Raw genomic sequence first — 57,509 nt, forward strand, 5'->3', positions numbered from 1 at the left:
TTTCAAAGCCTGAATGTCGTGGCTGGCGCGGATGTCATCCGCCACCCTGTCCAGCTCGGCACGGATTTCCCGGTCGAGCATTGCTGTGGCGTCCTGACGGCAAGTCTGGACATCACTCTGCTGGGCAAAATGCTCTCGTAACGCCTGCAAACGCTCATCCAGGCGTTTCAGAAAGGCTTCGAATTCGCGCTGGCTGCGGGTAATGGCGGCGATCACCAGGTCGGCGACCCGGTTCAGCCCCTCCCGGAGCACTTCCCAGTCGTTGCTGGTCAGCAAGGTCTGCTGCAATTCCCGGGCTTCCGCTTCGGCAGGCGGTTCCAGCGAAGCCTGTTGCAAAAGTTGTCCCAGCAACTGACCTATGCGGCGGGCAATTCGCAGTCGCTGGGTGGTATCCGCCAGATCCACATGGTCGTCAGTGGCTTTCGGTTCCGGTGTCGGCAACGCAGTCTGAGGCCCGGCCTGCTCGTCCAGCAGGGTAATCTGCCGGTCAATCTGGTCCTGCAGCTCCCGCCAGTGCTGCAGGTTGATCTGCTTCTTACGGATATCCTCCCGCAACCGACCCAACAATTCGTCCAGCTCCGGTCGCTGTCCTTCAGAGGCCAGACTGGTTCGTACCAGCATTCGTTCCAGCAGATTACGTTCGGATTCCCACTGTTTTTCCCGATGCTCTGCCTCTTCCAGTTCCCTGAGATATTTCTCTTTCCAGGAATCTTCAGATGCCATGAACTACTCCCTTACTGGCCAGCACGATGGTCTTCCTCTTCACACCCGGTGCGATCGGTCGTTCGGCGGCGCGCCCGGGGATGGCTCTGATCATAAACCCGGGCAAGATGTTGAAAGTCAAGATGAGTATAGACCTGGGTTGTGGCAATGTCCGCATGACCCAGCAATTCCTGAACCGCGCGCAGGTCGCCACTGGATTCCAGCATGTGACTGGCAAAGGAATGCCTGAGCAGGTGGGGGTGCAAACGCTGGTCCGCGCCGTGCAGAATACCCCAGCGAGACAGGCGACTCTGGATACTGCGCCGGCTCAGGCGGGTACCCCGCTGGCTGACAAACAGTGCCTTCTCACCCTCGGTGACCAGTGCCCGCCGGCAGGACAACCACTGTTGCAACGCCGCCACGGCCTTGCGGCCGACCGGCAGCACGCGCTCCTTGTTACCTTTACCGAGAACGCGGATTTCTGGGCCCTTCAGATCCAGAGCCGACAGATCGGCCCCGGCCAGCTCCGCCAGCCGAAGGCCGGAGGAATACATCAGTTCGAACATGGCCAGATCACGGATTTCGAGGGGGTCTTCGGGGGTGGCATCCAGTAACTGGCCAATCTGATCAACATCCGCAACGCGGGGCAAACGCCGACCACTTTTCGGCGCCCTGATGTCCAGAGCCGGATTATCGATGGCAAGCCCTTCGCGAAGCAGGTACTGGTAGAAACGCCGAATCGACGACAGGTGCCGGGCAATGCTGCGTCCGCTCAGCCCATCCCGGCTGAGCCGGGCTACGTAGCGCCGAACATCGTGGGCAGACAGCTCTGACCAGTCATTGAGGCCGTTATCCGCAAGCCAGGCGACCAGCCGCTGAAGGTCGCGCTGATAGTGTTCGCAGGTACGGGGTGAATGCCGTTTCTCGGATTGCAGATGACGAATGAAGCCGGTCAGCGCCGCCAATTGGCTCGCTGATCCTTTGTGGTCACTCGCCGCCACGCTCACCCCTGGCCGGTCTCCGCCGTCAGATCCGTCACCGGAGCGCCGGTACCATGGCGCTTGAGCATGGGCGGCAAAAGCCGGCTCAGGGTGTCACTGATGTAGCTCAGGAACAGCGAGCCCATGCTCTGATCAAAGTAACCGGGTTCACAACTGCCGACAGCAAACACACCCACCAGACCTTCGTGGCGCAGGGGCACAAGGGCAACGGAGGCGATGGGCTCGTCACGGTCCGGGAACAGGAATTCACGCTCATTCTCGCGGAACTGGCCACAAACGGCCCGCTCCCCTTCCAGCAGGCTTCCCAACCGTTCGCGTGCCGCGGCCGCATCCACCATATGCAGGGCACCCTGTGACTGAAGCTGACCGGTTTCACTGAACAGAAGTACCGACGCGGCATCCAGACCAAAATCACCCCGGATACTGTCATCAATGGCAGCCGCCATATCCTGCAGGTTACGGGCTTCAATCACCTGCATCAGCAGGCGTTTGCTTTTCTCGAACAACCGGTCGTTGTGGCGGGCGATGGACACCAGTTCCACCAGCTCCCGGCGTAACGTGTCCCGCTGTTCCCGGAACAGGTGCACCTGACGCTCCACCAGGGAAATCGCCCGGCCGCTGTCATGGGGCAGAGTCAAACTGCGCAGCAGCTCGTCCTGGCCGATAAAAAAGTCCGGATTGGCCCTCAGATATTCTGCGACCTGTTCCCTGGTGAGTTCGCCGGCCTTCTGGCGGGCCGTTTGTTCTGTCATCGTGTTCTCCTGATCGGTTCAGGCCCCGTTTTTATGAGGTCGGGTGTTCGGGCGGGCACTCCTGCGGCGCCGGGGCTGGGGTTCGCCAGGCAGCCGCAACTGGCCTTCAAATACCGTGGTTGCAGGACCTTCCATCATAACAGGGGTACCTTCCCCCTGCCATTCAATGACCAGCCTGCCGCCACGCAACTCGACTTCGACCCGGCTGTCCAGCAAGCCGCGGAGACAACCGGCCACCACCGCTGCACAGGCACCGCTGCCGCAGGCGAGTGTTTCGCCGGAGCCCCGTTCAAACACACGCAACCGGGCATGGCGGCGATCAATCACCTGCAGAAAACCAATGTTGGCCTTGGCCGGAAACCGGGGATGCTTTTCCAACTGCGGGCCAAGGCTTTCCACCGGCGCCGTATCGACATTGTCCACCACCAGCACTCCGTGGGGATTACCCATGGAGATGGCTGACAGCTCGACCGTCTGACCATTCACGTCGACGGTATACACATCCTTGCGCTGATCCGCTGCAAAGGGGATCGCGGGGGGGTTGAGCTCCGGCACCCCCATGTTGACCGCTACCAGGCCATCCCGACCCACTTTGAGCTCAATCACACCCTTGGCAGTCTGGACCCGGATAACACGCTTGTTGGTCAGGCGCTGATCGCGCACAAAGCGGGCGAAGCAGCGGGCTCCGTTGCCGCACTGTTCCACCTCCGAGCCATCGGCATTGAAAATGCGGTAGCGAAAATCAACATCCGGAAGCCCCGGTGGCTCCACCACCAGCAGCTGATCAAAACCGATCCCGAAATTGCGATCCGCCAGCTCCCGGATGGTGTCCGGGGCCAGCCGGAATGGCTGGCTGATGGCGTCTACCACCATGAAGTCGTTACCCAGCCCGTGCATCTTGGTAAAGCGCAGGACCGGACCCTGGCCACGTCGTTGCTGAGACATCTCGTTCCCCCCGCTCATTCCGGCAGGCAACTTTCCGGCGCCAGCTGGTCGTCCAGAGTCTCCCGGCGCCGAACCACATGCACCTGATCTCCGTCCACCATCAACTCCGGGGGCCGGTTGCGGGTGTTGTAGTTGGAGGCCATAACAAAGCCGTAGGCCCCGGCCGAGCGTACCGCCAGCAAATCGCCAGCTTTCAGGCGCAGAGAGCGATCCTTGCCGAGGAAATCGCCGGTTTCGCACACCGGGCCCACCAGGTCCCAGGGCCTTTCCTCACTGTCCTGATGGGGCTGAACCGGAATAATGGCCTGCCAGGCACTGTAGAGCGCGGGTCGGATCAGATCATTCATGGCCGCATCGATGATGGCAAAATTCCGGTGCTCGGTGCACTTCAGGAATTCTACCCGGGTCACCAGAATACCCGCATTCGCGGCAATGGAGCGGCCCGGCTCGAGCACCAGTTCCAGCTCCCGATCGCCCAGGCGTTCATTGAGCGCTTTCACATAATCTGCCGGTTGCGGCGGGGTTTCCTGGTTGTAGGTCACACCCAGACCGCCCCCCATATCAAGATGACGAATACGGATGCCCTGCTCTGCCAGAGTGTCGATCAGGGAAAGTACCCGGTCCAGGGCATCCAGGAACGGCGAAACAGACGTCAGCTGTGAGCCGATGTGGCAGTCCACCCCGTGGATATCCAGGTTGGGCAGGCTGGCCGCCCGGGCATAGACTGCCGGCGCCTCGGCGATATCGATGCCGAACTTGTTTTCCTTCAGGCCGGTCGAGATATAAGGATGAGTGCCCGCATCCACGTCCGGATTCACTCGCAGGGAAATGGGCGCTTTCACTCCCAGTTCGCCAGCCACCTTGTTCAGGCGATCAAGCTCGGTGTCGGATTCGACATTGAAACAGCGAACGCCGGCCTCCAGGGCCCGCTTCATTTCCCATTCCTGCTTGCCAACGCCGGAAAAAACCACTTTACCGGCATCCCCGCCGGCACGAAGCACACGTTCAAGCTCTCCGGCCGAGACTATGTCAAAACCGGCCCCCAGACGAGCCAGCACATTGAGCACGGCCAGATTGCTGTTCGCCTTGACCGCATAACACACCAGATGAGGGCGATTCTTCAGGGCCTCATCGTAAGCACGGTAATGGCGCTCCAGCGTCGCCCGGGAATAGATGTAGGCTGGCGTACCAAAGCGCTCGGCGATATCGGCAACGGCAACGTCTTCGGCGTAGAGTTCGCCGTTACGGTAATTGAAGTGATCCATGCTGTTCCTGAAAGCTTAAGGTCGGGTGGTCTGGCTCAGGGCTGTTCATTGTCCTCATCGGCATTTTCGCCCGCCTCCGCAGCTGCCTCGGTGTCACCAGTCTGCGATGGTACGGCGTCGGGCACCGGCGCGTTCCGGTACAGCGGCCCTTTCTGGCCACAACCGGATACCATCAAAACCACAAACACCGAGAGCGCGACGGCCAGGCGGCGCACAAGCCCAAGCTGCATACCCAATCCCCTGAGTGAATAATGGCCGAAGTATACCCGACACCCGGGCCGCACCGCGAGGATTCACATGTTCAGGACAGGTGCTGGTTTAGGGCATCTTCCAACTGCGCCCGGTAGAACAGGTACTGGCTGGTCTGGATATCGCGCTGATACAGCTGTGGATCGAGATCGTGGGGCAGATGCAGGTCAGTCAGATACACCGGATAGGGGTCCGGACTCTGCCGCAGGGAGCGGATGTAATGGGCCACCGCCGGAATCAACCGGTCGCCATATTCCTGCACGGTAAACTCCTGATCGTTGCAATACAGATCAAAGCGCAGAATGCTGTCACCCTGTTGCACGCCCACCGCCTGCACTTCGAGGCCGGACAAGGGCATTCCGGCGACCAGTTCTGGCCGCGGATCGGCCAGCCATCGGCCATCCCTGCGTACCAGTTCGTAACACCGGATACCGGCGACCGGCTCCAGATTATCTGCCTGGCGCAACTGCCGGCGCTCAATAACACTGTCCAGAAATCGCAATAACGGTGCCAGTAGATGACGGCGTTGCTGGGCCTTCAGCTGGCGATGCCACAGACTGCCATACTCATCCACCACCCAGAGCTGGCCCTGGTCTCCCTGCAGCTGCCAGAATACCTGGATGTTACCGGCTTCGGAGGCTTCACATACCGCTTTCAATAGGGGAGCATCCTGCAAAGCATAGCGATCCGGCACCACCGGCAGAAAACTGTCCTGGGGCTGGAACAAGGCATCCATCAATGCCGCGCGGCTATCCAGGGCAACAAACCCCGGCTCCTGGCCATTGAACTGGAGCAGAAAATAACGCTGATCCATCTCGATGATATAACGCAAGGGATGGGGGCCGGTGCCGCCTGCAAAAAACTGTCGGAGCACATCGGCAAACAACTCACTCACACGCCGGGCAATGGCCTGTCCGTGCCCCCGGCTGGGCGCCATCACTCGGATATCCGGCAATTCCGCAGGGTTGATCGCCACCTGAGCGAGCACATTCTTCAAACACTGGATCAGGGTATCCCCGGCCGCGTAATGCTGCAGACTGACTTCGTGCCAGCTGTTCAGGGTAATCTGGTCGATGGTCACCACCAGGTTGTCCCGGGCCCCACTGAACCCGAGCGAGTCGTTGCGGGCGCTGAGTTTATGCAGCCCCCGCTCGGTCAGATGAGCCTGTGGGTCCACCGCCACATTCAGCAACAACAGGTTGCGTAACGGCCGTACTGCACGGGACAGGGCCTGCCGGGGCGCCGGGGGCATAGGCACCGGCAGGAAACCAGCCAGCACATCCAGTATTTCCTTCAACTCGCTGACCGACGCCACGCTCTGGCCCGCTCGCACATTCAACCGTGTACTGCGACTGAGCAGCCCGTTGCAGTAACACCAGACAAGCAACTCAGCCAGGTTGCCGGCGCGGCGAATAACCGGCTGCCAGAAGGCGTCGGACGGATCTTCAAGATCCCGGTACAACAACCAGCCGTCTCCGGCTGCCCCCTGTTCACTGCGATGGTGAAACGACAGATTCTCTTCTGCCAGCGAGGGCACCAGCCCAGGATTGATCAGCTCGACCTTACCGGCCTTGCGCTGGAAGGCGGCATAGAGCTTGCGGCCCAGCAGGTTGATGTCATTGGCGCTGATCGACGCCTGTGCATCCTGTTCCCGGGCCAATCTGGCCAGCAAGCGGTAACTGTGGGTAAGCTCGGCAACCACCCGCCGGCGTAACCCCATCACTTCCTCGGCACACCAGCGCTGACGATCGTCCAGCCTGCCCAGATCCTCCGATGACCAGCCCCAGCCTTCAACCAGGCTGCGCAACAACTCGACCCGCCAGGGGTCACCTACCATACCCGCCCGGCTGAGCGGCAAGCCGGATTTCAGGTACAGGCTTCGGCGCACCAGCTCCAGCCGATCTGCGCCGTCACGGGCCAGCAACCACTGCTCCAGTCTCTGGTACAAAAGCACGTAGGGGTCCAGGGCATCGGCGCTGATCACACCATTGTGAACCGCCTGCTTGAAGCTGGCCGAGAGCAGTGGTCGCTCCCGGTCGGTGGCGTAACATTCAATCAACAGCAGCTTGAGGATGGCTTTCCAGGGCGCATCGATTCCTTTGTAGAGCTGCCAGATGCCAGCGCCAGGCAGTTCTGCGGGAGGAATGTCCGGCACCGCGCCAAAGTCGATGTAATCCCTGGCCTGGATAAACCGACACTCCACCAGCTGTCGCCGGCAGTGGTCGTAATCGGCCTCCCGGTCTACCGGGATCAGCCACCACAACGGATATTGGCCGGCGAGGTGAATGCTGGTGCGGTAGAACTCATCCAGCAACAGAAAATGCTGGGCGCTGCCGCAGTTTTCCCCGGTGACTTCCACGCGCTGTCGCCCGGCCCGCCAATCGGCGGCAGAGAACACAAACACGTGCAGCTCCACCCCCAGGCCACCGGCCCATTCCGACAGTTTTTCGGCTTTTCGCTCCAGGCACCGAATGCCCGACGCCGGCAAATCCTGACGGTGGCAGAGCCAGACATCCAGATCACTGGCCACCGAGTGGCCGAGGGTGCCAGGGCTTCCCATCAGGAACAGACTGTCCAGATCAGGCTTTCGAGTGCCCTTGTCACGATAGTGAAAGCTACGGGCGTAACGGCGGGCGGCGTCCAGCACTTCCTGGCCGGGCGTGTAACCACTGAAGCCGTCCGGGCAGTTACCATCCAGATAGCCAGGCAAGGCCGGATGGTTACGGTGAAAAACCAGCGGCAACAACTCCAGCACCATCTGCTGCCGGTAGGTCAGTGCCGAGCACGCCCGCTGCCAGCGCTGCTGGTTAACCAGCAGAAACCGGTCCCGCAGGCGCCTGAGCGTCTTTCGGTCGATTCCATCCTCGAAATCGAGAACTATGGGCGCGGCGTGAACGGTCAAGAGAGCTCCGGCAAGAGGTTATTTTCGGCAAGATAGTCAGTATGATGAATGAATCGTGGCAAAACCTGTAAAAAAATAAAAGCACAGGCAGTGAACACGCTGCCAGCCCGAGCGAGGCACCCGAGCTGTGAAAGAGTTTCTGATTCAACGCTACCGGCCCGATCCGACGGGCCCCGTTATCCGGCCCACCCTGCTTCGGGTGGATGACGATGGCCGGATCATCCAGGCTGATCGCCATGCAGAAACCATGTTTGGCTACGACATCAGCGATCTGACCGGGCAGAAAGTCCAGCATATTCTGGCTTCCCGCCAGGACGATCCCTTCGCCCCCGCCCACCGACACCGGCTCGACAATGGCCAGACAGTGCTGGTGACGTTTCGCCACAAGGATGGCTTTTTCTTTACTGCCCTGCTCGGGCTGCGAATGGAGGTCCGGGATTCAGACCAGGCCGCTACCGCCTCGATTACCCTCAGAGACAGCGATGCCATGGATAGCCGGATTCAACGACTGGCGGAACAGAATGCCGGCTTTGGTCTCTGGGAACTGGACATGCCCAGCAACGAGATCAGCTGGTCCGAAGGTATGTACCGCCTGCTGGAACTCAAAGCCGGCAGCGAGCTGACACCGGAACAGGCGCTGTTTTACTGCCAGACAGGCCAGAACCGGGTACGAGCGATGTTCAGGCGCTGTATGCGCACCGGCCAGCCGTTCAGCATGGACCTGACCATTCTCACCAGCCGGCAACGGCCACAACGGGTTACTCTGGCCGGTCGTGCTCTGAAGAACGGCGGCCGGGTGCAAAAACTCGGCGGCGTGATGGTCAACCACAGCGAGGCCATGGTCCACGATCTGGAAAAACAACAGGCTCAGCAGATTCTTCAAGCCACGACCGCCGCATCCTCTGATCTGGTGGTAGCCATCGACACCGAGTTAAGACTGTTGCATTTCAACACCCCCTGGTGCCAGCAGTTTCAACACGCCTTTGACCTGACGCCAAAGACCGGAGACAACCTGCGCAGCCTTTTGAAGGACTTCCCAAATGAGCGGAGACTGATCGAACGGCTATGGCAACGGGCCTTCGACCGTGAGCATTTTGTGGCAGAAATGCCCCTGAACCGCCAGGGAGAGGGACTGCCGATTTACGAATTTCACTTCCAGAGCATCCGCGGAGACCGGGGTGAGGTCACCGGGGCCGTTCATGTCGCACGCGATATCAGCAACCGGATCCAGCACACCAGCAACAGCGATTACCGCATGCGACACGATCCGGTCACCGGACTGATGAATCGCCGTTCTTTCATCGAACACCTGGAACGGGCCATGGGCCATCGCCACAAACGCCAGAGCACCGACGGGCTGCTGTTTCTGGATCTGGACAACTTCGAACAGTTCAACGAGGACGCTGGCAGCGGCACCTGCGACCGCTACCTGCGGGAACTGGCCGCCATGCTCGGGCTGCGCGTACGACAGCGTGATGCCCTGGCACGACTGGCCGGCGATACCTTTGCGCTGTTCATCGAGAATTGCCCGGAACCCAGAGCGAGAAAGATCGCCGAGGAAATCCGCGAACAGATTGCCCAGTTCCAGTTTGAATGGCAGGGGCATACCCTGCAGACCACTACCAGCGGCGGTCTGCTGATTCTGGACAGTGAGTTGCCGGAACGGGCCGACACCCTGCTCACCCAGGCTGCGGACTTGTGCCATACCGCCAAGACTTCAGGCCGGAACCGGATCCACACCGCCCATGCACTGCCGGATGCCGCCGGCGATACCGGTACAGACAAGCAGATGGAACAGCTGCGCCAAGCCCTGGACCAGCATCAACTGATCCTTGAGTTCCAGGCTCTGAAGCCGGTGGCGAGTGTGACCTGGGGCGACCATATTGAAATACTGTGCCGCATTCCTGGCCGGGAGCCGGACAACAACACACTCCTGCCTGGACAGTTCCTGCCCCTGGCCGAGCGCTTTGACCTGGCCAAACGGCTGGACCGTCAGGTCATCCGTCAGACCCTGGACTGGCTGGGGCAGCACCGACTGCTGGAACCAAGGCTGAAATACTGCGGCTTCAACCTGTCTCTGGCCTCGGTACTGGATGACACCTTTGCCGATTTCATGGAACAGCTACTGGCACCCTCACCGTTCCGGGCGGAGTGCTTCTGCCTGGAGATCCGGGAAGCCCATGCCACCCAGTATCCGGACGAAGTGGCCGTGCTCTGCGATGCACTGCATCGAATCGGTTGCCGGGTGGCTCTGGAGGGCGCTGGTGCCTCCGTGGAAAGCTACAGCCTGGCCGCCCAGCTGCCGGTGGATATCATCAAACTGGATAGACGGGTGATGGATCATCTGGAGGATGACCCGGTTCAGCAAGTAATGGTGGATGCCCTGCATCGTATTGCAGAAGCCGCAGGCAAGGAGACCGTTGCCACCTTTATCGAGAGCGACGAAACCCTGAGAAAGGTCCGTACCCTGGGCATCCATTTTGGCCAGGGTTACCGGTTATCAAGGCCCCGACCGCTGGCGGAGCTGAAGCCGGTAGGGGTTGAGCTGAGTACGGGCTGGATCGGCGGCTAAGTTATGTTGAGGGCAGGCTTCATTCTACCCCGACCTCACACTGGATCACTTCAGAACCGCTTCCGCGGCTGCTTACCAGCCCTCCGTCGGGATTCCGTGTTCCCTGAGGTAATCGCCGTTCCTTTCGAGATAGCCTTTTGTGCGTTCCGTGAACCGGGAAGGGTCACCCGGCAACTCCGTGGCCTGCATGCGCATCACCTCGATCTCGTTGCCAATCTGGTTCGAAATCCAGACCACCACGGTACCGCCGGGCGCCAGGCCAATGGTCAGGAGGTTCCGGGGGCCTGAGCGCACATCAACCTGCGTAACATAGGTTGCCGGCTCCCGCATTCGGTCCAGCAGGTCTTCCGGCACCTGAATGATCTTGGTGTAATATTTCTGCTCCGCGTAGGAAAACCACTTGACCAGAATCAGTTCCGGAAAGGGGTCAGCTCTGCCCCCAGGCCCGGTTGGGCCACGGGCCCCCTTCCAGCAGCACCCCACCGTGCCTATCGGCTGGCGCCAGCTCCGCTCACCCGACTTCTCCAGGAACATATCAGTCACCCACACTTCGTAGTGCTGTGGCGCCGCTATCCTGACCATCCAAAGAGTGTCGTCCGCCTTCGACCACGCCGAACAGCCGCTGCCCAACAGGGCGATGGCCATGACTCCCATGGCCAGTATTTTCTGAATCATTAGTCGCCCTCTGTCTGTGGATACACCAGGCGCTCGCCTGAAGGTGCTGGTGCATTGGGATGAAACCCCTGCAACTTCGCAGGCAAGCCCGCCACCATGGTCTCAATAGCGTTGTAGTGCGCCGAGTAATGGATATAGCGCTGGAGCAACAAGTTCTCATGTTCCGTGGTCAGTGAGGGGGCGTCATTCCCTTGTACAACCTGTTCCAGAATTTGTTGAAGGATGGGTTCAAGTTCACCCTGTATCAACACGGTCTCATCAGTGGGATCAACTTCTCTCAGTGGCACTTCCTGTTCTACCGCCAATCGGTGCATCAACCGAAGAGGCACCCGTGAATACTCCCCCCGCACCTGGCGCAGCATCCGCAACACCAGTTCTACCCGGCCATCCTGGGCCGGGTGCTCGTGGCGCAGGGTGACAATGTCCAACCGGGCTGGCCCTTCCGGGCCCTGGTCTTTCGGCCATGCCTGCAATTGCTCGGATTGCCGTACCGGCAGATTATATGGGCCAATCCAGCCTGCCGCCTCTATCTGTTGCCGCTTGGCCTCCAGGTTATCCCATTGGAGGGTTTGGTCCGGCCTGCTCAGCCGGTCGCGAGGCACCTGTAACCTGAGGCTTAACAGCACGTCCTCTCGCTGGCTGTCGCCGTAGCCACCGCCAATATCGGAATGAACACCCGGCAGGGAAATTTCCCGGAAGTTGGCCGGCAAGCTGCCGTCGCGGCTTCGCAGACTGTTAAGGGCAAAGTTCCTGCGGTGCTCATGGGCCGCGGTCAGGTGCACCGCCTGGCCCACCTTGCCTGGATCCAGGTACAACTCCACCGGGTGGTTGCGGTTGTTATGGGCCAACGCATCACCAGCAGCGAGGTTAACGATGGCGGCCACGGAGTCGAACAGCCCCACGAAGCGAATTTCTACCGTCTTCGGCCAGAGGATACCGCTGTCAGCCAGCATCTGGGCCAGCAGACCATTCTCCCCCTGATTTATCTCGTGTGCAGTATGGCGGCCAGCCGCCGCGCCCCGGCTGAAGCCGAACAGGTCCAACGTAAGTTTGTCGATGGGTTTGTCCAGACGGTCGGCGGGCAGGTTCTGCAAGACTTCTTTCACCCGCAAGGCCAGTTGCGAGAAAGCATAGTCCACCTGTGCGATAACGCCGGCCTCCCCCATGCCGGTGGCTGCGCTATACATCACATCATCCTCGCCAGTCTTGGTGCCAGCCCCAGGAGCATAAATTTTACGCCGGTAGGTGCTGGTACCCTCCTCTTTTTCGTCTTCGACGTACAAATCCCACAGCTTCGCCACATTGCTGGCCGCATTGGCGTAACTGTCGCCCAACATCAGACCCATCCGCCGCTCACACTCTTCCCGGCCGATGGTGTTATTTTCGTAGGGAATCAGGCACTCCTGCTCCAGCTGCTCAACGAAGGCCCGGGTATTGGCGGCGTTGTTCATGGTGCCATCGGTAAACAGGCCCACTTCCAGGTGTATCTTTGGGGCGGGTGCCTGAGAGGAGTCTGCCTTAGCGTCTTCGGTTGCGGATGCTGCAGACATCAACACGGGAGCCACCAGTGCGGAAGCCCCTAAGGGCAGGCTCAGCCGATGGTCATCCACGCTACCTTGAGCCGCCCGCTCCCGGCGCTGACGCTGCCGGTAGTTCATTGAGAACATGTTCACTTCCAGCGACCCGACACCCCAGGATTCGGATTGGCGCAACTGCTCGCAGGTAATGCCACAGTTGTTCAGCTCTGCTACTGCACACTCAATCTCAGATGGAACGTTCAGCCAACTGCCCTCTATCCGCCACTGGCCACCGGCAGGCAGACTGTTGTCTGGCCGCCAGGTCACCATCGGCGAGAAAGGCTTATTCCACTCCGAACAGACCAACATCAACTCGCCGTCTCTGACCGCCCGATGGACAGTTTCCGCTAGGTTCCGTCGGTCACCAGAGCCATACCTGAACAGCGATTGCATGCTTGAACGAAGATGGTTGTCCTGCTCAACCAGGAGGCGGGCCCTGTCGGCAGCAAAAAAAGGAGTTTCAACAAAGGGAATGTCGAGGACCTTCAATTCTGAAGGCCTGACCAGTTTCACAAAGCTCATCGTCAGCGTCCTTGTTGACGGTAGCAAGCAGGTAAAGTTAGTCGGACAATCCTAGCCGATATTGTGTATTTATGACAAAACCGCACTTTACGGTTTTGTCATAAACTTTTTTTCTAAACTGCCTCGCCCATGACAGCCAATCGACTATGCCAGAGTTTTCCGAGCGCGGGCCACCGCTGCACGTACCTGGTTTGGCGCAGTTCCACCCAGATGATCACGGGCCTGCACGGAACCTTCCAGGGTCAGCACGTCGAACACATCTTCGCCGATCACATCGGAGAACTGTTGAAGTTCCTCCAGCGTCATATCTGACAGGTCACGACCTTCGGCGACACCGAAAGCAACTGACTTGCCGACAATCTCATGGGCATCACGGAACGGCACGCCTTTCTTGACCAGGTAATCAGCCAGATCCGTGGCGGTGGAGAAGCCCCGCTTGGCGGCTACCCGCATGTTGTCGGCCTTGGCCCTGATGGCCGGGATCATGTCGGCGTAGGCCTTCAGGCAGCCCTTGATGGTATCGACCGTGTCGAACAGCGGCTCTTTGTCTTCCTGATTGTCCTTGTTGTAGGCCAGCGGCTGGCTCTTCATCAGGGTCAGCAGGCTGATCAGATGGCCGTTTACCCGGCCGGTCTTGCCACGCACCAGCTCGGGTACATCCGGGTTTTTCTTCTGGGGCATGATCGAGGAACCGGTGCAGAACCGGTCCGGCAGGTCGATGAAATCGAACTGGGCGGAGGTCCAGAGCACAAGCTCTTCACTGAACCGGGACAGGTGGGTCATCAGCAGCGCGGCGAAACTGCAGAATTCAATGGCGAAATCCCGGTCGGAGACCGAATCCAGGCTGTTTTCAGTGGGCCGGTCAAAGCCCAGCAGTTCGGCGGTCAGATTGCGGTCAATCGGGTAAGTGGTGCCGGCCAGGGCAGCAGCCCCCAGAGGCATCACGTTCACCCGCTTGCGGCAATCCTGCAGACGATCGGCATCGCGCACCAGCATTTCGTACCAGGCCAGCAAATGGTGGCCAAAGGTAACCGGCTGGGCGGTCTGCAGGTGGGTAAAGCCGGGCATAATGGTGTCTGCCTCGCGCTCGGCCAGGTCCAGCAAGCCAGCCTGCAGGCGCGCCAGTTCCTCGGCAATCACGTCGATTTCATCGCGCAGGTACAGCCGGATATCGGTGGCGACCTGATCATTCCGGCTGCGGCCGGTATGCAGTTTCTTGCCGGTGATGCCGATGCGATCGGTGAGCCGGGCTTCGATGTTCATGTGCACATCTTCCAGGCTGACGGACCATTCGAAGCGCCCGGCTTCGATGTCTTCCTTCACGCCCTTCAGGCCGTCGATGATCTGGTCGCGCTCGGCGTCCGTCAGCACACCCACCTTCGCCAACATGGTGGCATGGGCGATGGAGCCGGTAATATCATGATGATACAGGCGCTGGTCGAAGCCCACCGAGGCGGTGAAGCGTTCAACAAAGGCATCGGTAGGCTCGCTGAAGCGGCCACCCCAGGGTTTTTCGGAGGATGTGGTCTGGTCAGACTTTTTCTGATCCGTCATGGTCTATCTTTCCTGCTGACAGCCCGGCATCATCATGCCGGCAATGGATAAGTTAAAAGTTGCGGCAGTATAGCATTCCGGCCCCGGTTAAGGAGACTCCCCTGAAACCCGACAAAGGCATGAACCACAAGGACACCGACAGCTTCTACGTGCCCGATCTGTGTCGTGTGCGGGCCGTGTTCATGCTGTTGATTACCAGCGAACTGCTGGTTCTGGTGCTGGCCATCGTGCAGGCACAGAACAGCTGGATCGACTGGAACTACTTCGGTCTGCTGTCCCTGTTCGTGCAATGGACCACCCTCACCAGCGCCGCACTGATCTGTCTGTTGCGCCCCCGCCTGGCCCGCATGAGCAACAGCCGCGCCACGATGACCATCGCCGCCATTGTCTTGCTGGACGTACTGGCGTTCAGCCTGTTTGCCGACAGCGTATTGCACCCGCAGCCGGGCGTGGCGCTCTGGCAGGGCATTGCCAAGAAGCTGTTACTGGCACTGCTGATTGTCCTGATGGTGCTGCGTTATTTTTACCTTCAGCACCAGTGGCAGCAACAGCGTGAGGCGGAAATGCAGGCCCGGCTGACCTCCTTGCAGGCCCGGATCCAGCCACACTTTCTGTTTAACAGCATGAACACCATTGCCAGCCTGATTGCCACCAATCCGGAGCAGGCGGAAGAAGCAGTGCTGGATCTGTCGGAACTGTTCCGGGCCAGCCTGCGCACCGACGACCAGCTCATTCCCCTGAACCGTGAGCTGGAACTGTGCCAGCGCTACCTGGCGATTGAGTCTCTGAGACTGGGGGAACGCCTGCAACTGGAGTGGGATATTCAACCCGGACTCGGGCAACAGGTAATACCACCCCTGACACTGCAGCCGCTGGTGGAAAATGCCATCTATCACGGCATTCAGCCGCGGCCGGAAGGCGGTGTCGTCCGGGTCGAAGTATCGGCCAAGGATCACTTTGTCTACCTTCTGGTGCAGAATCCCGCGCCGGAATCTACGGAACGCCAGCATCAGGGCAACCGGGTCGCCCTGAGTAACACCCAGGCCAGACTACAGGCACTGTTTGGCGAACCGGCCGTGCTCAAACACAGTCGCCAGGGCAATACCTACACCGTCACCCTTCGCCTGCCCCGGCGCAGCATCAACACCAGCAACCGTCAGTCACGAAACAGGCCATGAATACCGAAGACAGCAAACGCGTACTGATTGCCGATGACGAACCCCTCGCCCGCCAGCGCATTCAGCGCCTGCTAGAAGCCCTGCCGGATTACCGGGTTTGTGGCGAAGCGGTGGATGGCAACGACACCTTGCGCAAAGTGGCCGAACTGGAACCGGATATCCTGCTGCTGGACATCCGTATGCCCGGCATGGATGGCATGGAAGCAGCCGACCAGCTCAGCAAGCTCCACAATCCGCCCGCAGTGATTTTTTGTACCGCCTATGACCACTATGCCATCCAGGCGTTCGAGGTTCGCGCCGTCGCCTATCTGCTCAAACCGGTCCGGCGTGAGGCGCTGGCCGATGCTCTGGCCCGGGCCGGCAAGCTGAACCGGGTACAGAGGCAAGCCCTGGCGCAAAGTACCGATGCCGGTAACGACCAACTGGCGGTGCGCACGCACCGAGGCACCGAACTGATCGACCTGTCAGATCTGTACTACTGTGAGGCCGACCAGAAGTACGTGACTCTGCACCACCGCCACGGCGAGACGGTGTGCGACTACACCCTGAAAGAACTGGAGCAGGCTTACCCGGATCACCTTCTGCGCGTCCACCGACACACACTGGTTGGCGTGCGCTTTATCCAGGGGCTGCGGCGGTCGTCCGATGGACAGAATCAGCTGGCACTGAAAGGCAATGCCACCCTGCTGCCGGTCAGCCGCCGCCATGCCAGTACGGTCCGCCAATGGTTACACGAACACCAACCCTCCCCCTGAGGGGGTAGGCGGGGGTTCACCGCGGGACTTTTTTTCTGCCACAAGGTAACCTTGGGGCACATTTTCCCGAACGACAGTGAGTGACATGTCCAAACGTACCCTTCGCATTGCAACCCGCAGCAGCGCACTGGCGCTGTGGCAGGCGGAATTCATCAAGGCCGAGCTGGAAAGGCTGCATGACAACGTTGACGTTGAACTGATCAAGATCAAGACCCAGGGCGACAAGATCCTGGACGTCCCCCTGGCCAAGATCGGCGGCAAGGGCCTGTTCGTGAAGGAGCTCGAAGAAGCCATGCTGGACGGCCGTGCCGATCTGGCCGTGCATTCCATGAAAGACGTGCCCATGGAATTCCCCGAGGGCCTGGGGCTGGTCGCCATTTGCGAGCGTGAAGACCCCACCGATGCCTTCGTCAGCAATCAGTATGAACACATCGACCAGCTGCCTGAGGGCGCGGTAGTAGGCACCGCCAGCCTGCGTCGGGAAGCCCAGCTGCGGGCCAACCGCCCGGATCTTCAGATCAAGGTACTGCGTGGCAACGTGAATACCCGGTTGGCGAAACTCGATGCCGGTGAATACGACGCCATTGTACTGGCCAGCTCCGGCCTGAAGCGTCTCGGCTTCCACGACCGTATCCGTTACTGTCTGCCAGACACGTTTTCCCTGCCAGCCGTTGGCCAGGGTGCTTTGGGCATCGAATGCCGGGTCGGTGACACGGAACTTCTGGAGCTGATTGACCCGCTCAATCACACCGACACCTGGGACCGCGTCAGCGCTGAGCGGGCGCTGAACCGTCGCCTTGAAGGCGGTTGCCAGGTGCCCATTGCCGCCTATGCCCTGCTGGAAGACGATAACACCCTGTGGCTGCGGGGCCTGGTTGGCGCAGTCGATGGTACCCAGATTTTCCGGGTGGAAGGCCGTGCCCCGCGCGCCGAAGGTGAACGCCTGGGCCGTGAACTGGCAGAACAGCTGCTGTCCATGGGGGCCGACAAGGTGCTGGCTGAAATCTATGGCCACACCCCACGCTGAGTTTCAGCAACCGTCTGAACTCCAGGGCCGGCGTGTATTGATCTGCCGGCCCGAGCCCGAAGCCAGCCGCCTCGCCGAGGCCTTTCGTAAGGCCGGTGCCGATGCCCGGGTGATGCCGATGATGGCGCGCGAGCCTTTACCGGAAACCCCGGAGCAGCGCGGCATCCTGCAGCAGCTGGACAACTTTTCCCACATCATCGCGGTCAGCCCCTATGCCGCCCGCCGGCTGATGGAGGAAATCGACCACTGGTGGCCTCAACTTCCCGCCGGCCTGCAATGGTACGGAGTGGGCGCCGGCACCGCCGCGGTCTTTCGCGAACATGGCCTGAAACCGAGAATGCCCGCCGAAGGCTGGACCAGCGAAGCGTTGCTGGCGCTGCCATCACTGCAGCGCGTTGACGGAGAGAAAGTTCTGCTGGCTCGGGGCGAGCATGGCCGGGAACTGATTCGTGAGACCCTGGCGCAACGGGGCGCACGGATTACCACCCTGCCCCTGTACCGGCGCGTGCTGCCGTACTATTCTGCAAAACAGGTGAAGGCTCTGGTTGCCGACTTCCACCCCGAGGTGGTGATTGCGCTTTCCGGCGAAACCCTGAACAATCTGGTGGAGCTGGGCCACAGATACCAATTGGCTCTGACGCCCGACATAATCGTAGTACCTGCGGAGCGTGTAGCGGAACAGGCGCGCGCGCTGGGCTTCCGCAAGCCACTGGTGCCCGGTAGCCTGAACGATGACGACCTGGTCATCAGTGTTGCTTCCTGCCTGTCGCAGGAGGCCGGTGACAACGGATAACCAAGTAAGGATGCCCGTGACTGAAACAACAAAACAACTCCCCGCTCCCGTACAACCCGCCAGGCCAGAACGCCCACGCTTGTGGCCAGTGTGGATTGTGGCGGTTCTCGCGCTGATTCTGGCGATTGCCCTTGGGCTCTGGAACTGGCAACAGTGGCAGAAGCACCAGGCCACCCTGCAGGTGGTTCAGGACCTCCGGCAGGATACCAACCAGCTGGAAAGCCTTTACGGCAACCGCGGCAGCGAACAGAGCGTGCGGCTTCAGGCACTGGAAAACCGCGTGGCGGAACAACGGGAGCTGATTGCCACCCAGCAACGCCAGATCGATCACACCGCCCGCGAATTGCTGGAAGCCGGCAACCGCACCCGCACCGACTGGCTGCTGGCGGAAGCCGAATATCTGCTGCGTATTGCCAACCAGCGCCTGCTGATTGAAAAAGACATCCGCGGTTCACTGTCCGCCTTGGAATCGGCCGACGAGGTGTTGCGGGAATCCGACGATATCGGGGTTTATCCGGTACGCCAGCAACTGGCACGGGAAATCCAGTCCTTGAGAGGCATTCAGGGTGTCGACCGCACCGGGCTATACCTGAGACTGGAGGCTGCCATCGCCAGCGTCAACGATCTCACCGACCAGGCCCTGATCAGTGATCAGGCGCCGGGATTCGACATGGTCGAAGACCAGAATGCGCCGTCTGACGGCAGCAACATGTTCACCAGAGGCTGGAACCGGTTCCTGGGCACCCTCAAGGAAGTCGTTGTGATCCGCCGGATGGACGAACCGGTAAAACCCCTGTTGTCTCCGGACCAGAGCGCCTGGGCCCGTCTCAACCTGCAACTGATGCTGGAAGAAGCTGAAATGGCGGTCTTGCGGGGCAATCAGCCACTGTATGAACGCGCTCTGAACAAGGCCATCACCACCATCAACGACTGGTATGACGGCACCAACCCGGCCATTCGCGGGCTCAACGAGACCCTGAACGAACTGGCCGAGCGCAACGTAGACCCCGAACTGCCGGATATCAGCCAGTCCCTGAGCCTGCTGAAGGAGCGGTTGGCGGGGCGCCTGGCCACAGGCGACAACGATGCCGACAGCAAGGCGGCCAACGGGGGCGATGAGTCATGATCCGCGTATTGCTGATCCTGCTGCTTGCCCTTCTGGTGGGCACCGGGCTTTCCCTGGGGTTGACCTACGACCTGGGCTATATCCGCATCAGCCTGGGCAACTACCTGATTGAAACCAATTTCTGGGTCGGGTTGGGGCTGATTCTGGTGATCATCCTGCTGACCGTCACCCTCATCAACACGGTGCGCCGCTTCCGCCAGGGCACCGGTGTGATGGCGGGTTGGATTGCCCGCGGTAATGAGCGCCGGGCCCGGCGCCGGACCACACGAGGCCTCCTGGCTCTGGCCGAAGGCAACTGGCCCCGCGCCCGCAAACTGCTGACCAGCTCCGCCAGCCATGCCGATACCCCCCTGATCAACTATCTCGCGGCGGCCCAGGCCGCGTTCGAGTCCGGCGACCATGAAGCGGTCGATGAACTGCTGCGCAAGGCCTTTGAAAGCACACCTGGCTCCAGCATGGCGGTGGGGTTGACCCAGGCCCAGCTGCAACTGGCCGGCAACCGGCCCGAGCAGGCTTTGGCGACCCTGCTGCGCCTACGCAAGGAATCTCCACATCACCCGTTTGTCCTCAAGCTGCTGAAGAACGCCTATCTGCGTCTGGAGGACTGGCGCGAGCTGTCCCGTCTTATTCCGGAACTGCGCAAGCGCAGCGTGGTGCCAGAGAGCGAACTGAACGAGCTGGAACGTCAGGTCTGGCAAAACCTGCTGGAACAGGCCGCCGAGGAATGCCAACGCAGCCGCAAGGAAAACCCCGAAGCCAGCCTGGAACCGCTGACTCGCCTGTGGGACGAACTGCCGGGCTTTGTGCGCCGGGATGAGTACACCATCCGCGACTACGCCCGACTGCTGGCGGGACTGGGTGATGAGGCCCAGGCAGAAACGCTGCTGAGAAAGGTACTGCGTAACCACTGGAGCGACGAGCTGATCAACCTGTATGGCCGGATTCAGGGTCAGGATCCGGAGGAACAGCTATTGATTGCCGAACAGTGGCTGAAACATCGCACCAACAACCCCGAGCTGTTGCTGGCACTGGGCCGGCTCAGCCTGCGTAATGAGCTGTGGGGAAAAGCACGGGAGTACTTTGAAACCAGTCTGAAATTACGCCGTAATCGTGAAACCCTCGCGGAGCTGAGCCGGCTGAATGCCCATATGGGCGAGGAAGAAGCCAGCATCAAGCTGCTGATGCAGGGGCTGGAAACCGACCATGGCCTGCCCGACCTGCCCATGCCCCGGGCCTGAGACTTCGCAGTCTTTGATTCAGACAAACAACAAGGGCCGGCAAATTGCCGGCCCTTGTTGATAGCGCCCACTGAAACTGTCAGCTGCGGGGAGCATACTCCAGAACATCCGAGAAAAAGGCCTGCTCCGGAAGGCCAGCCTCCACCAGCGCATCCATCAGGGTATACACCATGGTGGGCGAGCCACTGGCATGAACTTCCACGTCCTGCCAATCGAACCCTGAAGCCAGCACAGCCCTGACCAGTTGGTCGTGGTGACCGCCCCAGTCATTGTCTTCATCGTCTCCCACCACCGGCAAAAAGCTGAACGGCGCCCACTCCTCCTGCCACTGCTGCGCGAGAGAACGCAGGTACATGTCCTCGTGCTTGCGCACGCCCCAGAACAGTTTGACTGGCTTCTGGTAACGGGTTTCCCGCAGGTAATCCACCAGGCTTTTCATCTGAGCAAAACCGGTACCCGCCGCCACCAGCAGCAGGGGTTTGTCCGGCATACTGGCCAGGCAGGCCTTGCCATGGGGCAGTTCCACCGTCACATCCTGGCCGGAAGTCAGCACATCGATGACTTTCTGGGCCGAGATCCAGTCGGGCGAAGCCTGGATGTGCAGTTCGATCTGCTCTGCTGAGGGGCTGCTGGCAATCGAGAAATAGCAGGGGTCAGCTCCGGGCAGAATCACCGACAGATACTGCCCGGCATGGAAAGCCACATCCCTCCGCCGGGGAAGCTGCAAGGCCACCCGGTACACATCGTGACTGATGGAACGTACGTCGATTACCTTCGCCTGGTACTGGCGGGGCTGGTAATTTCCTGATGCCATAACGGCGGGTATCTCCAGTTCAAGGTCGGCGAGCGGCCGTGTCCGACACATCATCAGTGGCTCGCCAACCGCGATAGAATGTTGATTTCGGGTATTCAGCGCCCGACCTTTCAGCAACCGGGCCTCACAGATTTCGCACACGCCGTTTCGGCAGGCTGCCGGCACCCGTATTCCGGCTGCGGTCGCTGCAGACAACAGGTCTTCAGCCTGATCCGCACCATAACCAAGCCCCGATGGCTGCAGGCGTATCCGAAACACTCTCTGCCCCCTTGTCAGTCGGGGCGGGCACCGGGAATTTCAATCCCCAGGCTGTCCCAGATGTCATCCACCCGCTGTTTAACCTCATCGGTCATGGCGATGGCAGTGCCCCACTCCCGGTCGGTCTCTCCGGGCCACTTGTTGGTGGCGTCCATCCCCATCTTCGAGCCGAGCCCAGACACCGGCGAGGCAAAGTCCAGATAGTCAATCGGGGTGTTTTCCACCAGGGTGGTGTCCCGGGCCGGATCCATCCGCGTAGTAATGGCCCAGATCACGTCTTCCCAGTTACGGGCATTGACGTCGTCATCGGTGACAATCACAAACTTGGTGTACATGAATTGCCGCAGAAATGACCATACCCCCATCATCACCCGTTTGGCATGGCCGGGATACTGCTTCTTCATGGTGACGACGGCAAGCCGGTAGGAACAGCCTTCCGGCGGCAGATAGAAATCGACAATTTCCGGAAACTGCTTCTGCAGGATTGGAATGAACACCTCGTTCAGCGCCACTCCGAGAATCGCCGGCTCGTCCGGTGGCCGGCCAGTATAGGTGCTGTGATAGATCGGATCCCGGCGGTGGGTAATGCGTTCCACGGTAAACACCGGGAACTGATCCACTTCGTTGTAATACCCGGTGTGATCACCAAACGGCCCTTCCGGCGCCATATCGTCCGGGTAGATAAAGCCTTCCAGTACAATCTCGGCACTGGCCGGTACCTGAAGATCGCTCAGGCCCGCATTCACCAGTTCCGTTCGACTCCCTCGCAGCAATCCTGCAAAAGCATATTCAGACAGCGTATCCGGCACCGGGGTAACGGCACCCAGAATGGTGGCCGGATCAGCACCCAGTGCGACCGCAACCGGATAGGGCTTGTCCGGGTTGGCCTTACGGAACTCCTGGTAATCCAGGGCGCCCCCCCGATGGCTGAGCCAGCGCATAATCAGACGGTTACGACCAATCACCTGCTGCCGGTAGATACCCAGGTTCTGACGTTCCTTGTTGGGGCCACGGGTAATCACCAGCGGCCAGGTCACCAGAGGACCGGCGTCACCCGGCCAGCAGTGCTGGACCGGTATCTGGTACAGATCCACCTTGTCTTTTTCAATCACTACATCCTGGCAGGGTGCCGAGCGCAACACCTTGGGGCTCATGCGCATGACCTGCCGGAATAATGGCAGTTTTTCAATGGCGTCCTTGAAGCCCTTGGGGGGATCCGGCTCTTTCAGAAACGCCAGCAGCTTGCCAATCTCCCGCAACGCTGCCACATCGTCCTGCCCCATGCCCAGTGCCACCCGTTTCGGTGTTCCGAACAGGTTGGCCAACACCGGCATATCGTAGCCTTTCGGATTCTCGAACAACAACGCCGGACCACCGGCACGCAGGGTGCGGTCGCAGATTTCGGTCATTTCCAGGTGGGGGTCAACTTCGGCAGTAATGCGCTTGAGCTCACCCAGCTTTTCCAGCTGGCTGACAAAGTCCCGAAGGTCGTTGTATTTCATGGTGTGCTCCGTTTCTGGTCTACGGTACTACGGAGTTTTTTCTGGTCTGGATTCAGACCTGAGTTCAGGTATTGGCCTGAGCAGCTTGAATGCTGGGGAGGGAATCCGCCCCGACCAGCCGGACATTCCATAAGAATGCCCGCCGGTCGGAAATCGGAGTCAGTATCACCGACGCTTCATGGACTGGAAGAACTCGTCGTTGGTCTTGGTGTCCCTGAGTTTATCCAGCAGGAACTCGATGGCGGCGGTATCGTCGTCCATGGAGTGCAGTAGTTTGCGCAGAATCCACACACGCTGGATGTCGGCTTCGGACATCAACAGGTCTTCGCGGCGAGTGCCGGAGCTGCGGATGTTGATGGCCGGGTATGTCCGTTTTTCGGCAATCTTGCGATCCAGATGGATCTCCATGTTGCCGGTGCCCTTGAACTCCTCGTAGATCACCTCGTCCATCTTGGAACCGGTATTCACCAGCGCGGTCGCAAGAATGGTCAGGCTGCCACCTTCTTCCACATTACGGGCAGCACCGAAGAAACGCTTGGGCTTTTCCAGGGCGTGGGCATCAACACCACCGGTCAACACCTTACCGGAGGAAGGAATGACCGTATTGTAGGCACGGGCCAGACGGGTTATGGAGTCCAGCAGAATAACCACATCTTTCTTGTGCTCGACCAGGCGCTTGGCCTTTTCGATCACCATCTCGGCCACCTGCACGTGACGGGCCGGCGGCTCGTCAAAAGTGGAGGCGATGACTTCGCCGCGCACAGTGCGCTGCATCTCGGTCACTTCCTCTGGCCGCTCGTCAATCAGCAGAACCATTACATGGCACTCTGGATTGTTACGGGTGATGGACTGGGCAATGCTCTGCATCAGCAGCGTCTTACCGGCCTTGGGCGGGGATACGATCAGGCCTCGCTGCCCCTTACCAATGGGCGCCACCAGGTCCAGAACCCGTGAGGAGAGATCCTCAGTGCTGCCGTTACCAGCTTCAAGCGTCAGACGCTCATCCGGGAACAGCGGCGTCAGGTTCTCGAACAGAATCTTGTTGCGGGCGTTATCCGGCTTGTCAAAGTTGATCTCGTTGACTTTCAGCAGGGCAAAATAACGTTCGCCGTCTTTCGGAGGACGGATCTTGCCCGCGATGGTGTCGCCGGTACGCAGGTTGAACCGACGAATCTGGCTGGGGGAAACGTAAATATCGTCCGGCCCGGCCAGGTATGAGGCATCGGCGGAGCGGAGGAAGCCGAAACCATCCTGCAGAATCTCCAGTACACCGTCACCGTAAATGTCTTCGCCGCTTTTGGCGTGTTTTTTCAGGATGGTGAAGATCACATCCTGTTTGCGCGAACGAGCCAGGTTGTCGAGGCCCATTTCTTGCGCGATATCGAGCAATTCGGGCACGGATTTCTGCTTGAGTTCAGTAAGATTCATAGTTTGTTGGATTTTCAGGAATGGAAGTAAACGACTGTTGGAATGACAGGGGCGCCCCTGAACGTGTTGATCGAATCAAAAATGAAACAAAGGTGCTGGCAGATGGAGCAACCGGTGTAGATGGAAGCCGGATATTAAATGCCGAAGCCAGAGAGTGGGAACAACTGTTCGCCGGGCAACGGCATCATCGGCCACCTTTAGCGCGAATGTCAAGCCCCTGAATAAAATTAAGCCAGTTTTTGGCATGGGGTTCACTGGTTCTGGAGCTCCCTCTGATGGGTTACTCCCTTCCCAACCACGCAGCAGATCAGGATACTGAGCCTATGATTGATGACAGACTTCCGGAGCCTACCCCATGAGCAGTGATCGCACCAGCGAACTGAAGCCCCTGAACATCGCCCTTCTGACCGTCTCGGACACCCGAGGCCCGGATGAAGACACGTCTGGCCAGTTTCTCGAGGACAGCGTTGTCGAGGCCGGTCACCGGCTTGTGGCCCGCCGCATCCTGCCGGATGACATCTACCTGGTCCGGGCCCTGATGTCACAATGGATTGCCGATCCGGAGATTCACGCCGTCATCATTACCGGCGGCACCGGCTTCCACGAACGTGACAGTACGCCGGAGGCGGTAGCGCCCCTGCTGGATAAAACCATCGACGGATTTGGTGAGGAGTTCCGGCGACTGTCCGCGTCTGAAATCGGCACCTCCACCATCCAGTCCCGGGCCTTTGGCGGCCTGGCCAACCATACGGTTATTTTCTGCCTGCCCGGCTCAACCGGGGCTTGCCGAACCGGCTGGAACGGCATTCTGGCAACCCAGCTGGACAGTCGCCATGGCCCCTGTAATTTCTCTGCTCTGGCCCTGCGCAAGCCGGACCGCCCCTACCAGCGGGTTCAGGAAGTGATTGGCCAGCGTGCCGAGCGATAAACAGGAGGACACATGGTGGCTAACGATCTGACATCGGTTGACGATGCACTGCAACATATTCTTGACCGGGCGCCGGCCATCACCCGAACCGAAGCCGTTGCCTTAACGGACAGCCTCGGCCGGGTTCTGGCGGAGAACCAGTATGTTCCCGCGGATGTGCCGCCAGCGGATAACAGCGCCGTGGACGGCTATGCGGTATGTCTGGCCGATGTCGCCGCCGGCAAACCGATGTCCGTATCCGCCAGAATCCCGGCCGGCGTTGCCCCCGGAACACTGGCACCCGGCACAGCGGCACGGATTTTTACCGGCTCCGAGATTCCCGAAGGGGCCGATGCGGTCGTGATGCAGGAACGGGTGGAACGCACCGACGACATGATTCTGATCCAGGCCGAGGTTTCAGAGGGCCAGAACATTCGCAGGCAGGGCCAGGATCTTGCCCGGGGCGATCTGGCGCTGGCGAAGGGCAAGCGCATTCGCCCCCAGGAAATGGGCCTGCTGGCCTCCATGGGAATCAGCCAGGTTCCGGTCATGGGCCGGCTAAGAGTCGCGGTATTGACCACCGGTGATGAACTGGTGGAGCCGGGCCAGCCACTTGATTCTGGCCAGATATACAACACCAACCGATTTACCCTCATGGGCCTGTTGGCCGAGGCTGGCTGCGAGCTGGTTCTGTGCGAAACCCTTGAAGATACCCGGGAAGCCACCCGCAGCACGCTCGAGTCTGCTGCTGCCAAGGCCGACCTGATCATCACCAGCGGCGGCGTATCGGTCGGTGAGGAGGACCACGTTCGCGCGGTACTGGAGAAATCCGGCAAGCTGTCACTTTGGCGCATGGCAATCAAGCCCGGCAAACCACTGGCGTTTGGCGAAGTGGCAGGCATACCGGTACTCGGTTTGCCGGGCAATCCGGCAGCGGTCCTGGTCACTTTTCTGGTGGTGGCGATGCCTTACATTCGCAAACGCCAGGGCCGGCAGGACCTCCTTCCCGTGGGCGAATCTCTGCCCGCTGGGTTTGACGTAACCTCCACATCTGTCCGCCGCGAGTTTGTACGGGCCCGGAAGCAGGGTTCAGCAGCGGGTCTGGAGGTTGTCGCCTACCCCAACCAGAGCTCCGGCGTCCTGAGTTCCGCCTGCTGGGGCGACGGCCTGGCTGTGGTGCCGGAACACACGGCCATCCGCGCCGGCGATTTGATTACATACTATCCGTTCACCGAATTACTGAGTTAACGATGACAGAACCAACACTGACCGTGCGTTTTTTCGCCCGACTAAGAGAAGAGCTGGGTACCGAAAGCCTGACCCTGCCGGCATCAGAGCACCAGACGGTCGCGGACCTGCTTACCCACCTGGCCAGCCGGGGCGGTGCCTGGGCCCAGCTGACCGGTGGCCAACCGGTGATGGCGGCCATCAATCAGTCCATGGCGAAGCCGTCCAGCCCGGTACAGCCAGGGGATGAGGTAGCCTTTTTCCCACCGGTCACCGGAGGTTGAGATGATTTCAATCCAGACCGACGATTTCGATGCGGGTGCAGAATATGAGGCGCTTCGCGGGACCGGACCGGGCACCGGGGCCATTGTGACCTTCTCGGGTCTGGTGAGGGATTCCGGGGATCTGTCCGGGGTGACGGGGCTGTTTCTCGAGCATTATCCGGGAATGACCGAGCAGGTGATTCAGGGGCTGATTGATGAGGCGGGCCGGCGCTGGGATGTGCAGCGGGCCCGGGTGATTCACCGGGTCGGGCAGTTGGCGCTGGCGGACCAGATTGTGTTTGTAGGGGTGTGCGGTGCCCACCGGGGCGATGCGTTTGCGGCCTGTGAGTTCATTATGGACGCGTTGAAAACGTCGGCGCCATTCTGGAAGAAGGAGATTACCCGCGAGGGTGAACATTGGGTGGAGCAGAAAGAGGCTGATGTTGCCCGGAGTCGGAACTGGGAGTGAGACGCTTATTGGAGTTTGCCGCCCGGCCGCTGGCCTAGTGGGACCTCCGAAAACCGCTGTGAATACGTCCCTGTACGCTTGCTCTCCGCCATCCATGGCTCCGAGCATTTTCGGAGATCCCACCAGACCAGCACCCTACATATGCAGTCAGCTGATCCAGCCGAGATCATATTAGCGTTCCAACCCCCTAAAATCATTGCGATTCCTGAACACTTCGTCGGTTTCAGGACAATTAACCGCAACCGCCCCCACCGATTCGGCAAATCCCATCACCCGGCGGTTGTCCGAGGCCAGCCAGCGATCCAGTTCCACCATTACATTTACCGGATACACACCGTGCAACGGGTGCAGGCGGCCGTTATGTTCGGCAATAGCCGGGCGGTCGGGTTGGGTTTGCCAGGCGGTGACCAGGGCGCTAAGGGTTCCCGGGGTGATTCCCGGGGTATCACAGGGGCAGACCAGCACAGCTTCGGCACCCTGAGTTTCCGCGGCTTTCAGGCCCGTGAGCAGGCCCGCCAGAGGGCCCTGGTCGCGTAGTTCAGGAGGATCCTGCAGGATGCGGCCGGGCGCCAGGCGTTCGTATTCCGGCAGGGAGCGGTTGGCGCTGATAAAGACAGCCGGGGTGACGCTCTTCAGGGCCCTCAGCACCCATTCCGCCATGGCTTTGCCTTGCCAGGGTACGAGGCCTTTGTCCTGGCCGCCCATGCGGGTGCCTTTGCCGCCTGCCAGGAGCAGGCCGATGATTCTGTCTGGTCGGGTCATGGCATAAAAAAACCGCCCGTGAAGCGGTGTTCAGGGGCGGTTTCCTTCAACAGCGGATCAGAGGTTGCTGTCGAGGAAGGCGGCCAGCTGCGATTTGGACAGCGCGCCTACTTTGGTGGCATCCACGTTGCCGTTCTTGAACAGCATCAGGGTCGGGATACCACGGATGTTGAACTTGGGCGGGGTCTGTTCGTTTTCGTCGATGTTGAGTTTGCAGACCTTAAGCTTGCCGTCGTATTCGTCAGCGATTTCTTCCAGAACCGGAGCAATCATTTTGCACGGGCCACACCACTCGGCCCAGTAGTCTACCAGTACCGGAACGTCGGACTTCAGTACATCCTGCTCGAAGGAAGCGTCGGTGACATTAACGATATTTCCGCTCATTACCTTTTCCTGATTCAGGCGCTCCGGGGCTTGGATTCCGGCCCTTCGGGAGTCGCTGTTGACTGTAGTGGACGGTGTTCTCTTTACGGACCGGCCGCCCACCCGGATTAAGACAGACTATTACTTTACGCGATTGCCGGCCCTGATGTGAAGCCGGTTGTATCTACCCTCGGGTTGATCCGTGTCAGTAATGTCCGCAGCGAGTTACTGACACGGCCGGGAAGTTTCACTTATAGTACGGCCAAGTTCATATCACACAGGACGCCTATCAACGTGACGGCCGCATCCCCTGCCGAGAAGCCTGAAACCTCCCCGGACATGCTGGCAGCCATCGATATGGGCTCCAACAGTTTTCATATGGTCGTCGCCCGTCTGGTGCATGGCGAAATCCGCACGGTTGAGAAGATGGGCGAGAAAGTCCAGCTTGGCGCGGGGCTGGATCAGTACAATCGGCTGACCGAAGAAACCCAGCAGCGGGCCCTCGAATGTCTGAGCCGGTTTGCCCAGCGCCTTCAGGGCATGCCCCGGGAAGCCGTCCAGATCGTCGGCACCAATGCCCTCCGGGTCGCCCGCAATGCTCACGATTTCATTGCCCGTGCCGAGGAGGTGCTGGGTTATCCGGTAGAGATCATCGCCGGGCGTGAGGAAGCGCGGTTAATCTATCTCGGTGTCTCCCATACCCTGTCAGACGATTCCGGTCGGCGGCTGGTGATTGATATTGGCGGCGGCAGCACGGAATTCATCATCGGACAGCGTTTCGAACCCCAGGAGCTGGAAAGTCTGCACATGGGGTGCGTCTCGTTCCGCAACCGCTACTTTCCCGATGGCAAGATTACCCGGCGCCAGATGGACAAGGCCATTACCCACGCCGAGCAGGAACTGCTGAATATCCGTCAGCACTATCGTTCAGTGGGGTGGCAGAGCGCGGTGGGCTCTTCCGGCTCGATCAAGGCGATTGCCAACGTGCTGGCAACCCTGAAGATTACCGACGGCTCCATTAACCGCGACGGCATGGAAGAGCTGCGCAAGCGCCTGGTGAGCATGGGCAAGGTGGAGAAACTGGCCGAACTGGGGGTAAGGGAAGATCGCCAGAGCATTTTCCCCGCCGGCTTTGCCATTCTGATGGCCGCGTTCCGTTCACTCGACATCCAGACCATGACCTTTGCCGACGGCGCCCTGCGTGAAGGCCTGCTGTACGACATTGTCGGACGCATCCAGCACGAGGACGTTCGTGAACGCACGATTGCGGCGCTGCAGGAGCGTTACCACGTAGACCAGGCTCACGGCGCAGCGGTCGAGAACACCGCGATTGCCGCCTGGGAACAGGTGGCGGGGCAATGGGGCCTGCGCACCGCCGCCGATGAAGACGTGCTGCGCTGGGCCTGCCGGCTGCACGAGATCGGCCTGACCATTTCCCACAGCCAATACCACAAGCACGGCGCCTACCTGTTGCGTTATTCCGATTTACCCGGCTTCAGTCAGCCGTTCCAGAAGGATCTGGCCACTCTGGTCCGGGGCCATCGCCGGAAGTTCTCGTCGGCGGTTTTCGAGGGTATCGAGCCCGAGGACAAACCCCGCCTGACCTACCTTTGCGTGCTGGTGCGACTGGCGGTGCTGATCCAACACCCACGCAACCTGGAAGCCCCCCCCGCCTTCACCCTTCACGGCCACGATAACCGCCTGGTAGTCGAGTTCCCCGAGGGCTGGCTGGACAACCGCCCGCTGACCCTCGCAGACCTGGAGAACGAACGGGACTATCTGGCACGCCAGGACTTTACCCTGGAGATCTCGGGCCGGTAACACTGGCCGGCCTCAGCCAGCCAGTTCCGCCTCCAGGCTCTCCACAGTTTCGCTCACCTCCAGCCACTCGGCTTCAATGCCTTCCAGCTCGCGCTTGAGCTCTGCCTGCTCCGCCAGCAGTCCCTTGAGCCGAACCTTTTGCTGGTCATCGTAAAGACCTGGGTCGGCAAGATTCTGCTCCACGGTGGCCAGCTGTTGCTGCAACTGTTCCATACGGGCCTCAAGCGTTCCCTGTTTTTTCCGCCACGGGCTGAGTTTCTGTCGCAGTTCAGCTTCCTGGCGCTTGCGGGCCTTGCGTTCGTCCGCCGTCAGGGTCGCGGCTCCGGCGATATTGGCTGATTTTTCCTGACCCTCGGCCACTTCACGTCGGGGCGGCGATTCCTCATCCTTTCGGCGATCCGCCAGCCAGCGTTCGTAATCCTCCAGGTCGCCCTCGTACTCGCCAACAGCGCCGTCGCATACCAGCCAGAATTCATCCACCGTGTTGCGCAGCAAGTGGCGGTCGTGGGATACCACCACGATGGCGCCATCGAAGTTCTGGAGCGCCATGGTCAGGGCCTGTCGCATTTCCAGGTCCAGATGGTTCGTGGGCTCATCCAGCAGCAGCAGATTGGGTTTCTGCCAGGCGATAACGGCAAGCGCAACCCGGGCCTTCTCACCGCCCGAAAACGAGCGAATGGGCGCAAGTGCTTCGTCGCCGTGAAAATCGAAGCCGCCCAGGAAGTCCCGGACTTTCTGCTCCGATGCGGTTGGCGCAAGACGCTGCAGGTGCAGGAACGGACTGGCGTCGAGATCCAGGGACTCCAGCTGATGCTGGGCGAAATAGCCGATGGCCAGGTGTTCGCCACAGGTGCGCTCACCACTGAGCAGGGTTCCGGTGCCGCGAAGGGCATCCATAAAGGTGGACTTACCGGCCCCGTTCGGCCCCAGCAAACCAACCCGGGTGCCGGGCAACAGGGTGACATTGATGTTCTTCAGAATGGGCACATCCCCATGGCCCGCGACCCCGTGGCGAATGGACAGCAATGGATTGGAGACCTTGTCCGCGACCGGGAACTCGAAACTGAAGGGTGAGTCCACGTGCGCGGGCGCAATCTTTTCCATCCGTTCCAGTGCCTTGACGCGGCTCTGGGCCTGCCGGGCTTTGGTGGCCTTGGCCTTAAAGCGATCAACAAAACGCTGGATCTCCGCAATTCTCGCTTGCTGACGCTCGAAACTGGCCTGCTGCTGGGCCAGGCGCTCGGAGCGCTGACGCTCGAAGGCTGAGTAATTTCCCGTATAAAGCACCAACTGCTTCTGATCAAAATGCACCAGATGCGTAGCCACACGGTCCATGAAGTCACGGTCGTGAGAAATAAACAGCAAGGTACCAGGATACTTTCTGAGCCAGTTCTCCAGCCACAGACAGGCATCCAGATCCAGGTGGTTGGTGGGCTCATCCAGCAACAGCAGATCGGAGGGACGCATCAGTGCCTGGGCCAGATTCAGTCGAATACGCCAGCCACCGGAAAATGCCGAAACCGGGCGCTCGGCATCGCTGTCGGCGAAGCCCAGGCCCCTGAGCAGAGTCTCGGCCCGACGCGGTGCGGACCAGGCTTCGTGAATATCCAGCTCCCCGTGCAGGCGGGCAATGGCATGGTCGTCACCACCCGCTTCCGCTTCGGCCAGCGCCCGCTCCATTCGCCGCAACTCGGTGTCGCCATCCAGCACAAAATCCCGGGCGGACCTGGACGAAGCCGCGACTTCCTGAGCCATATGGGCAATCCGGCAGCCACCGGGCAACCCCACGCTGCCTTGCTCGGGAGCAAGCTGCCCCAGCAAGAGCTGGAAAAGACTGGATTTGCCGGCACCGTTAGCACCAACAATGGCAACGCGCTGCCCCGGTTGCACGGTCAGGTTCACGTTTTCTAGCAACCAGACGCCGCCCCGTTGTAAACTGAGATCGGTTATCGTTAACATAGATTTAATCTATCCATGGATTACTGCCAGGGAAGCGCCAACATGACCGTTCAACAAGCGGACCCGCTGGAACTTCCAGAACACATGGAACCAGACAATCCGTTATGGCGTTATGCCCTCGCCCAATGGCAGGATCCACAGGTGGCTGAGGCCTGTCTTGAGCTGCAATCCGAGGGATGGAGCGTAAGCCGCATCCTCTGTGCCGGCTGGCTGGCCACGCAGGGTCAGTCGTTCTCTGGCGTTGAGGACGCTAAGGTAACAGAGTGGCGAAGCCGTGTAACCGGTTGCCTTCGCTCCGCCCGCAAGTCTGTTCCCCGAGCCAATGATCATGGCGTGGAGTTGCGGGATACTCTGGCGAGGGCAGAACTGCTGGCCGAACAGCTGGAGCTGGCTCTGGCCTGGCAAACGTTGAAAGAATCCGAAGCGGAGCGCGGAATCATGCAGGAATCAGGCACCATCATCGGGCAGAATCTTGTCGCTGCCGCGCCGTCCGACAACATACCCACGCGGGTAAAACCTCATCTTGAACTTCTGGCCAGCCGGCTTGCAGGCCAGACCACCAGAGGCGGCCCATCATGTTCATGAAATGGCTGATCCGGCTTTCGTTTCCGGCGCTCGGCCTTCTGCTGCTGCTGATTTTCTTCGGCCTCGGCGATCCCGACCAGGTCTCGGAACCGGTGAAAACCGAGCAGGCGACGACGATTCCCTCCTTTGAGGGGTTGCTGCCATCGCCGATTCCCACCGAAGGCCCGGACATCGTTTTCAAGTGGCAGGACACCGATGGCAACTGGCACTATGCCGATCAGCCCCCGGCCCAGGGCCCCTGGAATGCCCTGGCCATTGAGCGCCCAGACCCGGCGCCCCGGAAGCCGCAGACCATCAGCCCGGAAGATGACTGGCAGTCCCCCTACCAGGCCCCCTATTCGCTCAATGGCTCACCCGCCAGCGGTTCCTGACGCGGGTTGCGCATTGCCGCGAAATGAGTCTCTGATTAACACATGTTCAGTGGCATCCCGCTGCTGAACCCGTTACCTTGTTCACTTTCAGAATCCAGGGTCAGAGAGCCCAGAAACACGTGAAAAGGATGAAATGATGAAGAAAACGCTTTTGGCTATCGCCGTTACCGGCCTGATTGCCGGTTGCTCAACAGCCCAGGAGCCGGCAAACGACCCGGCCCTTGAAACCACCCCTGAGAAAGTCAGCTATGGCATGGGATTGGTGCTGGGTGAGCGCATGAGCAATGACTTGCCGGATCTCCAGATGGACCAGTTCCTTCAGGGCATCCAGCATGGCCATGCCGGTGACGAAGACAGCAAGCGACTGACCCGCGAGCAGATCCAGGAAGCGCTGATGGCCTACCAGCAGGAGCTCCAGCAAAAGCAGGAGCAGCAACTGGAAGAACTCGCGCAGAAGAACAAGGATGCCGGCGAGGCTTTCCTGGCAGAAAACGCCGAACGTGAAGGCGTTGAGACCACAGAATCCGGTCTCCAGTACGAAGTGATTGAAGAAGGTAACGGTGAGCGCCCAACCGCCGAAGATCAGGTGGAAGTCCACTACACCGGCGAACTGATCAACGGTGAGGTATTCGACAGCTCCCGTGAGCGCGGGCAAACCGTGACCTTTGGCCTGAACCAGGTGATTCCTGGCTGGACAGAAGGCCTGCAGCTGATGAGCGAAGGTGCTCGTTACAAGCTTTATATCCCGTCTGACCTGGCCTACGGCCCGGGCGGCAACCAGGCTATTGGCCCCAACGAGACCCTGGTATTTGATGTCGAGCTGATCGCCGTGAATCCGGGGCAGGACGACGCTGGTTCAGACGAATAAGCTCTGGCCAGCACTCCGGCAGGCAATAAAAACCGGCGCCATTTCTGTAGCCGGTTTTTTATTGCGGGTAATGCGGTTCCGGGTAGAGGCAATCAGGCCGAAGCCACCTTGCCCGCATGGGCGTTATGCAGATTCTCAATCAGGAAATCTTCCATCTCAAAGCGCGACTCCAGCACTTCTCCAAGCCGTGACAGCTCGTTGAACAATTCCCTGACGTCGACCTCGGACAGCTCCCGGCCATCCAGACGATCATTAAAGTTCAATGCCACTTCCGTGGTTTGCTCGATCCGGGGATAGAGCTTTGCTGCCAGTTCGAGGCCGCCGTCGTTGAACTCACGGGCCTCCTGAATCAGCTGTTCGTAGACTTCAAAGTGACCGGCCGAAACATAATCCACCAGCACTTCGCACAGGCGGACAAATTTTTCGCGGAGGGCATCAGTCTGGGAAAAATCGCTTTCTCCAGACAACTCGCAATACTGAACCAGAAGCTCCTGGCGCTCTTTCAGCCAGCGATCAATCAGCTCGCTGACACCACCCCAACGTTCCCTGGCATTCCGGCAATTCTCCAACATGACGCCTGTCTCCCCTCGGTCAATCCGCCAGCTCTCTGGATCTAGTCTTGATAATTATTATGTTGGATTCAAGTTACCCCATGGTCATGGTCAGCCGCAACTGTTTCAGCTCTGCAACCAGTCCCGGGGAGAATAGCGTCGCAGCATCACAAACAGCCCCAGCACAATCAACAGGCTGAAAAAGACCGCGGTCCATCCGGGGATACTCAGACCGAGAAAACGCCAGACCACTTCGGCGCAATCACCAGTGCCTTTCAATGCGGTTTGCAGCACTTCAAACCAGGGTAGTACCTCGAGCATGTAATCAACCGAAGGGCCACAGGCAGGCACCTGGTCCGCCGGCAGACTCTGTAACCATAGCTGACGCCCCGCCACCGCCAGACCAGCGCCAGCGGCAACAATCAGTAACAGCCCGTAGACCCGGTTGCCGAACCCGCGGGGTCCGTGCAGAAACGCCAACAGACTGACCAGCCCCGCACCCATAAATCCGAAACGCTGCAACCAGCACAACGGGCAGGGCTCCAGACCCATCACGTGCTCCATGTAAAAGGCCACCGCCAGCAACCCGGCGCACACCAGAAATACCAACCCGAATATCCATCTGCTTGTCAAAACGCTACCCCGGAATCATGATGTGGACTGCACAAGCTTCCATGGCCTGATATTCTCAGAGAAAAACCAGCGTGCCATGAAACACTGAACCAATCCTAACCCATGACTAACGCCAAGCCTATGACCATTCTCAGAAAACTGACGCCGGCCCTGTTACTGACCCTGTGCGCACTGATGCCTTCCCTGCCCACCATGGCCGAGGAAGCTGATGAAGAAACCGAAGTGAAGGGGGTAACCGACTATATCGCCATGGAACCGGCATTCGTCACCCATGTCGGCAAACCGGATGCGAAAGTGGCCTATCTCAAAGCCTCCGTAACCATTCGGGCCTCCCGCGAAACCACCCGGCCGGCGGTAGAAGCGCACATGCCCAGGTTACGGCACGAACTGGTGATGCTGTTTGGTGAGCAGACGGATCTTGACCAATTGTCTTCCATGGACGGCCAGCAGGCGCTGCGGGAAGAAGCAACCAAACGGATAAACGGAGTGCTGGAGGAGCAGCAAACCGGTGAGACCATTACCGGAGTGCTGTTTACCGAGTTTGTGGTTCAGCGCTAGTTGCGGCGTCCACCGGGCGGTGGCACCGGATCAGGCGATGCGTGAGAACAGATCATCATCCTGTTGCGGGCGCTGTTTCCGGGCCTGACCGGCATCATCCCAACCGGCTTCCCAGGCGGCAATAATGACCTCACCACGGTATGGACAGCGGGTTTTGTCCATGCCCATCTCTCCGGCCATGTATCCCTGCCGGTAGGCCTTGTTCAATGCTTCTACATCCCAGCCGAGCTTGATATCCGTTGCCATGGGCCACCTCCTTACCTGATGTAATAGAAAGTAACAGCAGGTAACAGATCCAGCAAACCGGACAGCCGGTTCTGTGCGTCACGTCCCTTTCCGGACGTGACGCAAGCGGCGTCAGGATTTCAGGTAGGCCTCCAGAAACTCCGGAAATGGCTGACTGTCCGCAGCTTCCTGCTCTTTCTGCTCGACCAGGGACTGCGCACTCATGGCACGGAAGTCCGCCAGCACCTCCGGTGCCAGTGGCTCCGAATTCAGGGTTTGCTGGTGTTCACGGGATATCGCCTGCACCCAGTCGCGATGGCCCAGGCCTGACTGCCCCATGGCCTCAAGCACTCGAGCGGAAGGCACCGCCCAATCATTGCCCTCGAGTTTCGACCGTTGAGCCGCCAGCGCCGACCTGTAGGTATCGCTATGATTCCAGCCATCCAGCAGCTCTGCCAGGGGCTGCAAGCGCTCCAGCCATTCAACGGCGGCCTCGCCCACAGGCACACGCTGTCCACCCCGGCACAGACTGAGTGAATGCAGGCGACCGCTGGCGACGACGTCCTTGTAATTGTCATCAAGCCGTTCGCACTCATCGTCTTCAATACGGGGAGAATCGGTGAGCAGGCAATCCAGCAGGAACAGGTCGAGGAAATCGATCTGCTCGCGGTTCACGCCCACCGGCGAGAACGGATCCAGGTCCAGACAACGCACCTCAATGTATTCCACACCCCGGGCATCCAGAGCCTGGATCGGCTTTTCACCCCGCTCGGTGGTGCGCTTGGGACGTACCGCGCTGTAGTACTCGTTCTCAATCTGAAGCACATTGGTATTGATCTGGACAAACTCGCCATTGCGCCGGGTGCCAATGGCTTCATACGCTGGCCAGTTGGTGTGGATGGCGCGATCCAGTGTCCGGGTATAAGTGCTCAGCTCATTGAAGCAGATATTCAGCGAGGCCTGGGCATTGTTGTGGTAACCCAGATCCCCCATGCGCAAAGACGTGGCGTGCTGGCCAAACCAGGTGCGATCATCGAACCGTGCCAGGTCGTGCCGGACGCCGGCCACAAAACTGGCATCCAGTGCCGGCGAGGCGCCAAACAGCAGCATCAGCAACCAGCTGCGGCGGCGGAAATTCCGGATCAGCCAGAAGTACTGGTCTGATTTGAAATCCCTGAGGCTATCCTTGTTGCCCACCAGTTCCTGCCATTTGCGCCAGAAACTGTCCGGCAGGGAAAGATTGTAATGGGCGCCGGCAATACTCTGCATAATCCGGCCATAACGCACCGCCAGACCCTGACGATACACATGCTTGAGCCGGCCAGTGTTGGAGCTGCCGTACTCGGCAATGGGAATGCTGGCATCGCCGTCAATCTCGCAGGGCATGCTCGCGGCCCAGAACACTTCGTTATCCAGGTTCTGCTGGACGAACCGATGTATATCCCGCAACGAGGCCAGCATGGCTTCAGTATTGTCAAAGACCGGCGTGATCAGTTCCAGCAGGGCTTCCGAGTAGTCGGTCGTGATACGGGGGTGGGTCAGTGCGGAGCCCAGGGCTTCCGGATGTGGAGTCTGGGCAATGAAGCCATTGGCATCGACGCGCAGGCCTTCCTTTTCGACCCCTTTGAGGAAACCGTCCCAGTCACTGGCGGCAAACTGTTGGAACAGGGAGTGGCGGGATTGTGCCATGTTGAGCTCCTGTTGCAGCCGTTACGCCCTTGTGAGACGTAACGGCTGTGAATCAGTGGAAGGGGTTAACGGCCGTTCTTACGGGCAGAGGCCATAGCCTGGGCCAGAGCGCCAGCCATGGCACCTTGAGGTGCGCCCTGGCCGGCCTGAGGTTTGCGCCCTGCACTGCGGCCAGAGTTCCGGTCTGCGCCCCGGGCTGGCTTGTTGTCCGCCCCCGGCTGGTCATCCATACGCATGGACAGGCCAATCCGCTTACGGGGAATGTCCACTTCCATCACTTTGACCTTGACGATGTCACCGGCCTTGACCACTTCTCTCGGATCTTTCACGAAAGTATGGGACAAGGCCGAGATGTGCACCAGGCCATCCTGGTGAACGCCGATATCCACAAAGGCACCGAAGTTGGTGACGTTGGTTACCGAGCCCTCCAGCACCATACCGGGTTTGAGGTCGTTGAGAGTTTCCACCCCTTCCTCGAAATGGGCAAAGCGGAATTCCGGTCGCGGGTCCCGGCCCGGTTTTTCCAGCTCGGAGATAATGTCCTTGATGGTGGGCAGGCCGAACTGCTCGGTTACGTAGTCCTGTGGGTTCAGACTGCGCAGGAACGCGGAATCGCCAAGGATATCCTCCACCTTCTTGCCATTACGCTCAGCAATGGCCTCAACCACACCGTAGGCTTCCGGATGCACGGATGACCGGTCCAGAGGGTTTTCGCCCCCGGCGATACGCAGGAAGCCCGCAGCCTGTTCAAAGGTGCGATCACCCAATCGAGACACCTTCAGCAGCTGTTTGCGACTGGTGAACTTGCCGTTCTGGTTCCGGAAATCCACGATGTTCTGGGCAATGCTCGGATTCAGACCAGACACCCGGGTGAGCAGCGGTACCGACGCGGTATTCAGATCCACGCCCACGCCGTTTACACAGTCCTCAACAACCGCATCCAGGCTACGGGACAGCTGTACCTGGGACACATCGTGCTGGTACTGCCCCACGCCGATAGACTTGGGCTCGATTTTCACCAGCTCGGCCAGCGGATCCTGCAAACGGCGGGCAATGGACACCGCACCACGGATGGTGACATCCAGATCCGGCAGTTCCCGGGAGGCAAATTCCGAGGCGGAATAGATTGATGCCCCGGACTCATTCACCACAATGCGGGCCAGCTTCAGTTCGGGGTAACGTTTGCAGAGGTCACCCACCAGTTTCTCGGTTTCCCGGGAGGCGGTACCGTTGCCGATGGCCACCAGTTCAATTTTGTACTTCTGACACCAGGCTGCCATCTGGGCAATGGACTGATCCCATTTGTTCTGGGGCGCATGGGGAAAAATGGCGCCGTGATCCACTACCTGGCCGGTGCCGTCGATTACCGCCACCTTGACCCCGGTACGCAGGCCGGGATCAAGCCCCAGCGTTGGCCGCGGACCTGCCGGAGCGAGCAGGAGCAGATCTTTCAGGTTGGCAGCAAAAACGTTGATGGCTTCGGTTTCAGCCGCTTCACGCACCTGGGCGATCAGATCGGTTTCAATCTGTGTCGACAACTTCACGCGCCAGGTCCAGCGCACCACATCCGACAACCATTTGTCGGCGGCCCGGCCGTTATCCCGAATGCGCCAGTGGGCGGCAATTCGCTGCTCGGCGGGATGGGTCTGACGGCGATCCTCCTCAGCATCGCCCATAACAATCGAATAGGCCAGAATGCCCTCATTGCGGCCCCGAAGAATGGCCAGCGCCCGGTGCGACGGAACTTTTCTCAGCGGTTCAACGTGGTCGAAGTAATCCCGGAACTTGGCGCCTTCGTTTTCCTTGCCTTCCACCACAGTGACTTTCAGCTGGCCCTCCTGCCAGACGAAATCGCGCAGGGCGCCAAGCAGCTCGGCATCTTCGGCAAAACGCTCCATCAGAATGTAGCGGGCACCGTCCAGAGCGGCTTTGACATCCTCAACGCCGGCTTCCGGATTGAGGTAACCGGCAGCGACGGTTTCCGGATCCTGGGTGGGATCGTCGTAGAGGGTATCGGCCAGCGGCTCCAAGCCTGCTTCCCGGGCAATCTGCGCCTTGGTGCGGCGCTTGGGTTTGTAGGGCAGGTAAAGGTCTTCCAGGCGGTTCTTGGTGTCGGCAGCTTCGATGGAGGCCCGCAGCTCGTCGGTCAGCTTGCCCTGTTCCTCAATGCTGTTGAGGATGGTGCCCCGGCGGTCTTCCAGCTCACGCAGATAGCGCAACCGCTCTTCCAGAGTCCGCAGCTGGCTGTCGTCCAGGGAACCCGTTACTTCTTTTCGGTAGCGTGCAATAAAGGGAACGGTAGCGCCTTCATCAAGAAGGGTAACGGTGGCATTAACCTGCTGTTCACGTACGCCGAGCTCTTCGGCAATGCGCCGGGAAATACTGTTCATGCTGCCTCGATCTGGTATCGCATTCGGAATTAATGCGCAAAGGTACAGCGGCTTACTTCTGCAGGCAAGCGGACTGGTTCTGGCGGTTCATGAATTGCACCAGATCGTTCCAGGGCATCGGGCGGGCGTAATAGTAGCCCTGGATTTCGTCGCAGTGTTGCTGGCGCAGGAATTCCAGCTGGCCTTCGGTTTCCACCCCTTCGGCCACCACGCTGATCTGCAGGCTGTGAGCCAGACTGATAATGGCCCGGATAATATGCTCGGCATCGGCAGACTGGCCCAGTTCCTGAACGAAGGACTTGTCGATCTTCACCAGCGAGATTGGCAGGTGCTGCAGATTGCTCAGGGAGGAAAAGCCGGTACCGAAATCGTCCAGCGCAAAACTGATGCCCAGCTGATTGAGCTCCCGCAGGCAGCGCTGGGCGTATTCCGGGTCGTGCATCATGGCGCTTTCGGTCAGCTCCAGTTCCAGCAGGCTGGTATCGACGTTGGCATTGAAGATGATACGAAAGATGGTTTCGGTCATCTTGCGATCGTGGAACTGCCGGAACGACAGGTTGACCGCGAACACCAGTCCGGGAAAGCCCAGCTCGGTGGATTCCTGCAAGCGCTTGCAGGCCTGCTCGATAACCCAGTAGCCGATGGGCACAATCAGGCCACTGCGCTCGGCCACCGGGATAAACTCATCGGGGCCCACCAGGCCGCGCTCCGGGTGATTCCAGCGCAACAGGCACTCGACCCCGCGTACCTCCTCAGTCGCCAGGTCAATCCGTGGCTGATAATACAGTTCCAGTTCCTTGCCCCGCAGGGCATTGCGAAGGTCGGCTTCGAGCCGGAGCTGATAGCCCGCGGAAATATGCAGCTGCCGGTCGTAAAACCGGTAACTGGTGCCCGGATCGCGTTTGGCTTCGAACATCGCCCGGTTAGCCCGCCGGAGCAGCTCTTCCGGGCTGTCACCGGCCTCCGGATAGGTGGCCACGCCCAGGCTGGCGCTGACCACCACATTCTGGCCATCCACCATCACCGGCTCGTCCAGCGCCGAGACCACCTTGCGAATGATCTGGGCGATATCCAGCGAGTCTTCCACTTTCTCGACAATGATGGCCAGTTCGTCACCACCGATGCGCATCAACGAGTCCACCCGTCGCAACGTCTGCCGGAGCCGCTCCGCCAGCCGAAGCATGAGCTGATCACTCTTCTGGTAACCAAAGGATTCGTTGATATTACGGAAATCATCGATATTCAGGTGCAACAGAGCCAGGCGATGATTCGCCCGCTCAGCCCTCAGCACCGCCTGCTGTAACCGATCAAAGAACAGGTCCCGGTTGATGAAGCCGGTGGCCACTTCACGGCCAAGCTGGCCATTTGCCGACTGCGTGAGCTGGGAGCGGTACCACAGGCATTTGATGGAGCGTCGGAAATTCCAGGGATCTAACTCACGGCGGCTCAGATAGTCCGATGCACCATTTTCAACCAGGTACCGGGCTTTTTCTCCGCAGGATTCGGCGCTCATGGCCAGAATGGGTTTGTCCTCACTGGATACCGACAGATATTGCAGAAACGACGCTTCCGAGCCGCCATGGAACACGCAGTCCCACACGATCACATCGAAGCTGGCGTTGGAAATCAGATCATCACAGTCCACCAGATCCGGGCACCAGGTGGCGTCACTGCAGATTTCGGAATCATCCGCGAGCATGGCGCTGAACCAGAGATAGTCGGCGTATTCCGGTGTCAGCACCAGAAGGCGCAAACAATCAGGCCTGGTGTCGGTGGGCAGTGTCATCTGGCGAGATCCATATGTCGGTACAGAACAGCGTAGTCCATTACATAAAGAATAGCTGATAGATCGGCAAGGTACAGCATGCTGGCCTGGTGTAGAATAGCCAGACGCTAAAAACCCATGCCCCGTTCCCCTTTGGCACCAACACTGTGAACAAGCTCAATCCCAGACAACATGAAGCGGTACGCTACGCCGACGGCCCCCTGCTGGTGCTGGCCGGTGCCGGCAGCGGCAAAACCAGCGTGATTACCCGCAAGATTGCCTATCTGATTGAGGAGCTCGGCATCCCGGGGCGACACATTGCCGCCGTCACCTTTACCAACAAAGCCGCCCGGGAGATGAAAGAGCGTGTGGGCCGCATTGTCGACCGGGGCAAAACCCGGGGCCTGATCGTATCAACATTTCACAATCTTGGCCTGAACATGATCCGGGAGGAGCACACCCACCTGGGCTACCACCCAGGCTTCTCCATTTTCGACGCCGAAGATGCCAAGGCGCTGCTGCAGGATCTGATGATGCGCGAAGCCAGCGCCGAGGCCGGCGACGAGCTGAACGATGTGCAGATGACCATCTCGTCCTGGAAAAACGCCATGCGCAGCCCTGCGGAGGCCTACAGCAAAGCGGCAGACGAGCGTGAGCAGCGCATTGCCATCGTTTACAAGCACTACAACGAATACCTGAAAGCCTACAACGCGGTGGATTTCGACGACCTGATTCTGCTGCCGGTGCAGCTGTTCCGGGACAACCCGGAAGTGCTTGCCAAGTGGCGCCGGAAAATCCGCTACATGCTGGTGGATGAGTACCAGGACACCAACGTGTGCCAGTACGAGCTCGTAAAACAGCTGGTGGCCGAGCGGGCGGCGTTTACCGTGGTGGGCGATGACGACCAGTCCATCTACGCCTGGCGCGGCGCCCGGCCGGAGAACCTGGCCCAGTTGAAAGATGACTTCCCGAGCCTGAAGATCGTCAAACTGGAGCAGAACTACCGCTCCACCAGCCGGATCCTGCGCTGCGCCAACACGGTGATCGCCAACAACCCCCACGTGTTCGAGAAGGCGCTGTGGAGTGACCACACCATAGGCGAGGAAATCCGCATCATCCGCTGCCGCAATGAAGATGCCGAAACCGAGCGGGTGGCCACCGAGATCCTCGATCAGAAGCTGAAAAACGGCCTCGACTTCAGGGATTTCGCAGTCCTTTACCGAGGCAACCATCAGGCACGGCTGCTGGAAATGAAACTGCAGGCCTACCAGATACCCTACCGAATCTCTGGCGGTCAGTCGTTTTTCTCCAAGAACGAGATCAAGGATGCGATGTCGTACCTGCGGCTGATGATCAACCCGGACGACGATGCGGCCTTCCTGCGGGTGGTGAACGTGCCGCGCCGGGAGATTGGCCCGCGCACCCTGGAACAGTTAAGTCACTATGCCCGGTCACGCAATGTCAGTCTGTTCAAGGCCCTGGGGGATATGGGGGCGGAAACCCACGTCACCGAGAAAGGTCTGGACCGACTGAGACGGTTCGCCCACTGGGTCGACAAAATCTGCGAGCGCCTGTTCTCGGAAGACCCGATCCCGGTCATCAAACAGTTATTCACAGACATCGAGTACGAAGAGTGGCTGCACCAGCATTCCGGTAGCCCGAAACAGGCCGAACGCCGGATGGAGAACATCTGGTACCTGGTGGAGTCGATCCAGCGCATGCTGGACGACGGCAAGGGCACCGCCGACGAAATCGGCATTGAGGACGCCATCGCCAAGCTGGTACTGCGGGACATGATGGAGCAGCGGGAAGAGGAAGACGACAGCGACAAGGTTCAGTTGCTGACTCTGCACGCTTCCAAGGGGCTGGAGTTTCCCCATGTGTTCATTATGGGCCTGGAGGAAGAGATTCTGCCGCACCGCAGCAGCATCGAGGAAGGCAACATTGAAGAAGAGCGCCGCCTGATGTACGTGGGCATTACCCGGGCCAGGGAAACCCTGGCGCTGACTTACGCGGCTTCCCGAAAACAATACGGGGAAAAACTGGAGACCATTCCCAGCCGCTTTCTGGATGAGTTGCCGGAAGAGGATGTGAAATGGGAAGGACTGGGCGACCAGGACAAAGAAGCGAACCAGAAAAAGGGCAAGGCGACTCTCAGCGCCCTGATTGGCGATCTGGGCCTGTAGAAACAACAAACCCCGCTCGGGGCGGGGTTTGTCAGGTCGTTACAGATTGCTTACTTGCTCTGCTCAACCATATGCTCAACGGCAGCGGTGATTTCCTCATCCGGGCAGTTGGCACAGCCACCTTTGGCCGGCATGGCATTGAAGCCATTGATGGCGTGATCAATCAGGGTATCGATACCCTTCTCAATGCGCGGAGCCCAGGCAGCGGTATCACCGATCTTGGGAGCGCCGGCTGCGCCGGTGGTATGACACGCCATGCACACGGCGTCGTAGACTTCACTGCCAGAACGCGGGCCGGAGCTGGCTGTCTCAGCAGGTGCAGCAGCCTCGCCACACTCTTCACCCTGCAGACACACTTCACCCACCGGCTTGATGCGCTCGCGGATTTCGTCTTCAACACTTGCCACTGCGGCGCCGGCGGCCAGGCCAAAACCAAGCAGAACAACAGCCAGGACTCTCTTCATCTTCACAATGCACCTCGCATTTGAGCGTTATAATCTTTCGGTCGCCGCATTATAGCGATTGAGCCCCCGCAAAAAAACCAGAGAGCAAAATCAGAATTTGATTTCAACCATTTTAATGACAGTTTCGTAGGTTGTAGCTCCTTTGCCATGGATTCCGGTTACCATAGCGTTCATTCACTCAAACCCAGAGTCGCCGCATGAACCAACAGCAACAGACGACCCCGGACAAGCGCCGAAAAACCTTACTGATCCTGGAGTTTTCCAGCCTGGCGGTACTGCTGATCTCGATGGCCTGGTTCAGCAACCAGTCAAGCGATGGCACCCCGCTTTCTGCCGGCTGGCTGCTGATTCCGGCGTTTGCCAGCCTGGGCGTTTTTCTGAGTTTTATCGGGTTGATGTATCTACGCTGGGTCGCCTCGGCGAACGACCAGCGCCGCCCCCGCCATCGCGCGATCTTCGCCCTGCTGACCCTCACCCTGCTTGGGGTCTGGATTTACGGCATTGCCAACACCTGGATAAGCCTGAGTACCGCCCAATAAGGAGCCCCCATGACCCCCAGCCTCAAGCTGCTACCCCTGATTCTGTTGGGCACGGCCAATCTGGTTGTTGCCCAGGATCGGCCAGAGGAACCCGATGTTAACTGCGCGCTGATCAAGGAAGGTGTGCAACGGCTGGCCTGCTATGACGCCAAGTATAACCCTCAGGCCGAGCGGGACCGGGCCAGCGAGGAGCAGCTGGAAGAGGCCGAGGCGGATGCAGAGGAGCTGGTGGCTGACAAGAAAACCCGGGAGAAGATCGTGGGCAATGCGCTGGAAGACGATCCTGATGACGGGGTGATGGCCGCGCTGGTGGATAACTATCTTTCTGCCGAGCGGGCGATCTTCTCGTTTACCGGCAGTTTCGTGACTCATCAGCCCAATTACATTCTGCCGATCACTTGGGTGGACGACCCCAATGCCTTGCCCTCAAGCCCGCGACTGGGAGCTATCGATTATGACTACAACCTGGAAAACGAGGAAGCCAAGTACCAGATCAGCTTCAAGGTTCCGTTGCTGACGGGCATTTTCGACGACCGCACAACCTTCTGGTTTGGCTACACCCAGAAATCCTTCTGGCAGGTCTACAACCAGGATGAATCGGCGCCTTTCCGGGAGACCAACTATGAGCCGGAGCTGTTTTTCAGGCACGCCCTGAACTGGGATCTCGGTCCCGGTACGCTCAGTGCGGTGTCGGTGGGCTTTAATCACCAGTCAAACGGACAGTCTGACCCACGGTCCCGGAGCTGGAACCGGATTATGGGCTCCGTTGCCTATAGTGTGGATCGCTGGCTGTTTATGGTTCAGCCCTGGTATCGCTTGCCGGAAAACAGCAGCAGCGACGACAACGAAGACATAGAGAGCTATCTGGGTCACGCCAGTTATCACGCGGTTTACAAGCTGACGGAAGATCGGACGTTTTCTTTGAAGCTGCTGAATAATCTGAGGTCGGATAACCGGACGTCGGTGGAGTTTGGGTACAGTTTTCCCATGGGGGATACGCTGAAGGGGTTCTTCCAGTATTACAACGGTTATGGGGAGAGCCTGATTGACTATAACGAGCGGATTGAGCGGGTCGGGTTTGGCATTATGCTGAATGACTGGCTCTAGGCGCTGGTGCAAGACCAGGATGGCGGTACCCCCTTCTGAAACACGCTCCTTCGGCACATCCTTGTGACGCTTGAGCTCCGCCATCCCTGGCTCCGCACAGTTCCAGAAGGGGGTACCGCCACCCTGGCCCCACAAACTTCAGGGGCCTTCTAACACTGCCAGCCTTTTAAACGTTAAGTCTTTTCATTTCTTCCAGCAGTTCTTCAGTTTTCGCTTCCATCAACGCTTTATCTCCACGGGTCTCAACATTCAGGCGAACCACCGGTTCGGTGTTGGACATGCGCAGGTTGAAGCGCCAGTTGTCGAATTCCACGCTCAGGCCGTCTACATGGCTGACGGATTTCGCGCCCACGCCGTACCTGGCTTCGATGGCGGCGATGACTTTCGGGGGATCGCTGATGGTGCGGTTGATTTCACCGCTGGCCGGGTAGGCTTCGATGCGGGCGTCGATCAGGGATGACAGGGTCTGGCCGCTCTGGCACAGGCGCTCGGCCACGAGCAGCCAGGGGATCATGCCGCTGTCGCAGTAGGCGAAGTCGCGGAAGTAGTGGTGGGCACTCATTTCGCCACCATAGACGGCGTCTTCGTCGCGCATTCTCTGTTTGATGAAGGCGTGGCCAGTCTTGCTTTCGATGGCTTCGCCGCCAGCAGCTTCAACCAGATCCAGCGTGTTCCAGGTCAGGCGGGGATCGTGAATGACTTTACCGCCACCGGTCTTGCGCAGGAACTGGTCCGCCAGCAGACCGACGATGTAGTAGCCTTCGATAAAGCGGCCGGTTTCGTCGAAGAAGAAGCAGCGGTCGTAGTCGCCGTCCCAGGCAATGCCCATGGCGGCGCCATTCTGGAGCACGGCATCGGCAGTCGCGGACCGGTTTTCCGGCAGGATCGGGTTGGGCACACCATTCGGGAAGTGACCATCGGCTTCGTGATGAACCTTGATGAAGTCGAACGGCAGATGCTGTTCCAGTTCGTCGATCACCAGGCCAGCACCACCGTTGCCGGCATTACAGACGATAGTCATGGGCTTCAGTGAGCCTGCATCAATGTAGCCCAGCAGATGGTCAACGTACGCGCTCATTACTTCCAGGGTTTCGTATTTGCCCTGCTCTGCGGCGTCAAAGAACGGCTCCAGCACCCGGTCCCGGATGTCGTTCAGGCCGTTGTCCGAACTGATCGGCCGGGATTCCGGGCCCACCATTTTCATGCCGTTGTGGTCTTTGGGGTTGTGGCTGGCCGTCACCATGATACCGCCGTCCATCTGGTAGTGACTGGTGGCAAAGTACACCTGTTCGGTGCCGCACAGGCCAATATCAAACACATCGGCGCCGGCCGCCATCAGGCCGGAGCTCAACGCTTCTGCTATTTCGGGGCTGGACAGCCGGATGTCGTAACCGACGATGACTTTTTTGGCGCCGGTGATTTCAACGTAGGCGCGGCCGATTTTCTCAGCCAGGATTGGGTTTAGCTGGTCAGGTACTCGGCCACGCAGGTCGTAGGCTTTGAAGCAGGACAGGTCCATTTCAGTCTCCGGAGTGGTTTATTAACCGCGTTGGGCCAGCATATCTGGCCGATCTGGGCGACTATTCTACCTGTTTCGACAGGCAATCGGGGAAGCGCCCGGAAAAAGGCAGGGGGAACAGAGTGGAGAGAGCGTGCCACCGGCCCGCAGAGTGCGCCGGTGGCCGGAAAGCCGGGGAGTTTACTCAGCAGCCGCGGACTGCAGCTGGATATAGTTCTGGATGCCCATCTGGGAAATCATTTCCAGCTGGGTTTCAAGCCAGTCGATGTGTTCTTCCTCGCTGTCGAGGATGCTCCGGAACAGTTCACGGCTGGTAAAGTCCTGAACCTGCTCGCAGTAGATGATGGCTTCTTTCAGGTCTGTGTGCGCGGTGTGCTCGAGCTTGAGATCGCACTCGATCATTTCCTGAACATTCTCGCCAATCAGCAATTTGTTCAGATCCTGCAGATTTGGCAGGCCCTCAAGGAAGAGAATTCGCTCGATCAGCTGATCGGCGTGTTTCATTTCATCGATGGATTCTTCGTATTCTTTCGCCGCGAGCTTGGTGATACCCCAGTCTTTGTACATTCTCGAATGCAGGAAGTACTGGTTAATGGCCGTCAGCTCGTTGGCGAGGACCTTGTTCAGATGCTGGATGACTTTTTTGTCGCCTTTCATAACTGGATTCCTTGTGTCGCGAAAGCGTTTACCCACAAGGATAGTCGGTTTAACGGCAATAAAAAATCACGGATGTGAAAGAGGTGCAATTGCAATATGTGGACAGGCCCGCCTGGTCAGGCGGGTTGCGCCAGCATGTTGGCGAGCGCCATATAATCCGGTGACCGGGACTCTTTCAGAATTTCCCGGGCAGTGCAGGCGCAACGACCACACTGACGGCCGACGCCAAGTTCCTTGCCGAGCTGGCGCATGGAACTGACACCGCTTTCAGCGGCTTCGCGGATTTCTCTGTCTGTTACCCCGTAACACAGGCAAACGTACATAGGGCGCTCTCACTAACAGCACTAAAGTTAGTGATAATTATTGTTATTAACAAACAGGATTGCAACCCTTTTGCAGTCAGTTTTTGTAGTAAAAAGTGACTATTCGCATTCTCGCGTTAAGTTCCGGGCCCCGGCCGCTGTGACCACCACATTATCTTCAATCCGGATTCCACCACAGCTCTTCAGTTCATCAATCAGCGCCCGGTTCAGATACTGGGCTTCAGGCCCGTTCAGCAAAGGCTCCAACAACGATGGAATAAAATAGAGCCCCGGCTCGATGGTGACCACCATGCCGGCTTCCAGGGTGCGGGTCAGGCGCAGGAACGGCGCATCTTCCGGGGACGGCGTCGGTTTGCCGGCGACATCGTGCACCTGAATGCCCAGAAAATGCCCGATACCATGGGGAAAGAACGCCCGGGTAATGCCCTGCTCCACCACGGCTTCATCCGGCAAACCGGATACCAGCCCCGAAGCTGATAGCAGGGCCGCAATGCCCAGGTGAGCCTTGCGGTGAATGTCCACGTAGTCCACGCCGGGCGACACCATCTCGCACAGCCGCAGCTGCAGTTTCTCCAGCCCGTGAACCAGCGCGGTGAATCTCGGCTCATCCGGCCCGGCGGTGGTGCGGGTTATATCTGAACAGTAGCCACGGTAGCGCACCCCGGCATCAATCAGCAGACTGCGGGGCCGGCGGGGTGGCTGCAGGTCGTAGTACTGGTAGTGCAGTGTGCCGGCATGTTCGTTCAAACCGATGATGCTGTGATAGGGTGCCTCCACTTCCCGCTGGCCGGTGGCCTGCTGGTAGGCGAGACTGATACCGAATTCGCTGTCGCCGGCCAGAAACGCCTCTCTGGCCGCCCTGTGACCGGCCAGGGCAATCCGGTTAGCGTGTGCCAGGCATTCAATTTCGTACGGAGTTTTGTGCACGCGGGTTTCTTCCACGGCTGCCACCAGTGCCGCCGGGTTATGATCTCCCGGCACGCCTTCCAGCGCCAACGGATCACCGATTACCGCCAGCCTCCCCGGGCTATCGAGCTCCGGGGCGCCAGCCTGCTGCCGGCTGCGAACGTCTACAACCTCCAGCCAGGGCTCTTCAGCCATCACCGGGTTGGCGTGCCAGAAGTCCACCGGCTGGTATAGCCAGAGCACCGGTTTCTGGCCGGGCCGAACCAACAGCCAGCTGTGCTCCTGGCCAGCCAGCCCGGTCCAGTGCAGAAACGGGCCGAAGCCCTGGAATACATAGGCCTGATCATCCCGATACCGGTAGGGCGCCGCGCCCGAGGCAATCAGCAGGCTGTCATAACCGTGGTCAGCCATGGCCCGTTCGTACCGGTTCTGCAGCTCACGGATGTGGGCAGTCTGCAGGTCGAGGATATCTTGATTTGGCATATCAGGTTTCCAGTTGTTTCCAGAGATTCAGTATGTCGTCTGAGCGGGCGTCACTCAGGCGGATCAAACGTATTTCCAGCGGCACGTCCCAGCGCTCATCGCCAGCCCGTACCAGGCGCCCAAACTGTTCGCTTTTTTCCGTCATCCGCTTGGGCAGCCAGCCCATGCCGAAGCCCTGTTTCACCAGGGCTTTGATACTCGCGGACTGGGTATTCTCGTTCAGTGGCAAAAGATTCGCCGGCAGCTTGCCGCGTTGCAGATGCCCGTCGATAGCCGACTGCAAAAAACCACGGCTGTGGTAGGCAATCAGGGGCACAGGCTGTTCATCAGTGCCTGGCAACCGGTAACGGGGCTCGCCCTGCTCATTGGCGATACTGACCGGCACCAGTGCTTCCCTGCCAATCGTCTGCCACTGAAACTTGTCACTGGCCAGGCGATCTCCCCAGGGCAAATCCGGGTGCCAGTAACACAACACCAGGTCACATTCGCCGCTTTCCAGGGCATCCAGAAACTGCTCCCCCACCCAGTTGGTGGCGGTCAGGTTCAGTTGAAGGCGCTCGGCAATGCCCATCTCCGTCGCCCAACCCTGATAGAAATGCGAAAACAGCCCCTGGGTAGAACCAACGCTGATGCGAGCAGACGCTTCCGCATCCAGAGCGGCTATCCGGTCCCGGGTGTCCCGGACCTCCCGGGTGATGCGTTCACACAGTTCCTGAAACACTTCTCCGGCCGGGGTCAGGGACAATGGCAGAGTCTGCCGATTGATCAGGGTGGTGCCCATGGATTCCTCCAGCAGCTTGATGCGCCGGCTGAACGTAGGCTGGCTCACGTGCTGCTGTTCGGCAGCCCGTGAGAAGTGGCGCGTGCGGGCAAGCGCCAGAAAGTCTTCCAGCCAGCGTATTTCCATGGGAACCCCTGAGGTTTGGCAATGATCACAACCGGTACGTTGCTGCAGGCATGATAGCCTATGCGCACCCGGCCGTTACAAACGCCCTTCCTCAACGGCGTGACAGGCCACCTGCGCCCCGCCGTCGGTGGCGATCAGCTGTGGGACTTCCTGCCGGCAACGCTCATTGGCGTAGGGGCAGCGGCCGTGGAACACGCACCCCGAGGGCAGATTCACCGGCGTGGGCACCTCGCCCTGAAGGCGAATGTGATTGGGCCGATCATCCTCGAGTTTCGGGATGGCCGACAGCAACGCCTGGGTATAGGGATGCCGGGGCGTGGCGAACAGGGTTTTGGTGTCTGCCAGCTCACACACCCGGCCCAGGTACATGACGGCCACCCGGGTACCGAAGTGTTCTACCACCGCGAGATCGTGGGTAATGAACAGGTAGGTCAGACCGCGGCTTTCCTGGGCATCCATCAACAGATTCAGCACCTGGGCCTGGATAGACACATCCAGGGCCGAGATGGGCTCATCGGCAACGATAAATTCCGGGTCCACCGCCAGGGCGCGGGCAATGGCAATCCGCTGGCGCTGACCACCGGAAAACTCGTGGCCAAAGCGACTGCCCCAGTCCGGGTCGATACCCACCGAATGCATGACTTCGTGAATCTTGTCCCGTACCTGAACCGGTGACCAGTCCGGATGGTGGAACCGGATCGGCTCTTCCAGGGTCTGCTGAATCGTCATTCGCGGGTTCAGGGAGGCATAGGGATTCTGGAAGATCATCTGCATCTTGCGGCGGTAGGGCAGCGCAGCCTTACCTTCCAGATTATCAATCCGCCGGCCGCCATAGTGGATCTCTCCAGCGCTCGGCGAGAGCAACCCCATCACGGTGCGGGCGACGGTGGATTTGCCACAACCGGACTCGCCGACAACACACAGGGCCTCGCCCTTCTGCACCTCCAGGTTCACACCATTGATGGCGTGCACCGCTTCCTGTTTGCGGCGCAAACGCCCACCTTCAAACCGGAGCTGTTCAAGGAAGCTGCCAGAGAGGTCAAAACGTTTTTCCAGACCGCGGATACTTACCAGAGGGGAGGTCATGATTCGGCCTCCTGCATGCGTTTCTCCTGCTCAATCAGGTTGGCAACTTCGTAACAGGCGACGTCAACGTTGCCGGAGCGCACATATTCCGGCATGGCGCGCTTGCACTGGTCGGTGGCGAAGTTACAGCGGGGATGGAACGGACAACCCGAAGGCACATTCTTCAGGGATGGCATGGAGCCAGGTATCTGGAACAGCCGCGCACCCGGTTCACCCATCTGGGGCAGCGCGTTGATCAGCCCCTGGGTGTAGGGATGCTGGGCATCGTTGATGATTTCCCGGGTCGGGCCCTGTTCGATGATCCGGCCGGAGTACATGACCAGCATGCGCTGGGTCACCTGCGAGACCACCCCGAGATCGTGGGTGATCAGCATCAGCGCCACGTTTTCCTGCTCACACAGGTTCAGCAGCAGGTCCATGATCTCGGCCTGGATGGTCACATCCAGGGCGGTCGTGGGTTCATCGGCAATAATGATTTCCGGGTCCAACAGCAGGGCGATGGCAATGATCACCCGCTGGCGCATGCCCCCTGACAATTCATGGGGATACTGGTCCAGCCGCTTTTCCGGCGAGGGAATCTGCACTTTCTGCAGGCGATCCAGGGCAATGGCCCTCGCCTCTTTCTTGCTGATCTTCCGGTGTGCCAGGATCGCCTCCACCATCTGGGTGCCGATGGTGAGCACCGGGTTCAGGGTCATCATCGGATCCTGGAAAATCATGGCGATGCGGTTGCCACGAATTTTGCGCAGCTCCCGCTCGCTCATGGCGGCCAGGTCTTTGCCTTCAAACAGAATCTGGCCACCGGCGATATAACCGGGCTTGGCAATCAGGTTCAGGATAGAGAAGGCCGCCACTGATTTGCCGGCACCGGATTCACCCACCAGGCCCAGCCGCTCGCCCTTGTCCAGGCTGAAACTGATACGACGCAGGGCGGTCAGATCGCCACCGCGCACCGCGAAACGTACATCCAGGTTTTTCACTTCCAACAGTGCCATGGTGTTACCCCTTATACAGCCGTGGGTTCATCACATCCCGCAACCAGTCACCCAACAGATTGATGACCAGCACGAGCACCACCAGCACCAGGCCGGGGATCAGGGTGATCCACCAGGAACCGCTCTGGATGTAGTCAAAACCGGATTTGATCAACGAACCCAGTGACGGCTGGGTTTCCGGCATGCCAAGGCCGAGGAACGACAGCGCCGCTTCGGAGATAATGGCATTGGCAATCTGTACCGTGGCAATCACAAAAATGGGCGACAGGGTATTGGGCAGGATGTGCCGGAACATGATGCGTGGCGTACCGAACCCCATCACCTTGGCCGCGTCCACATACTCCTTTTTCTTCTCCGCCAGCACCGAGGCCCGCACGGTACGGGCAATCTGCGGCCATTCCGCCACGCCGATGATGAAGATCAGCATGTAGATGGCAATCTCACCGAACATCAGGTTGCCAAAACTGGCCTTGAACACCGCGCCGACAATGATCGCCACCATCAGGGTAGAGAACGACAGCTGCACGTCGGCAATGCGCATCAGGATGGCATCAACCTTACCGCCCAGATAGCCGGCCAGCAGGCCAAACAGGATACCCAGCGCCGCCTGCAACACCACGGCACCAAAGCCAATCATCAGCGACACCCGGGTGCCGTAAAGTATGGTGGAGAGCAGATCCCGGCCCTGGGCATCCGTGCCCAGCGGGAACGCGGGATCAGCGCCGTCCAGGCCCACCGGTGGAAGCTCGGAGTTCATGATGTTGATCTGCGCCAGATCATAGGGATCGGCGGGCGCCAGCCAGGGCGCAAACACCGCCGCCAGCACCATGGCCAGTAGCACCAGAAAGCTCGCAATCGCTACCTTGTCGCGTTTGAAGCTGTACCAGAAAAAGGACTCGCGGAAGCGGTCCCAGCGGGAAACCGTTGCCGTTGTCATGCTTTCTTACCTGTCAGTTTGACGGTGGGATTGACCAGTCCGTAGATCAGGTCCACCAGTGTGTTGGTCACCACGAAGATCAGGCCCACTACCATCAGGTAAGCCACAATCAGGGGAATATCGCTGCGGGTGATGGCCTCCAGGAACATCAGGCCCAGACCCGGCCACTGAAACACCGTCTCGGTCAGGATGGTGTAGGCCACCATGATGCCGATCTGTACGCCGCCCACGGTAATCACCGGCAGCATCGTGTTCTTCAGGGCATGCAGGAAATTGATACGGCCCGCGCTCAAACCCTTGGCCCGGGCATAGCGGATGTAATCGCTTTGCAGAACCTCCATCATCTCTGCCCGGATCAGGCGGATAAACAGAGGCAGCATAATGGACGCCAGCGACACGCAGGGCAGCACCAGATGGGCCAGGCCTTCGCTGGTAAACAGGCCGGATTCCCAGGTGCCGAACAGGTGCACCAGGTCATCACCACGGCCATAGGACGGCAGCCCACCTTCGGTGGTAAAGAAATCGTTGAGCCACTGGCCCCAACCGGTATCGGCCGGAAACCAGTTGACCGTCACACCAATGGAGAACAACTGAATCAGAACAATGGCCGTGAGAAACACCGGTATGGAAATACCGACCGTACTCACGCCCATGAAGAATTTGGACAGCCAGGCCTGGGGCCGGATGGCGGCGTACACGCCAATGGGGACCGACAGGAAGATGATGATCAGACTGGCGCCGATCACCAGTTCCAGGGTGGCTGGCAGATGTTCGGCAATCACTTCCAGCGCCGGCTTGCTGTAAAAATAGGAATTGCCCAGGTCGCCCTGTATGGCATTACCCGCAAACCGCAGGTACTGGACCAGGAAGGGGTCGTTCAGCCCCAGCTCCTCACGAATGGCTTCCCGCTCTTCGGCAGAGACGGACATGCCCACCATTTCCTGAAGCGGGTCCCCGAGGCCATCCTGAATGGCAAAGGCGATGATGCTGATCACAAACATGACCAGCAGCGCCTGGGATATCCGCTGAACCAAAAACGCTAGCATGAAGGATTTACCGTTGATGAATACGTGAAAGCCTCTCTCCCGCACCGGGAGAGAGGTTGGGTCTCAGGGAGCACGCTCCCCTTATTCGATAACCAGATCGCCCAGGTAGGGGAAGTTCATGACATTGAGCACCGGCTCGATGTTCACGCCCTTGCGGGAGGCCCAGGCCAGGTCCTGCCAGTGCAGCGGTACGAAGGCTGCGTCGTCGTACAGACGCTGTTCCACTTCCTGCAGCATGGCCGCACGCTTGTCCAGGTCGGTCTCCACGTTGGCTTTTTCCACCAGGGCATCGATTTCCGGGTTGCAGTAGTTGCCGGCGTTGTACTGGCCATCACCGCTGTCAGCATCCGGGCAGAAGGTGAGGAATTCGTAAAAGTTGGCGGAATCCTCGGTGTCTGCGTGCCAGCCAATCAGCATCATATCGGCGGCACGGTTGTCATACTCCGGCCAGTACTGGGCTTTCGGCAGGGTTTTCAGGTCCACCTTGATGTTGATGCGCGCCAGCATGGCCGCCGCTGCCTGCGCGATCTTGTCGTCGTTCACGTAGCGGTTGTTGGGGGCCATCATGGTGATGGTAAAGCCGTCCTCATAGCCGGCTTCTTTCATCAGCTGCTTGGCTTTCTCAACATCGAAGCGAGGCTTCAGGTTTTCGTTATGGCCCTGGTAACCCGCTGGCGACATCTGTGCTGCCGGCGTGGCAAAGCCTTTCATGATCTTGGCAGCAATACCTTCCTGGTTGATGGCGTAGGCGATGGCCTGGCGAACTTTCGGGTTCTTGAAGGCTTCAACCCGCTCCTGATTCATATGGAACAGGATGATACGGGTGCCGCTCATGGTCACCAGTTCGCTGTTGCGGTCGCGCTTGATGCGGTCCAGATCATTGGGCGGAACCGGAGCGATGAAGTCGACACCGCCAGACACCAGGGCGGATACCCGGGTAGCGTTTTCCTTGATGGGAGTCAGCACGATCTTGCCCACGTTACCCGGAGATTCAGTATCCCAGTAATCATCGAAACGCTCGAACTCGACACGCACGCCCTGTTTACGCTCGGTTACCGTGTAAGGACCGGTGCCGGACAGGTTCTCGGAAGCGAAGGAGTTGCCGTGCTTGAGGATGGCGTCCTTGTCTTTGCCATCTTCGGTCTGGCCGGAATAGAACTCACTGTCCAGCGGGAAAATGTAGGTGGCGGTGTTCAGCAGCAGAGGGTAAGGCTCGCTGGTGACCAGCTCGAAGGTGTAATCGTCGATCACATTAATGGCGCTGAAGGGTTTGAAAATCGCCTTGAAGTCCTGGCTTTCCTTCAGTCGCTCAAAGGTGAACTTCACGTCGGCCGTGGTCAGTTCGTTACCGGAATGGAACTTCACACCCTCGCGCAGCTTGAAACGCATGGTCTTGTCGTCCACACGCTCCCAGCTTTCTGCCAGGCGCGGCTCGAAACCCAGATCTTTGGTCCAGCGCAACAGCGGATCAAAGGTCATGTGAGACAACTGCAGAATGCCGCCAGACAACTGCTCATGAATATCGAGGGTAACGGGATCGGCGTCGTACGCCATTTTCAGTTCTTTGGTCGCATCGGCTGCCAGGGCCAGAGGCGCAGACGCCAGGGCCATGGAGCCAACAAAAGCTGCCAGTATCTTTTTCATCGCGTTTTCCGTCGCTGTTTTAGGAATTTTCACGGAACATCGGTGCAGGACGGCACCGATTGCCTGGCAAACAAGCTAGTCTCGGAAAACCCTTACGGCAATCGAAATTGCAACATGGACCTATTCGTATGGTGAATGACCCAAAAAGCAGCAGCCTCAGAACGGAAAGACAAAGGGCAAAAACAGCGCCGTAAACACACCCGTCAATCCCATCCCCAGGGAGGCAAAAGCGCCCGCCGTGGGGCTGATCTCAAATGCCCGGGCAGTGCCAATGGCATGGCCATTAAGCCCCAGGGCAAAACCCACCATCCGGTCATCGGAGATCTTCATCCATTTGGCACCCCAGTCCACAAATACCGAGGCCAGTACGCCTGTAATCAGCAGACCGCCGAGGGTGAGTGCAACCGAGCCACCCAGCTGTTCTGCAATACCCATGGCAATGGGCGCGGTAACCGACTTCGGCGCCAGC

53 protein-coding genes (2 of these 53 cut by a window edge) are annotated in these 57,509 nt (G+C 59.4%); 19 read left to right on the forward strand and 34 right to left on the reverse strand.

The window, feature by feature from the left end:
* From Q674_RS26975 to Q674_RS27000, 7 genes are all read right to left on the reverse strand, one after another.
* Positions 1–723, reverse strand: partial view of a GGDEF domain-containing protein gene (locus Q674_RS26975; protein WP_022992133.1) — the 5' portion only. The gene continues 663 nt to the left of window position 1, outside the view; the window shows 723 of its 1,386 coding nt (coding positions 1–723); its start codon is at positions 721–723; the stop codon falls past the left edge of the window.
* Between the two features lie 11 nt (positions 724–734).
* A complete protein-coding gene (xerC, locus tag Q674_RS26980) occupies positions 735–1,709 on the reverse strand; it encodes a tyrosine recombinase XerC (RefSeq protein WP_031209908.1) in 975 nt (324 codons plus the stop codon).
* The gene (locus Q674_RS26985) at positions 1,706–2,455 is read right to left on the reverse strand and encodes a DUF484 family protein (protein WP_011784041.1); all 750 of its coding nucleotides are present in this window, start codon (positions 2,453–2,455) and stop codon (positions 1,706–1,708) included. The genes xerC and Q674_RS26985 overlap by 4 nt, the downstream gene beginning before the upstream one ends.
* An 18-nt stretch (positions 2,456–2,473) precedes the next feature.
* Positions 2,474–3,400 carry a diaminopimelate epimerase gene (dapF, locus tag Q674_RS26990; RefSeq protein WP_031209911.1) on the reverse strand — a complete coding sequence of 309 codons (927 nt, stop codon included), beginning with the start codon at positions 3,398–3,400 and terminating at the stop codon, positions 2,474–2,476.
* Positions 3,401–3,414: 14 nt separating this feature from the next.
* Positions 3,415–4,665 (reverse strand): diaminopimelate decarboxylase, encoded by a 1,251-nt coding sequence (lysA, locus tag Q674_RS26995; protein WP_023008371.1) that lies wholly within the window; start codon positions 4,663–4,665, stop codon positions 3,415–3,417.
* Positions 4,666–4,700: 35 nt separating this feature from the next.
* The gene (gene lptM, locus Q674_RS0120640) at positions 4,701–4,895 is read right to left on the reverse strand and encodes an LPS translocon maturation chaperone LptM (RefSeq protein WP_022992130.1); all 195 of its coding nucleotides are present in this window, start codon (positions 4,893–4,895) and stop codon (positions 4,701–4,703) included.
* A gap of 71 nt (positions 4,896–4,966) precedes the next feature.
* Positions 4,967–7,816 (reverse strand): class I adenylate cyclase, encoded by a 2,850-nt coding sequence (locus tag Q674_RS27000; protein ID WP_011784037.1) that lies wholly within the window; start codon positions 7,814–7,816, stop codon positions 4,967–4,969.
* Positions 7,817–7,943: 127 nt separating this feature from the next.
* Here Q674_RS27000 and Q674_RS27005 point away from each other — a divergent pair, with 127 nt between their 5' ends.
* Positions 7,944–10,388: an EAL domain-containing protein gene (locus tag Q674_RS27005; protein WP_023008372.1), complete on the forward strand. Its 2,445-nt coding sequence runs from the start codon at positions 7,944–7,946 to the stop codon at positions 10,386–10,388.
* A gap of 72 nt (positions 10,389–10,460) precedes the next feature.
* Here the strand turns inward: Q674_RS27005 and Q674_RS27010 are convergent, their stop codons facing one another.
* The 3 genes from Q674_RS27010 to argH form a co-directional block, all read right to left on the reverse strand.
* A complete protein-coding gene (locus tag Q674_RS27010) occupies positions 10,461–11,063 on the reverse strand; it encodes a DUF2931 family protein (RefSeq protein ID WP_023008373.1) in 603 nt (200 codons plus the stop codon).
* Positions 11,063–13,162, reverse strand: coding sequence for a T6SS phospholipase effector Tle1-like catalytic domain-containing protein (locus Q674_RS27015; protein ID WP_023008374.1), 2,100 nt, complete (start codon positions 13,160–13,162; stop codon positions 11,063–11,065). The genes Q674_RS27010 and Q674_RS27015 overlap by 1 nt, the downstream gene beginning before the upstream one ends.
* A gap of 144 nt (positions 13,163–13,306) precedes the next feature.
* Positions 13,307–14,716: an argininosuccinate lyase gene (gene argH / locus Q674_RS27020; RefSeq protein WP_023008375.1), complete on the reverse strand. Its 1,410-nt coding sequence runs from the start codon at positions 14,714–14,716 to the stop codon at positions 13,307–13,309.
* A gap of 119 nt (positions 14,717–14,835) precedes the next feature.
* Between argH and Q674_RS27025 the strand changes: the two genes are divergently transcribed.
* The 6 genes from Q674_RS27025 (at position 14,836) to Q674_RS27050 (ending at position 20,833) form a co-directional block, all read left to right on the forward strand.
* Positions 14,836–15,894 (forward strand): sensor histidine kinase, encoded by a 1,059-nt coding sequence (locus tag Q674_RS27025; protein WP_023008376.1) that lies wholly within the window; start codon positions 14,836–14,838, stop codon positions 15,892–15,894.
* Positions 15,891–16,649: a LytR/AlgR family response regulator transcription factor gene (locus tag Q674_RS27030; RefSeq protein ID WP_011784033.1), complete on the forward strand. Its 759-nt coding sequence runs from the start codon at positions 15,891–15,893 to the stop codon at positions 16,647–16,649. Before Q674_RS27025 ends, Q674_RS27030 begins: the two co-directional genes overlap by 4 nt.
* A gap of 85 nt (positions 16,650–16,734) precedes the next feature.
* The gene (gene hemC / locus Q674_RS27035) at positions 16,735–17,676 is read left to right on the forward strand and encodes a hydroxymethylbilane synthase (protein ID WP_011784032.1); all 942 of its coding nucleotides are present in this window, start codon (positions 16,735–16,737) and stop codon (positions 17,674–17,676) included.
* Positions 17,657–18,469, forward strand: a complete 813-nt coding sequence (locus Q674_RS27040) for a uroporphyrinogen-III synthase (protein WP_011784031.1) — start codon at positions 17,657–17,659, stop codon at positions 18,467–18,469. Before hemC ends, Q674_RS27040 begins: the two co-directional genes overlap by 20 nt.
* 10 nt (positions 18,470–18,479) lie before the next feature.
* The gene (locus tag Q674_RS27045; protein ID WP_264650071.1) at positions 18,480–19,595 is read left to right on the forward strand and encodes a uroporphyrinogen-III C-methyltransferase; all 1,116 of its coding nucleotides are present in this window, start codon (positions 18,480–18,482) and stop codon (positions 19,593–19,595) included.
* Positions 19,592–20,833, forward strand: a complete 1,242-nt coding sequence (locus Q674_RS27050) for a heme biosynthesis HemY N-terminal domain-containing protein (RefSeq protein WP_023008378.1) — start codon at positions 19,592–19,594, stop codon at positions 20,831–20,833. Before Q674_RS27045 ends, Q674_RS27050 begins: the two co-directional genes overlap by 4 nt.
* A gap of 79 nt (positions 20,834–20,912) precedes the next feature.
* Here the strand turns inward: Q674_RS27050 and Q674_RS27055 are convergent, their stop codons facing one another.
* The 3 genes from Q674_RS27055 to rho all read right to left on the reverse strand — a co-directional run bounded on the left by Q674_RS27055 (position 20,913) and on the right by rho (position 24,835).
* Positions 20,913–21,905, reverse strand: a complete 993-nt coding sequence (locus Q674_RS27055) for a CDP-6-deoxy-delta-3,4-glucoseen reductase (protein WP_023008379.1) — start codon at positions 21,903–21,905, stop codon at positions 20,913–20,915.
* Between the two features lie 14 nt (positions 21,906–21,919).
* Positions 21,920–23,407 (reverse strand): 4-hydroxy-3-polyprenylbenzoate decarboxylase, encoded by a 1,488-nt coding sequence (ubiD, locus tag Q674_RS27060; RefSeq protein WP_011784027.1) that lies wholly within the window; start codon positions 23,405–23,407, stop codon positions 21,920–21,922.
* Positions 23,408–23,572: 165 nt separating this feature from the next.
* Positions 23,573–24,835, reverse strand: coding sequence for a transcription termination factor Rho (gene rho / locus Q674_RS27065; RefSeq protein ID WP_023008380.1), 1,263 nt, complete (start codon positions 24,833–24,835; stop codon positions 23,573–23,575).
* 355 nt (positions 24,836–25,190) lie between these two features.
* Here rho and moaB point away from each other — a divergent pair, with 355 nt between their 5' ends.
* Genes moaB through Q674_RS27085 form a run of 4 tightly spaced genes read left to right on the forward strand, consistent with a single transcriptional unit; the run spans position 25,191 to position 27,701 of the window.
* Positions 25,191–25,763: a molybdenum cofactor biosynthesis protein B gene (gene moaB, locus Q674_RS27070; protein ID WP_014420345.1), complete on the forward strand. Its 573-nt coding sequence runs from the start codon at positions 25,191–25,193 to the stop codon at positions 25,761–25,763.
* Between the two features lie 12 nt (positions 25,764–25,775).
* Complete coding sequence (gene glp / locus Q674_RS27075) at positions 25,776–26,990, forward strand: gephyrin-like molybdotransferase Glp (RefSeq protein WP_022992120.1); 1,215 nt, start codon at positions 25,776–25,778, stop codon at positions 26,988–26,990.
* A 2-nt stretch (positions 26,991–26,992) separates the two neighbouring features.
* Complete coding sequence (gene moaD / locus Q674_RS27080; RefSeq protein WP_023008381.1) at positions 26,993–27,253, forward strand: molybdopterin converting factor subunit 1; 261 nt, start codon at positions 26,993–26,995, stop codon at positions 27,251–27,253.
* A 1-nt stretch (position 27,254) separates the two neighbouring features.
* Positions 27,255–27,701, forward strand: coding sequence for a molybdenum cofactor biosynthesis protein MoaE (locus Q674_RS27085; protein WP_023008382.1), 447 nt, complete (start codon positions 27,255–27,257; stop codon positions 27,699–27,701).
* A 171-nt stretch (positions 27,702–27,872) separates the two neighbouring features.
* Here the strand turns inward: Q674_RS27085 and mobA are convergent, their stop codons facing one another.
* Both mobA and trxA read right to left on the reverse strand, forming a co-directional pair.
* Positions 27,873–28,463 carry a molybdenum cofactor guanylyltransferase MobA gene (gene mobA, locus Q674_RS27090; protein ID WP_023008383.1) on the reverse strand — a complete coding sequence of 197 codons (591 nt, stop codon included), beginning with the start codon at positions 28,461–28,463 and terminating at the stop codon, positions 27,873–27,875.
* 57 nt (positions 28,464–28,520) lie between these two features.
* Positions 28,521–28,847 carry a thioredoxin TrxA gene (gene trxA / locus Q674_RS27095; RefSeq protein WP_011784020.1) on the reverse strand — a complete coding sequence of 109 codons (327 nt, stop codon included), beginning with the start codon at positions 28,845–28,847 and terminating at the stop codon, positions 28,521–28,523.
* Positions 28,848–29,165: 318 nt separating this feature from the next.
* Here trxA and ppx point away from each other — a divergent pair, with 318 nt between their 5' ends.
* Positions 29,166–30,647, forward strand: coding sequence for an exopolyphosphatase (ppx, locus tag Q674_RS27100; RefSeq protein WP_051993034.1), 1,482 nt, complete (start codon positions 29,166–29,168; stop codon positions 30,645–30,647).
* 12 nt (positions 30,648–30,659) lie between these two features.
* Here ppx and Q674_RS27105 read toward each other — a convergent pair whose 3' ends face one another.
* Positions 30,660–32,606 carry an ATP-binding cassette domain-containing protein gene (locus Q674_RS27105; RefSeq protein ID WP_031209917.1) on the reverse strand — a complete coding sequence of 649 codons (1,947 nt, stop codon included), beginning with the start codon at positions 32,604–32,606 and terminating at the stop codon, positions 30,660–30,662.
* A gap of 42 nt (positions 32,607–32,648) precedes the next feature.
* On the opposite strand from Q674_RS27105, the gene Q674_RS27110 reads away from it, so the two are divergent.
* From Q674_RS27110 to Q674_RS27120, 3 genes are all read left to right on the forward strand, one after another.
* On the forward strand, positions 32,649–33,191 hold the full coding sequence (locus Q674_RS27110; RefSeq protein WP_023008387.1) for a DUF2390 domain-containing protein: 543 nt from the start codon (positions 32,649–32,651) through the stop codon (positions 33,189–33,191).
* Entirely contained in the window at positions 33,182–33,562 is a 381-nt protein-coding gene (locus Q674_RS27115; protein ID WP_023008388.1) for a DUF4124 domain-containing protein, read from the forward strand. The genes Q674_RS27110 and Q674_RS27115 overlap by 10 nt, the downstream gene beginning before the upstream one ends.
* A 136-nt stretch (positions 33,563–33,698) precedes the next feature.
* On the forward strand, positions 33,699–34,430 hold the full coding sequence (locus Q674_RS27120; protein WP_022992112.1) for an FKBP-type peptidyl-prolyl cis-trans isomerase: 732 nt from the start codon (positions 33,699–33,701) through the stop codon (positions 34,428–34,430).
* A gap of 92 nt (positions 34,431–34,522) precedes the next feature.
* Here the strand turns inward: Q674_RS27120 and Q674_RS27125 are convergent, their stop codons facing one another.
* Positions 34,523–35,002, reverse strand: coding sequence for an Rsd/AlgQ family anti-sigma factor (locus tag Q674_RS27125; RefSeq protein ID WP_014420335.1), 480 nt, complete (start codon positions 35,000–35,002; stop codon positions 34,523–34,525).
* A gap of 105 nt (positions 35,003–35,107) precedes the next feature.
* A complete protein-coding gene (locus Q674_RS27130) occupies positions 35,108–35,614 on the reverse strand; it encodes a disulfide bond formation protein B (protein ID WP_011784013.1) in 507 nt (168 codons plus the stop codon).
* Between the two features lie 102 nt (positions 35,615–35,716).
* Between Q674_RS27130 and fliL the strand changes: the two genes are divergently transcribed.
* The gene (fliL, locus tag Q674_RS27135) at positions 35,717–36,172 is read left to right on the forward strand and encodes a flagellar basal body-associated protein FliL (protein WP_011784012.1); all 456 of its coding nucleotides are present in this window, start codon (positions 35,717–35,719) and stop codon (positions 36,170–36,172) included.
* Between the two features lie 30 nt (positions 36,173–36,202).
* Here fliL and rmf read toward each other — a convergent pair whose 3' ends face one another.
* The 4 genes from rmf to Q674_RS27155 form a co-directional block, all read right to left on the reverse strand.
* Complete coding sequence (rmf, locus tag Q674_RS27140) at positions 36,203–36,418, reverse strand: ribosome modulation factor (protein WP_011784011.1); 216 nt, start codon at positions 36,416–36,418, stop codon at positions 36,203–36,205.
* Between the two features lie 111 nt (positions 36,419–36,529).
* The gene (gshA, locus tag Q674_RS27145; protein WP_011784010.1) at positions 36,530–38,086 is read right to left on the reverse strand and encodes a glutamate--cysteine ligase; all 1,557 of its coding nucleotides are present in this window, start codon (positions 38,084–38,086) and stop codon (positions 36,530–36,532) included.
* 65 nt (positions 38,087–38,151) lie between these two features.
* A complete protein-coding gene (locus Q674_RS27150; protein ID WP_023008390.1) occupies positions 38,152–40,476 on the reverse strand; it encodes a Tex family protein in 2,325 nt (774 codons plus the stop codon).
* A gap of 52 nt (positions 40,477–40,528) precedes the next feature.
* A complete protein-coding gene (locus Q674_RS27155; RefSeq protein WP_023008391.1) occupies positions 40,529–42,262 on the reverse strand; it encodes an EAL domain-containing protein in 1,734 nt (577 codons plus the stop codon).
* 146 nt (positions 42,263–42,408) lie between these two features.
* On the opposite strand from Q674_RS27155, the gene rep reads away from it, so the two are divergent.
* Positions 42,409–44,427: a DNA helicase Rep gene (rep, locus tag Q674_RS27160; RefSeq protein ID WP_023008392.1), complete on the forward strand. Its 2,019-nt coding sequence runs from the start codon at positions 42,409–42,411 to the stop codon at positions 44,425–44,427.
* Positions 44,428–44,477: 50 nt separating this feature from the next.
* Here rep and Q674_RS27165 read toward each other — a convergent pair whose 3' ends face one another.
* Positions 44,478–44,891, reverse strand: a complete 414-nt coding sequence (locus tag Q674_RS27165) for a c-type cytochrome (protein WP_011784006.1) — start codon at positions 44,889–44,891, stop codon at positions 44,478–44,480.
* Between the two features lie 197 nt (positions 44,892–45,088).
* On the opposite strand from Q674_RS27165, the gene Q674_RS27170 reads away from it, so the two are divergent.
* Both Q674_RS27170 and Q674_RS27175 read left to right on the forward strand, forming a co-directional pair.
* Positions 45,089–45,430: a hypothetical protein gene (locus tag Q674_RS27170; RefSeq protein ID WP_011784005.1), complete on the forward strand. Its 342-nt coding sequence runs from the start codon at positions 45,089–45,091 to the stop codon at positions 45,428–45,430.
* A 9-nt stretch (positions 45,431–45,439) separates the two neighbouring features.
* Positions 45,440–46,537: a phospholipase A gene (locus tag Q674_RS27175; RefSeq protein ID WP_023008393.1), complete on the forward strand. Its 1,098-nt coding sequence runs from the start codon at positions 45,440–45,442 to the stop codon at positions 46,535–46,537.
* 166 nt (positions 46,538–46,703) lie between these two features.
* Here Q674_RS27175 and Q674_RS27180 read toward each other — a convergent pair whose 3' ends face one another.
* The 11 genes from Q674_RS27180 to Q674_RS27230 form a co-directional block, all read right to left on the reverse strand.
* Positions 46,704–48,056 carry a phosphomannomutase/phosphoglucomutase gene (locus Q674_RS27180; RefSeq protein ID WP_023008394.1) on the reverse strand — a complete coding sequence of 451 codons (1,353 nt, stop codon included), beginning with the start codon at positions 48,054–48,056 and terminating at the stop codon, positions 46,704–46,706.
* Positions 48,057–48,236: 180 nt separating this feature from the next.
* Entirely contained in the window at positions 48,237–48,713 is a 477-nt protein-coding gene (bfr, locus tag Q674_RS27185) for a bacterioferritin (protein WP_014420324.1), read from the reverse strand.
* 116 nt (positions 48,714–48,829) lie between these two features.
* The gene (locus Q674_RS27190) at positions 48,830–49,036 is read right to left on the reverse strand and encodes a bacterioferritin-associated ferredoxin (protein WP_011784001.1); all 207 of its coding nucleotides are present in this window, start codon (positions 49,034–49,036) and stop codon (positions 48,830–48,832) included.
* 99 nt (positions 49,037–49,135) lie between these two features.
* Positions 49,136–50,425: a Xaa-Pro dipeptidase gene (pepQ, locus tag Q674_RS27195; RefSeq protein WP_023008395.1), complete on the reverse strand. Its 1,290-nt coding sequence runs from the start codon at positions 50,423–50,425 to the stop codon at positions 49,136–49,138.
* Position 50,426: 1 nt separating this feature from the next.
* Entirely contained in the window at positions 50,427–51,332 is a 906-nt protein-coding gene (locus tag Q674_RS27200; protein WP_014420322.1) for a LysR family transcriptional regulator, read from the reverse strand.
* Between the two features lie 75 nt (positions 51,333–51,407).
* A complete protein-coding gene (locus Q674_RS27205) occupies positions 51,408–52,418 on the reverse strand; it encodes an ABC transporter ATP-binding protein (RefSeq protein WP_023008396.1) in 1,011 nt (336 codons plus the stop codon).
* Positions 52,415–53,413, reverse strand: a complete 999-nt coding sequence (locus tag Q674_RS27210) for an ABC transporter ATP-binding protein (protein ID WP_023008397.1) — start codon at positions 53,411–53,413, stop codon at positions 52,415–52,417. The genes Q674_RS27205 and Q674_RS27210 overlap by 4 nt, the downstream gene beginning before the upstream one ends.
* 4 nt (positions 53,414–53,417) lie before the next feature.
* The gene (locus Q674_RS27215; RefSeq protein ID WP_011783996.1) at positions 53,418–54,350 is read right to left on the reverse strand and encodes an ABC transporter permease; all 933 of its coding nucleotides are present in this window, start codon (positions 54,348–54,350) and stop codon (positions 53,418–53,420) included.
* Positions 54,347–55,396, reverse strand: a complete 1,050-nt coding sequence (locus tag Q674_RS27220; protein WP_011783995.1) for an ABC transporter permease — start codon at positions 55,394–55,396, stop codon at positions 54,347–54,349. Before Q674_RS27220 ends, Q674_RS27215 begins: the two co-directional genes overlap by 4 nt.
* 81 nt (positions 55,397–55,477) lie before the next feature.
* On the reverse strand, positions 55,478–57,040 hold the full coding sequence (locus tag Q674_RS27225) for an ABC transporter substrate-binding protein (RefSeq protein ID WP_023008398.1): 1,563 nt from the start codon (positions 57,038–57,040) through the stop codon (positions 55,478–55,480).
* Positions 57,041–57,196: 156 nt separating this feature from the next.
* A protein-coding gene (locus tag Q674_RS27230; RefSeq protein ID WP_011783993.1) for an LrgB family protein crosses the window boundary here: on the reverse strand, positions 57,197–57,509 show its final stretch. 410 nt of this gene lie beyond the right edge of the window; only the last 313 of its 723 coding nucleotides appear in the window; its start codon lies beyond the right edge, outside the window; its stop codon occupies positions 57,197–57,199.

The organism is Marinobacter sp. EVN1 (assembly GCF_000475375.1).
In the GTDB taxonomy this organism is placed as follows: Bacteria; Pseudomonadota; Gammaproteobacteria; order Pseudomonadales; family Oleiphilaceae; genus Marinobacter; species Marinobacter nauticus.

What these genes read in the sequence shown, in the direction of transcription:
- Q674_RS26985 (WP_011784041.1), bottom strand. Translation starts at nt 2,455, where the DNA reads ATGACAGAACAAACGGCCCGCCAGAAGGCCGGCGAACTCACCAGGGAA.
- dapF (WP_031209911.1), bottom strand. Translation starts at nt 3,400, where the DNA reads ATGTCTCAGCAACGACGTGGCCAGGGTCCGGTCCTGCGCTTTACCAAG.
- lysA (WP_023008371.1), bottom strand. Translation starts at nt 4,665, where the DNA reads ATGGATCACTTCAATTACCGTAACGGCGAACTCTACGCCGAAGACGTT.
- lptM (WP_022992130.1), bottom strand. Translation starts at nt 4,895, where the DNA reads ATGCAGCTTGGGCTTGTGCGCCGCCTGGCCGTCGCGCTCTCGGTGTTT.
- Q674_RS27010 (WP_023008373.1), bottom strand. Translation starts at nt 11,063, where the DNA reads ATGATTCAGAAAATACTGGCCATGGGAGTCATGGCCATCGCCCTGTTG.
- Q674_RS27015 (WP_023008374.1), bottom strand. Translation starts at nt 13,162, where the DNA reads ATGAGCTTTGTGAAACTGGTCAGGCCTTCAGAATTGAAGGTCCTCGAC.
- argH (WP_023008375.1), bottom strand. Translation starts at nt 14,716, where the DNA reads ATGACGGATCAGAAAAAGTCTGACCAGACCACATCCTCCGAAAAACCC.
- Q674_RS27025 (WP_023008376.1), top strand. Translation starts at nt 14,836, where the DNA reads ATGAACCACAAGGACACCGACAGCTTCTACGTGCCCGATCTGTGTCGT.
- Q674_RS27030 (WP_011784033.1), top strand. Translation starts at nt 15,891, where the DNA reads ATGAATACCGAAGACAGCAAACGCGTACTGATTGCCGATGACGAACCC.
- hemC (WP_011784032.1), top strand. Translation starts at nt 16,735, where the DNA reads ATGTCCAAACGTACCCTTCGCATTGCAACCCGCAGCAGCGCACTGGCG.
- Q674_RS27040 (WP_011784031.1), top strand. Translation starts at nt 17,657, where the DNA reads ATGGCCACACCCCACGCTGAGTTTCAGCAACCGTCTGAACTCCAGGGC.
- Q674_RS27045 (WP_264650071.1), top strand. Translation starts at nt 18,480, where the DNA reads ATGCCCGTGACTGAAACAACAAAACAACTCCCCGCTCCCGTACAACCC.
- Q674_RS27050 (WP_023008378.1), top strand. Translation starts at nt 19,592, where the DNA reads ATGATCCGCGTATTGCTGATCCTGCTGCTTGCCCTTCTGGTGGGCACC.
- ubiD (WP_011784027.1), bottom strand. Translation starts at nt 23,407, where the DNA reads ATGAAATACAACGACCTTCGGGACTTTGTCAGCCAGCTGGAAAAGCTG.
- rho (WP_023008380.1), bottom strand. Translation starts at nt 24,835, where the DNA reads ATGAATCTTACTGAACTCAAGCAGAAATCCGTGCCCGAATTGCTCGAT.
- moaB (WP_014420345.1), top strand. Translation starts at nt 25,191, where the DNA reads ATGAGCAGTGATCGCACCAGCGAACTGAAGCCCCTGAACATCGCCCTT.
- glp (WP_022992120.1), top strand. Translation starts at nt 25,776, where the DNA reads ATGGTGGCTAACGATCTGACATCGGTTGACGATGCACTGCAACATATT.
- moaD (WP_023008381.1), top strand. Translation starts at nt 26,993, where the DNA reads ATGACAGAACCAACACTGACCGTGCGTTTTTTCGCCCGACTAAGAGAA.
- Q674_RS27085 (WP_023008382.1), top strand. Translation starts at nt 27,255, where the DNA reads ATGATTTCAATCCAGACCGACGATTTCGATGCGGGTGCAGAATATGAG.
- mobA (WP_023008383.1), bottom strand. Translation starts at nt 28,463, where the DNA reads ATGACCCGACCAGACAGAATCATCGGCCTGCTCCTGGCAGGCGGCAAA.
- trxA (WP_011784020.1), bottom strand. Translation starts at nt 28,847, where the DNA reads ATGAGCGGAAATATCGTTAATGTCACCGACGCTTCCTTCGAGCAGGAT.
- ppx (WP_051993034.1), top strand. Translation starts at nt 29,166, where the DNA reads ATGCTGGCAGCCATCGATATGGGCTCCAACAGTTTTCATATGGTCGTC.
- Q674_RS27105 (WP_031209917.1), bottom strand. Translation starts at nt 32,606, where the DNA reads ATGTTAACGATAACCGATCTCAGTTTACAACGGGGCGGCGTCTGGTTG.
- Q674_RS27110 (WP_023008387.1), top strand. Translation starts at nt 32,649, where the DNA reads ATGACCGTTCAACAAGCGGACCCGCTGGAACTTCCAGAACACATGGAA.
- Q674_RS27115 (WP_023008388.1), top strand. Translation starts at nt 33,182, where the DNA reads ATGTTCATGAAATGGCTGATCCGGCTTTCGTTTCCGGCGCTCGGCCTT.
- Q674_RS27120 (WP_022992112.1), top strand. Translation starts at nt 33,699, where the DNA reads ATGAAGAAAACGCTTTTGGCTATCGCCGTTACCGGCCTGATTGCCGGT.
- Q674_RS27125 (WP_014420335.1), bottom strand. Translation starts at nt 35,002, where the DNA reads ATGTTGGAGAATTGCCGGAATGCCAGGGAACGTTGGGGTGGTGTCAGC.
- fliL (WP_011784012.1), top strand. Translation starts at nt 35,717, where the DNA reads ATGACTAACGCCAAGCCTATGACCATTCTCAGAAAACTGACGCCGGCC.
- rmf (WP_011784011.1), bottom strand. Translation starts at nt 36,418, where the DNA reads ATGGCAACGGATATCAAGCTCGGCTGGGATGTAGAAGCATTGAACAAG.
- gshA (WP_011784010.1), bottom strand. Translation starts at nt 38,086, where the DNA reads ATGGCACAATCCCGCCACTCCCTGTTCCAACAGTTTGCCGCCAGTGAC.
- Q674_RS27150 (WP_023008390.1), bottom strand. Translation starts at nt 40,476, where the DNA reads ATGAACAGTATTTCCCGGCGCATTGCCGAAGAGCTCGGCGTACGTGAA.
- Q674_RS27155 (WP_023008391.1), bottom strand. Translation starts at nt 42,262, where the DNA reads ATGACACTGCCCACCGACACCAGGCCTGATTGTTTGCGCCTTCTGGTG.
- Q674_RS27165 (WP_011784006.1), bottom strand. Translation starts at nt 44,891, where the DNA reads ATGAAGAGAGTCCTGGCTGTTGTTCTGCTTGGTTTTGGCCTGGCCGCC.
- Q674_RS27170 (WP_011784005.1), top strand. Translation starts at nt 45,089, where the DNA reads ATGAACCAACAGCAACAGACGACCCCGGACAAGCGCCGAAAAACCTTA.
- Q674_RS27175 (WP_023008393.1), top strand. Translation starts at nt 45,440, where the DNA reads ATGACCCCCAGCCTCAAGCTGCTACCCCTGATTCTGTTGGGCACGGCC.
- Q674_RS27180 (WP_023008394.1), bottom strand. Translation starts at nt 48,056, where the DNA reads ATGGACCTGTCCTGCTTCAAAGCCTACGACCTGCGTGGCCGAGTACCT.
- bfr (WP_014420324.1), bottom strand. Translation starts at nt 48,713, where the DNA reads ATGAAAGGCGACAAAAAAGTCATCCAGCATCTGAACAAGGTCCTCGCC.
- Q674_RS27190 (WP_011784001.1), bottom strand. Translation starts at nt 49,036, where the DNA reads ATGTACGTTTGCCTGTGTTACGGGGTAACAGACAGAGAAATCCGCGAA.
- pepQ (WP_023008395.1), bottom strand. Translation starts at nt 50,425, where the DNA reads ATGCCAAATCAAGATATCCTCGACCTGCAGACTGCCCACATCCGTGAG.
- Q674_RS27200 (WP_014420322.1), bottom strand. Translation starts at nt 51,332, where the DNA reads ATGGAAATACGCTGGCTGGAAGACTTTCTGGCGCTTGCCCGCACGCGC.
- Q674_RS27205 (WP_023008396.1), bottom strand. Translation starts at nt 52,418, where the DNA reads ATGACCTCCCCTCTGGTAAGTATCCGCGGTCTGGAAAAACGTTTTGAC.
- Q674_RS27210 (WP_023008397.1), bottom strand. Translation starts at nt 53,413, where the DNA reads ATGGCACTGTTGGAAGTGAAAAACCTGGATGTACGTTTCGCGGTGCGC.
- Q674_RS27215 (WP_011783996.1), bottom strand. Translation starts at nt 54,350, where the DNA reads ATGACAACGGCAACGGTTTCCCGCTGGGACCGCTTCCGCGAGTCCTTT.
- Q674_RS27220 (WP_011783995.1), bottom strand. Translation starts at nt 55,396, where the DNA reads ATGCTAGCGTTTTTGGTTCAGCGGATATCCCAGGCGCTGCTGGTCATG.
- Q674_RS27225 (WP_023008398.1), bottom strand. Translation starts at nt 57,040, where the DNA reads ATGAAAAAGATACTGGCAGCTTTTGTTGGCTCCATGGCCCTGGCGTCT.